The 56681-nt window shown below is 59.9% G+C and carries 54 protein-coding genes and 1 tRNA gene (2 of these 55 cut by a window edge); 31 read left to right on the top strand and 24 right to left on the bottom strand.

What is annotated here, in order from left to right:
• Both ACP90_RS24250 and ACP90_RS24245 read right to left on the bottom strand, forming a co-directional pair.
• On the bottom strand, positions 1-763 hold the 5' portion of the coding sequence (locus tag ACP90_RS24250; RefSeq protein WP_062490499.1) for a DUF2189 domain-containing protein. The gene continues 65 nt to the left of window position 1, outside the view; 763 of the gene's 828 nt are visible here — the first part of the coding sequence; the start codon lies at positions 761-763; the stop codon falls past the left edge of the window.
• A gap of 377 nt (positions 764-1140) precedes the next feature.
• Positions 1141-3324, bottom strand: a complete 2184-nt coding sequence (locus ACP90_RS24245; RefSeq protein ID WP_208993398.1) for a mechanosensitive ion channel family protein — start codon at positions 3322-3324, stop codon at positions 1141-1143.
• A 295-nt stretch (positions 3325-3619) separates the two neighbouring features.
• On the opposite strand from ACP90_RS24245, the gene ACP90_RS24240 reads away from it, so the two are divergent.
• Genes ACP90_RS24240 through ACP90_RS24230 form a run of 3 tightly spaced genes read left to right on the top strand, consistent with a single transcriptional unit; the run spans position 3620 to position 5851 of the window.
• Entirely contained in the window at positions 3620-4045 is a 426-nt protein-coding gene (locus ACP90_RS24240; protein WP_031268909.1) for a DUF805 domain-containing protein, read from the top strand.
• A 43-nt stretch (positions 4046-4088) separates the two neighbouring features.
• Complete coding sequence (gene dapE, locus ACP90_RS24235) at positions 4089-5261, top strand: succinyl-diaminopimelate desuccinylase (RefSeq protein WP_062490495.1); 1173 nt, start codon at positions 4089-4091, stop codon at positions 5259-5261.
• The gene (locus tag ACP90_RS24230) at positions 5258-5851 is read left to right on the top strand and encodes a hypothetical protein (RefSeq protein WP_022999774.1); all 594 of its coding nucleotides are present in this window, start codon (positions 5258-5260) and stop codon (positions 5849-5851) included. Before dapE ends, ACP90_RS24230 begins: the two co-directional genes overlap by 4 nt.
• Positions 5852-5926: 75 nt before the next feature.
• Here the strand turns inward: ACP90_RS24230 and dapD are convergent, their stop codons facing one another.
• Positions 5927-6781, bottom strand: coding sequence for a 2,3,4,5-tetrahydropyridine-2,6-dicarboxylate N-succinyltransferase (gene dapD, locus ACP90_RS24225; RefSeq protein ID WP_088665171.1), 855 nt, complete (start codon positions 6779-6781; stop codon positions 5927-5929).
• 262 nt (positions 6782-7043) lie between these two features.
• On the opposite strand from dapD, the gene ACP90_RS24220 reads away from it, so the two are divergent.
• Both ACP90_RS24220 and ACP90_RS24215 read left to right on the top strand, forming a co-directional pair.
• On the top strand, positions 7044-7949 hold the full coding sequence (locus tag ACP90_RS24220) for an EamA family transporter (protein WP_062490493.1): 906 nt from the start codon (positions 7044-7046) through the stop codon (positions 7947-7949).
• Between the two features lie 163 nt (positions 7950-8112).
• On the top strand, positions 8113-10788 hold the full coding sequence (locus tag ACP90_RS24215) for an EAL domain-containing protein (RefSeq protein WP_062490491.1): 2676 nt from the start codon (positions 8113-8115) through the stop codon (positions 10786-10788).
• Between the two features lie 34 nt (positions 10789-10822).
• On the opposite strand, the gene dgoD is transcribed toward ACP90_RS24215, so the two are convergent.
• Positions 10823-11971, bottom strand: a complete 1149-nt coding sequence (gene dgoD, locus ACP90_RS24210; RefSeq protein ID WP_062490490.1) for a galactonate dehydratase — start codon at positions 11969-11971, stop codon at positions 10823-10825.
• A 52-nt stretch (positions 11972-12023) separates the two neighbouring features.
• Positions 12024-12773, bottom strand: a complete 750-nt coding sequence (locus ACP90_RS24205; protein ID WP_088665178.1) for a FadR/GntR family transcriptional regulator — start codon at positions 12771-12773, stop codon at positions 12024-12026.
• Between the two features lie 224 nt (positions 12774-12997).
• Here ACP90_RS24205 and ACP90_RS24200 point away from each other — a divergent pair, with 224 nt between their 5' ends.
• The 10 genes from ACP90_RS24200 (at position 12998) to ACP90_RS24155 (ending at position 22664) form a co-directional block, all read left to right on the top strand.
• Positions 12998-13981 (top strand): arabinose ABC transporter substrate-binding protein, encoded by a 984-nt coding sequence (locus tag ACP90_RS24200; protein ID WP_062490487.1) that lies wholly within the window; start codon positions 12998-13000, stop codon positions 13979-13981.
• A gap of 68 nt (positions 13982-14049) precedes the next feature.
• A complete protein-coding gene (gene araG, locus ACP90_RS24195; RefSeq protein WP_062490485.1) occupies positions 14050-15555 on the top strand; it encodes an L-arabinose ABC transporter ATP-binding protein AraG in 1506 nt (501 codons plus the stop codon).
• A gap of 15 nt (positions 15556-15570) precedes the next feature.
• Positions 15571-16512, top strand: a complete 942-nt coding sequence (gene araH / locus ACP90_RS24190) for an L-arabinose ABC transporter permease AraH (protein WP_022999782.1) — start codon at positions 15571-15573, stop codon at positions 16510-16512.
• Positions 16512-17405 (top strand): aldose 1-epimerase, encoded by an 894-nt coding sequence (locus ACP90_RS24185; RefSeq protein WP_062490483.1) that lies wholly within the window; start codon positions 16512-16514, stop codon positions 17403-17405. The genes araH and ACP90_RS24185 overlap by 1 nt, the downstream gene beginning before the upstream one ends.
• Positions 17398-18177 (top strand): SDR family oxidoreductase, encoded by a 780-nt coding sequence (locus ACP90_RS24180; RefSeq protein ID WP_062490481.1) that lies wholly within the window; start codon positions 17398-17400, stop codon positions 18175-18177. The genes ACP90_RS24185 and ACP90_RS24180 overlap by 8 nt, the downstream gene beginning before the upstream one ends.
• 108 nt (positions 18178-18285) lie before the next feature.
• On the top strand, positions 18286-19050 hold the full coding sequence (locus ACP90_RS24175) for an SDR family oxidoreductase (protein WP_062490478.1): 765 nt from the start codon (positions 18286-18288) through the stop codon (positions 19048-19050).
• Positions 19051-19226: 176 nt separating this feature from the next.
• Positions 19227-19697, top strand: coding sequence for a MerR family transcriptional regulator (locus ACP90_RS24170; RefSeq protein ID WP_082809843.1), 471 nt, complete (start codon positions 19227-19229; stop codon positions 19695-19697).
• A 90-nt stretch (positions 19698-19787) separates the two neighbouring features.
• On the top strand, positions 19788-20345 hold the full coding sequence (locus ACP90_RS24165) for a MarR family transcriptional regulator (protein WP_062490474.1): 558 nt from the start codon (positions 19788-19790) through the stop codon (positions 20343-20345).
• A 175-nt stretch (positions 20346-20520) separates the two neighbouring features.
• Positions 20521-21168, top strand: coding sequence for a DUF4166 domain-containing protein (locus ACP90_RS24160; protein WP_022999788.1), 648 nt, complete (start codon positions 20521-20523; stop codon positions 21166-21168).
• Between the two features lie 2 nt (positions 21169-21170).
• A complete protein-coding gene (locus ACP90_RS24155; protein WP_062490473.1) occupies positions 21171-22664 on the top strand; it encodes a TIGR01777 family oxidoreductase in 1494 nt (497 codons plus the stop codon).
• A gap of 323 nt (positions 22665-22987) precedes the next feature.
• Here the strand turns inward: ACP90_RS24155 and ACP90_RS24150 are convergent, their stop codons facing one another.
• Positions 22988-23746, bottom strand: coding sequence for an IclR family transcriptional regulator C-terminal domain-containing protein (locus tag ACP90_RS24150; RefSeq protein ID WP_062490472.1), 759 nt, complete (start codon positions 23744-23746; stop codon positions 22988-22990).
• A gap of 205 nt (positions 23747-23951) precedes the next feature.
• Here ACP90_RS24150 and ACP90_RS24145 point away from each other — a divergent pair, with 205 nt between their 5' ends.
• Genes ACP90_RS24145 through pcaF form a run of 3 tightly spaced genes read left to right on the top strand, consistent with a single transcriptional unit; the run spans position 23952 to position 26557 of the window.
• Positions 23952-24683 carry a 3-oxoacid CoA-transferase subunit A gene (locus ACP90_RS24145; protein ID WP_062491943.1) on the top strand — a complete coding sequence of 244 codons (732 nt, stop codon included), beginning with the start codon at positions 23952-23954 and terminating at the stop codon, positions 24681-24683.
• A 1-nt stretch (position 24684) separates the two neighbouring features.
• Entirely contained in the window at positions 24685-25353 is a 669-nt protein-coding gene (locus ACP90_RS24140) for a 3-oxoacid CoA-transferase subunit B (protein ID WP_023002267.1), read from the top strand.
• A 1-nt stretch (position 25354) separates the two neighbouring features.
• Positions 25355-26557 carry a 3-oxoadipyl-CoA thiolase gene (gene pcaF / locus ACP90_RS24135; RefSeq protein WP_062490470.1) on the top strand — a complete coding sequence of 401 codons (1203 nt, stop codon included), beginning with the start codon at positions 25355-25357 and terminating at the stop codon, positions 26555-26557.
• A 66-nt stretch (positions 26558-26623) separates the two neighbouring features.
• Here the strand turns inward: pcaF and ACP90_RS24130 are convergent, their stop codons facing one another.
• From ACP90_RS24130 to rpmH, 12 genes are all read right to left on the bottom strand, one after another.
• Positions 26624-27004 carry a hypothetical protein gene (locus ACP90_RS24130; protein ID WP_208993397.1) on the bottom strand — a complete coding sequence of 127 codons (381 nt, stop codon included), beginning with the start codon at positions 27002-27004 and terminating at the stop codon, positions 26624-26626.
• A gap of 130 nt (positions 27005-27134) precedes the next feature.
• Complete coding sequence (locus tag ACP90_RS24125) at positions 27135-27998, bottom strand: LysR substrate-binding domain-containing protein (protein WP_023002264.1); 864 nt, start codon at positions 27996-27998, stop codon at positions 27135-27137.
• A gap of 63 nt (positions 27999-28061) precedes the next feature.
• Complete coding sequence (locus ACP90_RS24120; protein WP_062490468.1) at positions 28062-28964, bottom strand: DUF817 domain-containing protein; 903 nt, start codon at positions 28962-28964, stop codon at positions 28062-28064.
• 133 nt (positions 28965-29097) lie between these two features.
• Positions 29098-29841, bottom strand: a complete 744-nt coding sequence (locus ACP90_RS24115) for a pyrimidine 5'-nucleotidase (protein ID WP_023002262.1) — start codon at positions 29839-29841, stop codon at positions 29098-29100.
• Positions 29838-30725: an acetylglutamate kinase gene (argB, locus tag ACP90_RS24110; protein WP_062490466.1), complete on the bottom strand. Its 888-nt coding sequence runs from the start codon at positions 30723-30725 to the stop codon at positions 29838-29840. Before argB ends, ACP90_RS24115 begins: the two co-directional genes overlap by 4 nt.
• Positions 30726-30823: 98 nt before the next feature.
• On the bottom strand, positions 30824-31471 hold the full coding sequence (gene yihA, locus ACP90_RS24105) for a ribosome biogenesis GTP-binding protein YihA/YsxC (protein WP_023002260.1): 648 nt from the start codon (positions 31469-31471) through the stop codon (positions 30824-30826).
• Positions 31472-31607: 136 nt separating this feature from the next.
• Positions 31608-32288 (bottom strand): CatB-related O-acetyltransferase, encoded by a 681-nt coding sequence (locus ACP90_RS24100; RefSeq protein WP_062490464.1) that lies wholly within the window; start codon positions 32286-32288, stop codon positions 31608-31610.
• 228 nt (positions 32289-32516) lie between these two features.
• On the bottom strand, positions 32517-33092 hold the full coding sequence (locus tag ACP90_RS24095) for a transglycosylase domain-containing protein (RefSeq protein ID WP_201030426.1): 576 nt from the start codon (positions 33090-33092) through the stop codon (positions 32517-32519).
• Between the two features lie 309 nt (positions 33093-33401).
• Positions 33402-34406 (bottom strand): hypothetical protein, encoded by a 1005-nt coding sequence (locus ACP90_RS24090; RefSeq protein WP_145915832.1) that lies wholly within the window; start codon positions 34404-34406, stop codon positions 33402-33404.
• 468 nt (positions 34407-34874) lie between these two features.
• Positions 34875-36695, bottom strand: coding sequence for a membrane protein insertase YidC (gene yidC / locus ACP90_RS24085; protein ID WP_201030425.1), 1821 nt, complete (start codon positions 36693-36695; stop codon positions 34875-34877).
• Positions 36692-37102: a ribonuclease P protein component gene (gene rnpA, locus ACP90_RS24080; RefSeq protein WP_023002254.1), complete on the bottom strand. Its 411-nt coding sequence runs from the start codon at positions 37100-37102 to the stop codon at positions 36692-36694. The genes yidC and rnpA overlap by 4 nt, the downstream gene beginning before the upstream one ends.
• Positions 37103-37161: 59 nt before the next feature.
• Positions 37162-37296: a 50S ribosomal protein L34 gene (rpmH, locus tag ACP90_RS28055; RefSeq protein ID WP_006934271.1), complete on the bottom strand. Its 135-nt coding sequence runs from the start codon at positions 37294-37296 to the stop codon at positions 37162-37164.
• 325 nt (positions 37297-37621) lie between these two features.
• Here rpmH and ACP90_RS24075 point away from each other — a divergent pair, with 325 nt between their 5' ends.
• The 6 genes from ACP90_RS24075 to ACP90_RS24050 all read left to right on the top strand — a co-directional run bounded on the left by ACP90_RS24075 (position 37622) and on the right by ACP90_RS24050 (position 43420).
• On the top strand, positions 37622-38443 hold the full coding sequence (locus ACP90_RS24075; protein WP_062490460.1) for a TVP38/TMEM64 family protein: 822 nt from the start codon (positions 37622-37624) through the stop codon (positions 38441-38443).
• Positions 38444-38479: 36 nt separating this feature from the next.
• Positions 38480-39910: an FAD-dependent oxidoreductase gene (locus ACP90_RS24070; protein ID WP_062490458.1), complete on the top strand. Its 1431-nt coding sequence runs from the start codon at positions 38480-38482 to the stop codon at positions 39908-39910.
• An 82-nt stretch (positions 39911-39992) separates the two neighbouring features.
• Positions 39993-41465, top strand: a complete 1473-nt coding sequence (locus ACP90_RS24065; protein ID WP_062490456.1) for a HAMP domain-containing sensor histidine kinase — start codon at positions 39993-39995, stop codon at positions 41463-41465.
• Positions 41466-41680: 215 nt separating this feature from the next.
• A tRNA-Arg gene (locus ACP90_RS24060) sits at positions 41681-41757 on the top strand.
• A gap of 766 nt (positions 41758-42523) precedes the next feature.
• The gene (locus ACP90_RS24055; protein WP_062490454.1) at positions 42524-42832 is read left to right on the top strand and encodes a hypothetical protein; all 309 of its coding nucleotides are present in this window, start codon (positions 42524-42526) and stop codon (positions 42830-42832) included.
• 192 nt (positions 42833-43024) lie between these two features.
• Positions 43025-43420 carry a GNAT family N-acetyltransferase gene (locus ACP90_RS24050; RefSeq protein WP_145915831.1) on the top strand — a complete coding sequence of 132 codons (396 nt, stop codon included), beginning with the start codon at positions 43025-43027 and terminating at the stop codon, positions 43418-43420.
• Positions 43421-43569: 149 nt separating this feature from the next.
• On the opposite strand, the gene ACP90_RS24045 is transcribed toward ACP90_RS24050, so the two are convergent.
• Together ACP90_RS24045 and ACP90_RS24040 are read right to left on the bottom strand one after the other, a co-directional pair.
• A complete protein-coding gene (locus tag ACP90_RS24045; protein WP_062490450.1) occupies positions 43570-43821 on the bottom strand; it encodes a hypothetical protein in 252 nt (83 codons plus the stop codon).
• Positions 43822-43948: 127 nt separating this feature from the next.
• A complete protein-coding gene (locus ACP90_RS24040) occupies positions 43949-44158 on the bottom strand; it encodes a cold-shock protein (RefSeq protein ID WP_023002246.1) in 210 nt (69 codons plus the stop codon).
• Positions 44159-44607: 449 nt separating this feature from the next.
• Between ACP90_RS24040 and ACP90_RS24035 the strand changes: the two genes are divergently transcribed.
• The gene (locus ACP90_RS24035) at positions 44608-46179 is read left to right on the top strand and encodes an alpha/beta hydrolase (RefSeq protein ID WP_062490448.1); all 1572 of its coding nucleotides are present in this window, start codon (positions 44608-44610) and stop codon (positions 46177-46179) included.
• Between the two features lie 101 nt (positions 46180-46280).
• Here the strand turns inward: ACP90_RS24035 and ACP90_RS28920 are convergent, their stop codons facing one another.
• Both ACP90_RS28920 and ACP90_RS24025 read right to left on the bottom strand, forming a co-directional pair.
• A complete protein-coding gene (locus ACP90_RS28920) occupies positions 46281-46547 on the bottom strand; it encodes a BA14K family protein (RefSeq protein ID WP_023002244.1) in 267 nt (88 codons plus the stop codon).
• 165 nt (positions 46548-46712) lie between these two features.
• On the bottom strand, positions 46713-47414 hold the full coding sequence (locus ACP90_RS24025) for a Crp/Fnr family transcriptional regulator (RefSeq protein WP_023002243.1): 702 nt from the start codon (positions 47412-47414) through the stop codon (positions 46713-46715).
• A 145-nt stretch (positions 47415-47559) separates the two neighbouring features.
• On the opposite strand from ACP90_RS24025, the gene ACP90_RS24020 reads away from it, so the two are divergent.
• The 5 genes from ACP90_RS24020 to ACP90_RS24000 all read left to right on the top strand — a co-directional run bounded on the left by ACP90_RS24020 (position 47560) and on the right by ACP90_RS24000 (position 53497).
• Positions 47560-48057, top strand: a complete 498-nt coding sequence (locus ACP90_RS24020; protein ID WP_062490446.1) for a FecR family protein — start codon at positions 47560-47562, stop codon at positions 48055-48057.
• Positions 48054-49925, top strand: coding sequence for an adenylate/guanylate cyclase domain-containing protein (locus tag ACP90_RS24015; protein WP_062490444.1), 1872 nt, complete (start codon positions 48054-48056; stop codon positions 49923-49925). Before ACP90_RS24020 ends, ACP90_RS24015 begins: the two co-directional genes overlap by 4 nt.
• Before the next feature lie 382 nt (positions 49926-50307).
• The gene (locus ACP90_RS24010; protein ID WP_062490442.1) at positions 50308-51660 is read left to right on the top strand and encodes an aspartate aminotransferase family protein; all 1353 of its coding nucleotides are present in this window, start codon (positions 50308-50310) and stop codon (positions 51658-51660) included.
• Positions 51657-52745 (top strand): anhydro-N-acetylmuramic acid kinase, encoded by a 1089-nt coding sequence (locus tag ACP90_RS24005; RefSeq protein WP_062490440.1) that lies wholly within the window; start codon positions 51657-51659, stop codon positions 52743-52745. Before ACP90_RS24010 ends, ACP90_RS24005 begins: the two co-directional genes overlap by 4 nt.
• Positions 52746-52879: 134 nt before the next feature.
• Complete coding sequence (locus ACP90_RS24000) at positions 52880-53497, top strand: GntR family transcriptional regulator (protein WP_023002238.1); 618 nt, start codon at positions 52880-52882, stop codon at positions 53495-53497.
• Here ACP90_RS24000 and ACP90_RS23995 read toward each other — a convergent pair whose 3' ends face one another.
• The gene (locus tag ACP90_RS23995; protein ID WP_062490438.1) at positions 53498-53902 is read right to left on the bottom strand and encodes an MAPEG family protein; all 405 of its coding nucleotides are present in this window, start codon (positions 53900-53902) and stop codon (positions 53498-53500) included.
• Positions 53903-53985: 83 nt separating this feature from the next.
• Positions 53986-55380 carry an L-serine ammonia-lyase gene (locus ACP90_RS23990; RefSeq protein ID WP_031269831.1) on the bottom strand — a complete coding sequence of 465 codons (1395 nt, stop codon included), beginning with the start codon at positions 55378-55380 and terminating at the stop codon, positions 53986-53988.
• A gap of 249 nt (positions 55381-55629) precedes the next feature.
• Between ACP90_RS23990 and kynU the strand changes: the two genes are divergently transcribed.
• A protein-coding gene (kynU, locus tag ACP90_RS23985) for a kynureninase (RefSeq protein WP_062490436.1) crosses the window boundary here: on the top strand, positions 55630-56681 show its 5' portion. 169 nt of this gene lie beyond the right edge of the window; only the first 1052 of its 1221 coding nucleotides appear in the window; the start codon lies at positions 55630-55632; its stop codon lies beyond the right edge, outside the window.

The following is a 56681-nucleotide window of genomic DNA, read 5'->3' as shown; positions in this document are numbered from 1 at the left end:
TCGGCAGGGATACGACCAGACCCAGGAACGCCGGTGCCATCGAGACGATCAGAACCGCGGTTACGACAAAGGCCCAGCCGATCATCGGGACGGGCGATGTGAACACGGCGCGCACGCTGGTGATCATGGCTGTGATGAAGTCCCGATCTTCTTCCATCAGCAACGGGAAAGACACCACGGTCAGCGAGAACAGGATCAGCGACAGGATTGCACCCACCACGTGGCCAACGGCCAGGAACATCAGGCCTTCCGGGGTGGAGATGACCTGGGTCAGAAACTCGTCGAACGAGGCAAACGACCGGAAGCCGAGGAACAGCGCCAGCAGCAGGCGCACCTGATACATCCACATGATCTGGATGAACAGAACCACGAAGGCCATCCAGGAAAGTTCACGCCCCTTTTGGGCCCACATGGTGCCGACGATGCGTGACCAGGAAAGCTCCTCACCATTTTGGAGACGCCGGCTGACCTCGTAGAGACCAACCGCGGCGAATGGCCCGATCAAGACGAAACCGGCCGCTGCCGGATAGGACAGGTAACTCATGTTGAGTGCGGCCGCGCTCAAAACGACGAACAGGCCCCCAAGAGCGAAAAACGCGCCGATCGCCAGGCCGTAGACCGGCGCCCTGCGGAAATCAGCCAGACCCGCAGCGAACGCGTCGATCACGTCGTTGACGGTAATCTTGTTGACCTTTGGCATGGGCCGCAATCCAGTTGTTGCGGATGCCCCGCTACCGTGCGGGGTTGACGTGTTGTCACTCATCAGGCGGCTTCCTCCCAAAAGCATATTGCCCGCCCGCCTCCCGCGGACAGGCAATCTTAGGCACGGAACGGTGTCCGGCTCAATCGGGAGAAGGGCTTATGCGCCGGTTAAATCCGACGTGAAGCGCGGGCAGACCTGCGTGCCATGTTATCCGGTCGTGAAAATGGGGAGCAGGAGCTTTGGGCCCATCCTTTGAGACGGCCTGGCGGCCTCTTCAGGATGAGGCTGCGGTTTGCTGAAGCCTTTCCTCCCCGTATCGCCTCATCCTGAGGAGCCGCGATGGCGGCGTCTCGAAGGTTGGGTCACAAACGCTGTGCCCACCGCTCTCACAGGCGAAGCGGCAGGCCGGTCTGTTGCAGGCGAAGCAAGGCAGCGCCTCACTCGGTAGCCGGCTTCTTGTCCATGTCGGCGGCTGCTGCAGCCGCAGCTGCTGTGACGGCTTCCTTTTGCTTGTCGTCCAGCTTCGCGGTGTCGGGAATGTTGACCCGCACCTCCTTGCGCGCGAACTGGATGCCGTTTTCCTCGAACGCCTGTTGAACGCGCTTGTAGATTTCCTTGCGGATGCCGAACTGCTTGCCGGGTTTGGTGGTGTACTTGCCGCGCACCACGATGCCGACGTCGTCGACATCGGCAACGCCCTGTCCCTTGAACGGGGCCAGAATGTCGTCCTTGAACTCTTCCATCTCCATGATTTCCTGGCCGATCCGCTTGAAGAGCTTGCGAACCTTCTCGACATCCGTGTCGAATGGAACGGTGAACTTCAGCTTCATGATCACCCAGTCTCGGGACAGGTTGGTGAGCTTCGGGATTTCGCCATAGGGGACGATATGAACGGCACCACGCGTGCCGCGCAGCTGCAGGGACCTTATCGAGATTTTCTCGATAGTGCCCTGTGTGCCGCCCGCATCGATGAATTCACCCAGACGGAAGGCATCGTCCATCAGGAAGAAGATGCCTGAGACCACGTCGCGCACCAGGGTCTGCGCCCCGAATCCGACTGCCAGGCCAACGACACCGGCACCGGCCAGAAGCGGCGTGATGTTGATGCCCAGCTGGCTGAGGGCGAGCAGCGTGGTCAGGGTCAGGATCGTGATCTGCACGACGACGCGGATCAACGGCAGGATCGTTGCCAGGCGCGACTTGCCGGCCCCGCCCATCTCCGCGTCTTCATCTTCGTTGGAAGGCGGCGGCGAATCCTTGGCGAGCTGGTGGGCAACCCAGAGATTGGTGATTTCCCAGGCAAGGTAACCGGCGGCCAGAATAAGCAGGAAGATAACCGTATGCCGGGCGACCGAGGACCCGTCTTCCGCGCCGAGCGCGAGCAGATTGAGACCATAGATCCTGCCGACCATCAGCACCAGGAAGGCAAGCAGGGCCACGCGGGCAATGCGCACGTAGCTGTGCCGGGTCTGCATATGGGCAGCTTCCGCAACCGGACCTTCCCCGCGCATGGGCGGAACGATGTGGGAGACGATGCCGCGTACCATCGTGTCGAGAAACGGCGCGAACACGACCAACGCAATCACGGCGAGAGAGCGTCCCGCGGTCAGCGCCTCGATGCCCATGCTGGTTGTTATCTGAACCAGCAGCCAGTTGAAGGCGATGAAGGCAATCGAGAAGTAGGGCCAGAACCGGGCCATGCGTTCCAGGCCGCTGGTTGGCTGGTGCTCATCACCCAGAATGATGCTCGTCAGGCCATGACGGGCGTTCCAGATGACCATGACGATCCAGAGATTGACACCAAAGCCGATGAAGAAGCGGAAGGTTTCGGCAACATCTCCGTCGCCGGCCTCGATCATGATGTTACGAAGGAAGAACGTGACGCCAACAAAGGCGAAGAGGCTCGTGAAGCTGCGGTAAAGCGACTTGGCGGTGGTGTCGTCCGCGGTGACGAGGCGCAGCTCGCTCCGATGCGGCGCCAGGGCAAAACGCAGCAGGGCTGCGACGATGCGTGGCAGGAAAACGATCCAGTAAACCGCCTGAAAGGCAAAGGCTCTGGCGACAGGATCGAAAATCGCGATCTTGCCGACAGCGAAGGCGACGATTGCAAAAACAATCAGCCCGCCAAGATCAAGCGCGGCACGTGTGGAGACCAGTTTGACAGTTTCAAAGAGGCTGTGGGGCGCATGGCTCTGGATCTTTTCCCGGCGGGAAGCGAAAAGCCGGTTGACCAGGAACTCGGCGGCAAACCCGGCTGCCAGGATGAGGGCGATCGCACCAATGAAGATATGCACCGGTCCTGCGACCGTTCCCGCAAACAGTGCGCCGATACTGGAGAAAAGGCTGCTGAAGAGCTCCGGCAAGGTTCTGAAATTGTTGGCAATCAGCGCGCCGAACTGATCGGCTGCGGTCTGCACCTTCTCGATCAGTTCGACTTCTTCTGACGGAGGCGGGGTCTGCGCGCCCTTGGCTGCGGCACCTTGCTGCAGCAGGGTCATCAGGTCGGTCAGCGCCTTCACCTGTTCCGGATCGAGATCGGAGACAAGCTTTTCCATGGCTTCGGGCTGAAGCTGCGACGGAAGGTTTTTTCCGGTGTCCTGTGCGATGGCCGGCAGTGCCATAACGGACAAGAACGCCAGAAATACTGAGAATGCACAGGCAGTTAGTCTAGTCTTCCAGGCACCGGTCATCAGCGAGCCCCCTCGTCGGCAGTGAACCTTCAAAATTAGGATTGGCACGCCGAACGTGCAAAATCCATTAAAATTACCCAAGGTAATAGGGGTGCAAACTATACGACTGGCACAATTCGCATGATTACGCACTGGCCAAGGCCGGTGCGACTGTGTAACAGACCTTGATCCGGCCCGCGTATGCGTCTACCTCCTTGCCAGATCAATCGAACCTGAGCTGGATGGAATGACAACGCCCCCACAGAGCGCGAATACTGCCCCGGGGCCGATCTGGGCCCTTTTGAGCCCTATCGGTCGTATGGGCCGGGAACCCTATTGGCTGTGTTTCCTTGTCAGCTGGATCATCTTTGGCATTGCGCTGCGGATCTGGTGGCTTTCCTCCGCTGAAACGCCGACGCCTGAATCCATGATTTCCGGCGACTACATCGGCACGAATCCGCTGTTTCCGGTTCTGTTTTTCGTTCTGCAGTGGGTGGAACTGGCACTGGTCGTCAAGCGGCTGCAGGACATCGGTCAGAGCGGGTTCCTCGCACTTTTGATCTTCGTTCCGATTTTGAACGTGATCATGCTGATCTTTCTCGGCGTTGTGCCGAGCCAGGGCCAGCCGAACCGCCATGGCCCGATGCCAAACAGCTACTGGCGCAAGCGCTGAACGCGCGTGAGCCCTGCATACGACTAACCAAAGAGACTGTTTCATGCCCACTTCCGCCGTCGCAATCGCACAGGACCTGATCCGTTGTCCGTCCGTGACCCCTGCCGAAGGCGGCGCGCTGGCATCGCTGGAAGCGTTGCTCGGCAAGGCCGGGTTTGCCGTGTCGCGCGTCACGTTCCAGGACGAGGACACGCCGGACGTGGAGAACCTGTTTGCCTCCATCGGCAGCGGTGCACCGCATTTCGTCTTTGCAGGCCACACGGATGTGGTTCCGGCCGGTGCCGAGAGCGACTGGCGGCACGGCCCGTTTGAGGGGACCATCGACAACGGCATGCTGTTTGGCCGAGGCGCAGTCGACATGAAAGGCGGCATCGCGGCCTTTGCAGCAGCAGCGCTTGATTACGTTGCCGAAAAAGGCCCGGATTTTGGCGGCACGATTTCCTTTCTCATCACCGGCGACGAGGAAGGCCCGGCAGTCAACGGCACCGTCAAGCTGCTTCAGTGGGCCAGGGAACAAGGGCATGTGTTCGATGCCTGCATCGTCGGCGAGCCGACCAATCCGGATGTGCTCGGCGATGCCATCAAGGTCGGGCGGCGCGGATCGCTGTCCGGCACCATCACGGTCCGGGGTGTCCAGGGCCATGCCGCCTATCCGCATCTGGCTGACAACCCGATCCCGGGCCTGATCCGCCTTCTGGCCGCGCTTGATGCGCTGGAACTGGACAAGGGCAACGAACGGTTTCAGCCGTCCAATCTGGAGATTGTCTCCGCTGATGTCGGTAATCCGGCCTTCAACGTCATTCCGGCGCGGGCAGAAGCCCGTTTCAACATTCGCTACAATGACGAATGGACGCTGGAGAGCCTCAAGGCCCGCATCACCGAGACGCTTGAAGCGGTAGACCTTGGAAACCTGGCGCTTGGGCTGGAGTTCAAGCGCGATGCCAGCGAATCCTTCCTGACGCGGGACGAAGTCCTGATCGAAGCCCTGAGCAAGGCTGTGGAAGCGGAAACCGGCCGGGTTCCGGAGCTTTCAACGGGCGGAGGAACATCAGACGCCCGCTTCATAAAGAACTACTGCCCTGTCGTGGAATTTGGCCTTGTCGGCCAGACGATGCACAAGGTGGACGAATGTGTCGCGGTTGAGGACCTTGACCGGCTGGCAGCAATCTACAAAAAATTCCTCTTCAGCTATTTTTCCGGAGCAGACGGGAATTGATCAGCAAGGTCGAAATTCGCGCGGCATTGGACGGGTCCTGGTTGCTTCTGCGCAACCGTCCGGAAGGAATGGCGTTTTTCGACCAGTCCATTCAGGGGTTCTGGCGTTCGTTCTCCGTCATCTTTCTGCTGGTGCCGGTTTACGTGGTCAGTTGCCTTGCGGAAAAGCGGCTCTTTTTCGCCGAGAACCTCTACCATCCCGATGCCTTTCCGAACGGTAGCTACTGGTTTGCCCAGTTCCTGGGAATGGGCGTCGACTGGCTGGCACTACCGTTGTTGCTGGCGTTGCTGGCAGCGCCGATAGGCATTTCGAACCGCTACGTGTCGTTCATTGTCGTACGCAACTGGACAAGCCTGCTCGCGTCGGTGCCGTATCTCTTTACCTACATCCTGTTTCTTCTGGACGTTATCTCGCCTGGCATCGTTGTCTTGTTGTCGCTGACCTGCCTCTTTGTCGTGATCTGGTATCGCTACCAGGTCGCCCGCATCGCGCTTCAGACAACCGTGAGCCTGACCATCGGAGTCGTCGTCCTGGATGTGTTGCTCACGCTCGTGATTTCCCAGGTGGTCGGGCTATTGTGGGGCGCATGAAAAACCCCGCCGGGTTAGGGCGGGGCTTTCCGGATTTCCAGATGTTGGAGCGCTCGCGGCGCTCCCTGGTCTGCGTCAGTCGCGCAGAAGTTCGTTGATGCCGGTCTTGGAGCGGGTCTTTTCGTCAACCGTCTTCACGATTACGGCGCAGTAAAGGTTCGGAGCGGCTTCGCCGTTGCCCATCACGCTGGACGTCGGCATGGAGCCTGCAACAACCACGGAGTAGGGCGGTACTTCGCCGTAGGTGATCTCGCCGGTCATGCGGTTGACGATGCGGGTGGACTGGCCAATGAAGACACCCATGCCGAGCACGGAGCCTTCACGCACGATGCAGCCTTCGACCACTTCGGAGCGTGCGCCGATAAAGCAATTGTCTTCGATGATCACCGGACCGGCCTGGAGCGGTTCCAGAACGCCGCCGATGCCGACGCCGCCGGACAGGTGGACGTTCTTGCCGATCTGGGCGCAGGAGCCGACGGTCGCCCATGTGTCGACCATTGTGCCCTCGTCAACAAAAGCACCGAGATTGACGAAGGACGGCATCAGAACCACGCCCTTGCCGATAAAGGCAGAGCGGCGAACGATGCAGTTCGGCACGGCGCGGAAACCGGCGTTTTCAAAATCCATGCCGCGCCAGCCGTCGAACTTGGACGGCACCTTGTCCCACCAGGTGGCGTCGCCGGGGCCGCCCTTGATGATGTCCATCGGGTTCAGGCGGAACGACAGCAGAACAGCCTTCTTGGCCCACTGGTTGACCGCCCAGTCGCCATCCTTCTTCTCTGCAACGCGCAGCTTGCCACGGTCGAGCAGGTTCAAAGTTTCCTCGACCGCGTCCCGGACTTCACCGGTGGTCGTGGTGTCGATGGCGGCACGGTCTTCGAAGGCGGCGTCGATGATCTTGGACAGGGAAGCGAGATCGTGGGTCATCAGGCAGATGGTCTCCGGGCGTTAATATTTCTGGCGCGGACCTAAGCCGCCCGGCAAGGTGCTGTCAAGCACGGGAGGGTCGGCAGATGTCCTGTAGCCGTCAAACAAGCCGCCGTTCTCGGGGGAATGCTGGCTGGATTACACCTGTCGTCCAGTTCGATGAGTTGAGAAAAAATAAAATGTTGGTTGCGATCACGGCAGTTTAAAGCGGTGACCAAATCGCTAGGGTGAAATCAATTCAACAAAATCAACAAGAGTACGTTCCGTGGAATTATGGATCCCGATCACCATTGCAGCAGCGTTCTGCCAGAACCTGCGCACGGCCCTCCAGAAACACCTGAAAGGTCAGCTTGGTACCACCGGGGCGACATTTGTGCGGTTTGGCTACGGCGCGCCTTTCGCGATCGCCTATGCTGCCGTGCTGCACGTCGTGTTCAAGTTCCCGCTGCCGGAACCGACACCAACGCTTTTGATTGCCGGTGCCCTGGGTGGTCTGGCGCAGATCCTCGGCACGTTTCTGCTGATCCACCTGTTCTCCTTCCGCAACTTTGCCGTCGGGACCGCCTATTCCAAGACAGAACCGATCCAGGCGGCGCTTTTCGGCTTCGTCGTTCTCGGCGAACACATTTCCCTGGCGGCTGGACTGTGCATTCTGGTCGGCGTCATCGGTGTGGTGGTCATTTCCCTGGCACGGGTTCCGTTGACACTGGCTGCCATCCGCACGTCGCTAGTCGGACGTCCGGCGTTGATCGGTCTTGCCTCGGCTGCCTTTTTCGGAGCGTCCGCCGTCGCCTACCGCACGGCTTCACTGTCGCTGGAGGGCACCGGGGTGCCGATGCAGGCCGCCTACGCGCTGGTTTATGCAACGGCTTTCCAGACAATCGTCATGGCAAGCTGGATGGTGCTGCGTGAACCCGACCAGTTGCGCGCCAGCCTTCGCGCCTGGCGAGCAGCGGTCTGGGTTGGCGCTTCTGGCGTGGCCGGGTCTGTCGGCTGGTTCACGGCAATGACACTGCAAAACGTTGCCTATGTGCGCGCACTTGCCCAGGTCGAACTGGTATTCACCTTTCTGGTGTCATGGCTGGTGTTCAAGGAAGCGATCGCCCGGTCCGAGATTTTCGGCTGCATGCTCATCGTTGCGGCGGTCGTGGGGGTTATCCTGCTGCGTTAGAACAGCACAAAAGCTCTGAAGCAATATCGCTCAATCCCTTCACTCAAACTGTAAAGTGACCTTTAGGCATTTGTTTCGTTTTTAAGGTTATTCTGAGATAAGCTCCAAGACTGCGGTGTCCTGATCGTTGGCCATTGGAGATTTCTCGACCTAACGAGATGAGATGCCGAAGACATTTTTTTCCCGAATTGGAGCCAGTCATATTCTGACACGGCCCAGCCTGGCCAGCGTTGCGGCGATCGGCATTGCCCTTGCCGTGACAATTGCTGCCGGAATATTCGCGGAAGTTCAGAACCGGTCCGTGCATCTGCAGAGTGCGCGCGCGAATGTCGCCGAGCAACTCGGCATTGTCCGTGCCCGGCTAGAAGGCAACATCAACAGCAACCTGCAGCTTGTCCGGGGGCTTGTTGCGCTGATTGCGACACAGCCGGATATTGATCAGGACCAGTTCGGCCGGATTTCCAGTGGTCTCATCGGCAATCACTCGCAGCTTCGCAATGTTGCCGGCGCACCGGATCTTGTCGTCAGGCTGATGTATCCCATGACCGGCAACGAAAAGGCCATCGGGCTCGATTACCGGAAAAACGAGCAGCAGCGTGATGCGGCCCTTAGGGCGGTGAATTCGGGCGAGATGGTGCTCGCCGGGCCCGTCGATCTCTTGCAGGGGGGCAAGGGTTTCGTCGGACGCTTCCCTGTCTTTACCGAAAATGATGATGGCACGAGGCGCCTTTGGGGGCTGGTTGCTGCTGTCGTCGACGCCGACAGGCTTTATGCCGACAGCGGCTTGCTGGACGCCGCGCTCCCGGTGGATATCGCGATCATGGGCCGCGATGCGACCATGGCGGACAAGTCGGTTTTCTTCGGGGACGAGAACATTCTGGCCCAGAACCCTGTGTTGTCCGAGGTGGTTCTGCCGACCGGGCGTTGGCGGATTGCGGCGATCCCGCGTGGCGGTTGGTCGGCAATGCCGGACAACGCCTGGAAAGTCCGCTTGCTGATGCTGGCCGGAGGGCTGCTGGTCCTGTTGCCGATCTTCATCGCTGGACAGCTGTACGATCAGCGGCGCGGGCATATCCGCGAACTGAGACGCCGCCAGGTGCAGATGGAAGGTCTGTCTCAGCGCCTGAAGCTTGCCCTCGATACCTCCAAGATAGGGATCTGGGAACTGAATCTGGACACTGGTGTGTTGACCTGGGATAGCCGGATGCGGGAGCTTTACGATATCCCGGAGTGGCGCGACACGTCGCAATATGACGTCTGGTCCGCGTGCCTGCACCCGGAGGATCTGAAGCGCGCCGAAAAGGAATATTGGGACGCGATCGACACCGGCGGAACTTATCATTCCGACTTCCGTGTGATCCTTCAGGACGGCTCCACCCGCTGGATCCGGGCCATCGGCGCCGTTCACACCAACACTCGCGGCCAACGTTACATTCTGGGCGTCAACTGGGATGTTTCCCGGGACTTCCAGCTCAAGACCCGTTTGCTCAACGCCAAGCAGAACGCCGAAGACCGGAACCGCGAACTGGAAGATGCCCGTGCGCTGATGGAGCACCATTCGCTGCACGACAGTCTGACCGGTCTCCCGAACCGCCGGTTCCTGGACCGGCAGCTATTGGACGAGCAGGCCCCGCACAAGCCGACGGCGCTGCTGCATATCGATCTTGATCGCTTCAAGCATATCAACGATACGCTTGGCCACGCTGCCGGCGACTCGATGCTTACCCATGCCGCGTCGGTGCTGATGGAAAACGTCAGTTCCAGCGAGTTCGTCGCCCGCATCGGCGGTGACGAGTTCGTCATTGCCATCACCGAGCCGACCGACGAGAAAAGCCTGGCCGCCCTTGCTGAAAAGATCATCGAGCAGATGCGTCAGCCGGTGACTTTCGAAAATCATCAATGCCGCTTCGGCGTGTCCATCGGCATTGCCATGGCCGACACGACCTTGAGCGACTACGGCCGGCACCTGCTGGTCGATGCCGACATCGCCCTGTACCGGGCCAAGAGCAACGGCCGTAACCGGTTCGAATTCTTCTCCGACACGCTGAAGTCGGAAATCGTCCGCAACAAGCAGGTTGCCGACGACATCTTGTGTGCATTGGAGCGTCAGGAATTCCTGCCGTACTTCCAGCCGCAGTTCGATGCGAGAACGCTGGCGATCACCGGTGTCGAGGCACTGGCGCGCTGGAACCACCCCACCGAAGGCATTCTGACACCGGACGTGTTCCTGAAAACGGCCGACGAGCTTAATGTGGTGCCGCTGATCGACCGGATTATTCTGGAACAGACCCTGTGGCAGTCCGCGCGCTGGAAAGCGGCCGGGATCCACATTCCGAAAATGTCGGTCAACGTGTCGGCTGGCAGGCTCAACGACGCCAACCTGATGCAGAGCCTCGACGGTCTTGCCTTCGAACCCGGGTCACTGTCCTTCGAACTTCTGGAATCCATCTTCCTGGACGACAAGAACGATCTTATCGCCGCCAATTTCGAACACCTGCGGGACATGGGCATCGACATCGAGATCGATGATTTCGGCACGGGCTATGCCTCCATCGTCAGCCTCATTCACCTGCGTCCGAAACGGCTGAAGATCGATCGTCAGCTGGTCATCCCGATCACACATTCGGAAGGCCAGCGCCGCCTGGTGGCATCGATTATCGAAATCGGGCAGTCGCTCGGCATCAAGGTTGTCGCCGAAGGCGTGGAAACCATGGAGCATGCCAGGATCCTGCGTGATCTCGGCTGCGATGCCCTGCAGGGCTATGCCTTTGCACCGGCGATGCCCTCGGACAGGCTGATCGAATTCGTTCGCGAGGAGCGCTGGCGCGAGGCGTCCTGAGACGCCCCGTCAGGTTTATTCACATCGGTTCAAGTCACCACTCGGCGAGACTTCCGTCTTCATGACGCCATATGGGATTGCGCCAGCGGTGACCTTCCTTGGCGCGCTCGACGACATAATCCTCGTTCACCTCGACGCCGAGGCCTGGTCCCTGCGGGATGGCGGCAAAGCCGTCCGCATAGGCGAAGACATCGGCATTGGTGATGTAGTCCAGCAGGTCGTTGGACTTGTTGTAATGGATGCCGAGGCTCTGTTCCTGAATGAAGGCATTGTAGGACACCGCATCGACCTGGAGGCAGGCGGCAAGGGCGATGGGGCCAAGCGGGCAATGGGGCGCGAGCGCAACATCGTAAGCTTCGGCCATCGCGGCGATCTTCCGGCATTCCGTGATCCCGCCCGCGTGTGACAGATCCGGCTGGATGATGTCTACATAGCCGTCGGACAAAACAGACTTGAAGTCCCAGCGGGAATAAAGTCTTTCGCCAAGGGCAATCGGCGTCGAGGTGTGATTGACGATATCGCGCAGGGCTTCCTTGTTTTCGGAAAGCACCGGTTCTTCAATGAACATCAGCTTGTAGGGATCAAGTTCCCGCGCCAGGACCTTGGCCATGGGCTTGTGCACCCGCCCGTGGAAGTCCACAGCAATGCCGATGTCCGGACCAACGGCCTCGCGCACACTCGCGATCGCCTCCACAGCCTTGTCCAGCCGTGAGTTGCTGTCGACGATCTGAAGCTCGGCGCAACCGTTCATTTTCAGCGCCTTGAAGCCGCTCTCGACCACCTGCCTGGCGTTGTCCGCCAGCTCCGAAGGCCTGTCGCCTCCAATCCAGGAGTAGACCTTGATCCTGTCCCGCACCTGGCCGCCAAGCAGCGAGTGAACCGGCTGGCCGAGAGCCTTTCCCTTGATGTCCCACAAGGCCTGGTCGATGCCCGCAAGGGCGCTCATGTGTATCGCGCCGCCCCGGTAAAATCCGCCTCGATAAAGCACCGTCCAATGGTCCTCGATCAAGAAGGGATCCTTGCCGATGAGATAGTCGGAAAGTTCATGGACAGCCGCTTCCGTGGTCAAGGCACGGCCTTCGACCACGGGTTCGCCCCAGCCGGTGACGCCTTCATCGGTTTCGATCTTCAGGAAAAGCCAGCGCGGCGGCACGATATAGGTCGTGAGTTTGGTGATCTTCATTCTTTAAGTTTCCGGCAAAGGCGACGTCATCGGGCGGCAGGCGAAGGGGTGGTCAGAGATCGACACGCCCTGCAGCAGCCTGGGCCGCAGTCAGGTCATGCTCGGCCAGGTCAAGCATCCGGTTCGAGGCTTCCCGGGCTCGCGGCGCATCGCGCAGACGCAGGGCATCCACAAGTTCGCCATGCAGTTCGATGGCAAGGTCCCGGCTCTCCACCGCGGTGTTGGACGCATGCAGCGTATAATGCAGGGCCGTATGAATGGCACTGGAAAGACGCCGAAACACCTGATTGTGGCTGGCGGCCATAAGCACGCTATGGAAATCGACGTCCGCCTCGGTGAAGGCTTCAGGGTCGGAATTTGAGTCGCGCATCCGCATCCAGGCCGCTTCCAGCGCCGCAATTTCCTGCAAGGTGGCGCGTTTGGCCGCAAATTCCGCTGCTGCCGGCTCAATCGTGCGCCGGGCTTCCAGGATGCATCCGAGCAGGTCGAACTCATGGATGAAGGGGCCGATCCAATCGAGCACTTCCCCATCCAGTATGTTCCAGTCCTCCCGGTCGGTCACCACGGTTCCCACGCGAGGCTTCACCCGCAGCATGCCTTTGGATTCCAGAACCTTGATGGATTCGCGAATGACCGTGCGGCTGACGCCATAGATTTCGCACAGGTCGTTTTCCCGCGGGAGCTGAGCGCCAACCGGATATTTTTCAGAGCAGATGTCTTCCGCCAGTGCCGCCGTCACATTCTTTCGCACGCGAGGGCGCTTGCCACTGTTCTGATCAGCGGTCGCTGTCTCCTCCCTCAACGTTTCCAATGGCCTGCTCCCTGTTTGTGGCGGAATGAGATCCCGCATTTTTAGCGGATTTTTTGCGCTGCGCGAACTGCGCGTTTCACTGTCCGTCATCGAATGTCTGGCAACCTTATCCGATACATCATACAAAGGCAATTGACTGGTATGATGATTCACAGTAGGTCTGTTGAAGCGCCCCGGGAGGCTGGGCGCCTCGAAATGAATTGGGAGGTTCTGCAATGCGTGTGTTGAAGAAAGCCGTTCTGACCGGAGTGATGGCCCTTGCCCTCGTCGGTTCTGCCCATGCCGCTGACGTGAAAATCGGTTTCGTCGTCAAGCAGCCGGAGGAGCCCTGGTTCCAGGACGAGTGGAAGTTCGCCCAGAAGGCTGCCGAGGAAAAAGGGTTCACCCTTGTTGAAATCGGTGCACCGGATGGAGAGAAGGTTCAGGCAGCAATCGATAATCTGGGTGCGCAAGGCGCGCAGGGCTTCATCATCTGCGTGCCGGATGTGAAGCTCGGACCGGGAATCGTGGCCAAGGCAGCCGCCAACGACCTGAAGCTGATGACCGTGGATGACCGACTTGTCGGCGCTGATGGCGAACCCATCGAAAGCGTGCCGCACATGGGCATTTCCGCGGTAAAGATCGGCGAGACCGTCGGTCAGTCCATTGCGGCCGAGATCGAGGCGCGCGGCTGGGACATGTCCGAAGTGGGCGCGATCCGCGTTTCCTACGACCAGCTTCCGACTGCCGTCGATCGGGTCGAAGGCGCTATCGCAGCTCTGACGGCTGCCGGCTTCCCCGCGGAAAACATCTATGACGCGCCCCAGGCCAAGACCGATACCGAAGCGGCCCTGAACGCTGCCACCACCGTGCTCAACCAGCACGCGGACGTGAAGAAGTGGATTGCCTTCGGCCTGAACGACGAAGCGGTTCTCGGCGCAGTCCGGGCCACGGAATCGGTCGGCATTCCGGCTGAGAACGTCATTGGCGTTGGCATCGGAGGTGCTGAGTCGGCCATCAACGAGTTCAAGAAACCGAGCGCGACCGGTTTCTACGGTACGGTCATTATCTCGCCGAAGCGCCACGGTTATGAAACCGCACTCAACATGTACGAGTGGATTGCCAACAACAAGGCACCGGAGCCACTCATCCTGACGTCCGGCTCGCTGGCCCTGCGCGACACTTATTTGGACGTGCGCAAGGACCTGGGCATCGAGTGATCCGTCCCGACTGACACCTGATCCGGCGACCGGTCTTGCGGTCGCCGGGGAACTGTTGCGCGAGCGTCATGTCTTATCTGTCAGTACAAAACATATCCAAGAGCTACCCGGGCGTTCAGGCCCTGTCGGACATCTCCTTCTCGGTGGAGAAGGGAGCCGTACATGGGTTGATGGGCGAGAACGGTGCCGGCAAGTCCACCCTGATCCGGGTGCTTTCCGGCGACCAGTCCGCGGACAGCGGATCCATCTCCATCGACGGGATCGAGCAGAACTACGGGTCTGTGCGCGATGCCTTCGAGGCCGGAGTGATCGTGATCCACCAGGAACTTCAGCTGGTGCCGGAGCTGACGGTGGCGGAAAATCTCTGGCTGGGCCGGTTTCCCAACCGGGGTGGCGTCCTCGAAGGCCGGCGATTGGTCGAGACCGTGCGCAACCGGCTTGAGGAGATCGGGGTCGATGTCGATCCCAATGCCAAGGTCGCTTCGCTGTCCATCGGTGCGCGCCAGATGGTGGAAATCGCCAAGGCCGTGATGATGGAGGCCCGGGTCATCGCACTGGACGAGCCGACGTCATCCCTGTCCTCCAGGGAAAGCGAGATCCTGTTCAAGCTGATCGCCCGGTTGAAGGCCAAGGGCACGGTGATCCTCTACGTGTCTCACCGGCTGGAGGAAATCTTCCACCTCTGCGACAGCCTGACGGTTTTGCGGGATGGCCGTCTTGCAGCCCATCACCCCGACATTGCCAATGTGACCCGCGACCAGATCATCGCCGAGATGGTCGGGCGTGAAATCGGCAACATCTGGGGCTGGCGTGAGCGGTCGTTCGGGCCGGTGCGGCTGGAAGTGTCCGGCATGTGCGGCGAAAAGCTTCCCGGACCGGCCGAATTCTCGGTTCGGCAGGGCGAAATCCTGGGCTTCTTTGGCCTGATTGGCGCCGGACGCAGCGAGTTGATGCGCCTTGTCTATGGTGCGGACACGCGGCGCGGCGGCACGGTCTCCATCGACGGCAAGGAAGTGCCTGCGGACAATCCGCGCGGTGCCATCAATGCAGGGCTCGTGTTGTGTCCGGAAGACCGGAAACACGACGGCATCATCCAGGGGCGGTCCATCGAGGAAAACATAGCCATTTCCTCACGCAGGCACATGTCCTCCTTCGGCATTCTCCAGCTTGGCAAGGAAGCAGCTCTTGCGGATCGCTTCATTGCTCGGCTCAAGGTGCGCACGCCATCGCGGAAGCAGGACATCGTCAATCTGTCCGGCGGCAATCAGCAGAAGGTCATTCTGGGTCGCTGGCTGTCGGAACAGGGTGTGAAGGTGCTGATTGTCGACGAGCCGACACGCGGCATCGACGTCGGCGCCAAGTCGGAGATCTACGACATCCTCTACGAGCTTGCGGAAGGCGGTATGGCCATCGTGGTCGTTTCCAGCGAGCTGCCCGAAGTGATGGGTATTTCCGACCGCATCATCGTCATGTGCGAAGGCCGCATGGTCGGCCAATTCGCGCGGGAAACCTTTGAAGAGCGCAACATTCTGACCCTGGCCTTGCCGGACAGAAATGCTGCCCACACGGTGTGAACGGGGCCGTTTCAGATGAATTCTCTCAAGAAAATTTTGCTCGGAGACCAGGGCCTGGTCGTCATCTTCGCGGTGGCCTTCGCAATCGTTTCCCTGACCGTTCCCAACTTTCTCACCGAGCGCAACATCCTCGGCCTGCTGCAGTCGGTGGTGACAATCGGCATTGTCGCCTGCACGATGATGTTCTGCCTCGCTTCGCGCGATTTCGACCTTTCGGTCGGATCGACGGTCGCATTCACCGGCATGATCGCCGTCATTGCTTCCAACATGACCGGCTCCATCGTTATGGGGCTCATCATAGCTTTGCTTAGCGGCGCATTGGTGGGTGCGGTCAACGGCTTCGTCATCGCCTGTTTCCGCATCAACGCGCTGATCACCACACTGGCCACCATGCAGATCGTCCGGGGACTGGCGCTGATCGTGTCCGACGGCCGGGCCGTCGGCATCAACGACCCCGGGTTCTATCAGCTCGCCCTGTCCCGCTTCCTGGGCATCCCCACGCCTATCTGGGTCATGGGTGCGCTTTTCATCGCTTTCGGTTTTCTGCTGAACCGCACGGTCTTCGGCAAGAACACGCTGGCGATTGGCGGCAATCCGGAAGCGGCCCGTCTTGCCGGGGTGAATGTGGTGTCCATGCGGATCTGGATCTTTGCCTTGCAGGGGCTGATCTGCGCTGTTGCAGGCATCATGCTTGCCTCGCGCATCACATCCGGCCAACCGAATGCAGCCACCGGCCTTGAACTCTCGGTGATTTCCGCCTGTGTCCTCGGCGGAGTCTCCCTGGCCGGTGGCCGCGCCGCCATGACGGGCGTCATTGTCGGCGTCATGATCATGGGCATTGCCGAAAATGTCATGAACCTCCTGAACATTCAGGCCTTCTACCAGTATGTCGTGCGTGGCCTGATCCTGCTCATCGCGGTTCTTCTCGACAATCTGCGCTCCACGGCAAGCCGCTGATGTCCGTGGGGGCCGGGCAGGACTGGACGCTCGCGCAAGGGGATCTGGTGGTCACCGCCAGCCCTGAGGGAGGTTCAATTGTCCAGGCCGCGTGGCGAGGCACGCCGATCCTGCAAGCTGCCGGTGGACCGGAGGGGAAGGCAGCCTGTTTTCCCCTGGTGCCCTTCGGAAATCGGATCGCCGGCAATCGCTTCACCTTCCGGAGGGAGAGCTTCACACTTCAGCCCAACACCGACGAACCGCTTGTTCTGCATGGTGACGGCTGGCTGGATACCTGGAACCTGACGGAAAAGACCGGCAATTCGCTTGATCTTGACCTGGTCAGGGAGCAACCCTCCCATAGTCCCTATGCCTTCAAGGCGCACCAGAAGGTTCATCTGGAAAAGAACAGCCTGTCCCTGAGCCTTCGCGTGACGAACCTTGGCAATAAGGCCCTGCCGTTCGGCATCGGGTTTCATCCGTTTTTCCGCCGAACTCCGGACATGACCCTGCAGACGAGGGTGCAAGACATGTGGCGCGAAGGCGAGGGACATCTTCCGGACGGTCTGCAGCACATTCCTTCCGAACTCGATTTTTCGATGCCGTGTATCGTGCCGCCGCGCTGGATCAACAATGCCTTCGGCGGTTTTTCCGGCAAGGCCCGGCTACACTGGCCGGATATTGAGCTCGCTCTTGATCTCAGCTGCGATCCGGTGTTCGACGTGATGATGATCTTTGCCCCGCAGGCACCTGCAGACTTTGTCTGTCTGGAGCCCATGAGCCATCTGCCGAACGGTCACAATTTGCTGGATCTCGGTGGCCTGAGCGTTCTGGAGCCGGGGGAGGAACTGGCGGGAACGATAAAGATGACATTTCTGCATGTGTCGGAGACCAGGGAGAAGAACAATGGCTGATCGGCTTTCAGGAAAGCGTATCCTGATCACTGGCGCCGCACAGGGCATTGGTCTTGCCATCGTCCGAGCCTGTCTCGGCGAAGGCGCTGCCGTGGTTCTGATGGACCGGGACGCAGCACTTCTTGCCCGCAGTGTCGCGGATCTGGGTGGGGAGGCAGCGTATCTGACGGCTCTTGCCGGGGACATCACGAACACGGATGACGTTGCCGCTGTGGTCGCTCGCGCGCAGGAGACCATCGGTCCGTTGAACGCGCTCATCAACAATGCCGGGATAAATGTCTTCGACGAGCCTTTGTCCCTGAGCGATGAAGACTGGAACCGCTGCTTCGACGTCAACCTGAAGGGGGCGTGGAATTGCGCGCGCGCCGTGTTGCCGGGTCTGCTTGAACAGGGTGGCGGGGTCATTCTCAATATCGCCTCCACGCATGCTTTCACCATCATCCCGCACACCTTTCCCTACCCGCTGGCCAAACACGCCCTGCTGGGGCTTACCAAGTCCCTTGCGCTGGAATATGCCGCACAGAATGTCCGGGTGAATGCCCTGGCGCCGGGCTATGTCCAGACCCAGAAGGTGGTCGATTACTGGAACAGTTTTCCCGATCCCGAGGCAGCCCGGCAGGAGACCTTGCGACTGCATCCAGGTGGGCGTATCGCCACGCCGGAAGAAATCGCGAGGGCGGCTGTCTTCATGATTTCCGACGAATGCCCCTTCATGAACGCCGCCTGCCTGACTGTCGATGGCGGCCTCAGCGTCCAGCAGCACCCAGCTTGATGTGGTTATTTTTTCAATAAATCGGGCTTGACCCTGACACTAACGTCAACCGGCTAACACCGGCTTGGCGCGCAATGCGCAGGTGTTAATTCAGGAAAGCAAGCCAAGATGAATGAACGGACAAACTGGCAGGGCAAGGTTGCCATCGTAACAGGCGGAAGCTCCGGAATTGGAGAGGCCACCGCGCTGGCATTGACCGGGCAGGGGGCGAATGTTGTCATCACCGGACGTGATGCGTCAAAGCTTGCCGGTGTTGCTGGCAAGAGCGAGGCAATCGAGGCCGTGCAAGCCGACAGTGCCGACCCGGCAGGTAGCCGGCGCGCTGTCGAGGCGGCACTGGGGCGATGGGGCCGCCTGGACCTTGTCGTCAACAATGCGGGCGCGGGCAAACCGCTGCCCATCGAGGCCTATGATGCCGAAACGCTTTCGGAAATCTGTGCGGTGAATATCGTTGCGCCGTCCCTTCTGTTGAAGGAGGCCCAGTCGGCCTTGCGGGACAGCAAGGGGGCTGTCGTCAACATCGGTACGGCTGTCTCACAGAATGCGGCGCCGGGCCTGGCGCACTATGCGGCCACAAAGGCGGCGCTTGAGCATCTGACACGATCCTGGGCCATTGAGCTTGCAGGCGACGGAGTACGGGTGAACGCCGTCTCTCCCGGTCCCGTCAAGAGCGGCGCTCTCACGGGCATGATGGGCCTGCCGCCGGAAGTCGCCCAAAGCATCGAGGAAACAGAAGCAGCTCAGGTTCCTATGGGACGGCGCGGACTGACCTCCGATCTTGTGCCGTGGATCTTGCAGCTCGGCAGTTCCGCCAACGAGTGGCTCACCGCACAGGTGATCACGATTGACGGTGGCTGGTCGCTTCGGAGCTAGGCAGGCTGAGCATTTGCGACCAAGGGCAAATATGGGCATCCTCCCCTTGATGGGGAGGGGGCCCCTCGCCACTTGAAGGCCTGAAGCGAGCACTTCCGGGAAAACAGGGCTTGACCCTGACACTAGTGTCAAGGTGCTAGGGTCCACACCCTAGTCCGGTGTTGAAAGGGGTCGACATGCAGATCAAGGAAGCAGCCGAACGGCTTGGCATTACGGAACGGATGCTGCGCCACTATGAAAAGTCGGGCCTGATGGAAGCTCGCCGTTCGGAAAACGGCTATCGCAGCTATAGTGCCGCGGACTTGCGCCGTGCCGCCCGGATCCGCGATTTCATTGCCACGGGTTTTTCGACGCGCGAAGTTCGTGCGATGGCCGCCTGTCTGTCGGACGAAGGATCCGGGCCTTGCGAAGGCGGTATTCCGCAGCTTCTGAAAAAGCTTGAGCACATCGACCGGCTCAGCGCCGATCTTGAAGCGAAACGCGAAGCCATTCTCGACCGCCTGGCCGTGCTGGAAGAAGCTCTCTCGGTGAGCGCAGACGAGAAAGATGGCGCCGGATCCGGGATGAATGCCCTTGTTCCAGGCCGGGGTTCTGGCACGCCCGGCAGGGGCCTTGCCGACCTGGAGCCTCACGCAAGCGGGCGCTGACGGGCAGTCTTGCTGAGTTTTTGACACGCGCCGCATCCCCTGGCGAACTTCGCCATTGACATCAATCGATTTTCGTCACAAATTTCTGTCATGACAGAAATTACCGACAAGGCCGATCCGTCGGCAAAAGAGAAGTTCATCCTCTATTGGGGGGACATGGGCAGCCAGTGGAGCGTCAACCGTTCGGTAGCGCAGATCCATGCATTGCTGTTTCTGAGCCCGGTGCCGATGAATGCGGAGCAGATTTCCGAGGAACTGGGCATTGCCCGGTCCAATGTCTCCAACTCCCTGAAGGAACTTGTCGGATGGCGGCTGATCCAGAGAGTGCCTGTCGCGGGGGATCGCCGGGAGCACTTCGTGGCCGAGACCGACGTCTGGGAAATGGCGCTGCTGATTGCGAAAGGCCGCAAGGAACGGGAGATCGATCCGGCAATCCGCGCAATTGATGTCTGTGTGCGGCAGGCGGAAAAGGAAAAGACGCTTCACCCCGTCGCGCTGGAGCGCATGCAGGAGATGCATCAGTTTCTGACGACGGCCGACCGTTGGTCGGAGCAGATGCTGAGCGTGCCGAAGACGAAACTCGCCAGCCTGATGAAGATGGGCGACAAGGTTCTCTCGCTGCTCAAGATCGGCGGCAAGAAGGGCTGACAGCTGGAGCGAGTCAGGTCTTCGCCTTACCTGGAAGCCTCCATGGAAGCGCCGGACTGCGAGATAAGATCGGGTGAGAGGTCAGCAGACCTGCCACCCGATTTCAGGCTCAAAATTTTTTGCCAAGTAATTTCTCTTTATACAGAAACAACCGACATAACAGGAGGGATTGGAAATGCGAAACGCAAGCGCCACTCTGGAGCGGCCCGAAGCTGGCGACCGCCGTTTTCGCGATCTTCTGGGAGAAGCCGCCTGGCATGGCCTGCCAGCGGCCGTCCGCCGCCGGTTCGGCAAACGTCTGAGCGGCGGGGCAAGTGTCGTCTATCAAGGCCTGGTCGTGACCATGCGGATGAACCTTGCCGGAAGCATTCTGGCGCAGCTCGCGCGGCTTGTCGGCGGTCCACTCCCCTTTGACAGATCCTCTTTCAACCAGCCTGCCGTTGTCACCGTCACAGAAGATATTGCGAGCGATGGCCAGTTCTGGATCCGCCAATACGGGCGTAGCTCTGGCTTTCCTCAGGTGATCCATAGTTCCAAGCGGTTCGAGGGCCCAACCGGCATCGAGGAATATATCGGTGCGGGGATTGGCATGGCACTGCGGGTGAATGCGCTGACAGACGGTCTCAGTTTCGAAAGCGACCACTATTTTCTGCAGGCCGGACGGTGGCGGTTGCGGCTGCCCGCCTGGCTCCGGCCCGGAGCGTTGACGATCACACACCGCGACCTCGGCAAGGACCGTTTCCTGTTCACCCTTTCCCTCAAGAGCCGCGTCTTCGGTGAACTGGTTCACCAGGATGCACTCTTTCATGATATGGAGACTTGATCATGGATAATCCCGTTCTCTGGACGTTGATCTCCATCCAGATATTCATGGGCGCATTCGATACGCTCGTGCACCATGAAGGCAGCGAGCGCCTGGCTTGGCGTCCGTCGCAGAAAACCGAACTGCGGCTGCACGGTGTGCGAAACTTCTTCTACGCGGTGATCTTTCTCTGCTTCGGCTGGCTGGAACCGCATGGGGTCTTCACCATGCTGTTGACGGCAATCCTTGTCGCCGAGGTGCTGATCACGCTTTGGGATTTTGTCGAGGAAGACATGACCCGAAAGCTGCCATGGACCGAAAGGATCAACCACACGCTGCTGGCCTTGAACTATGGTGCGATCCTGGTCCTGGCCGCGCCGGTTCTGTGGCAATGGTCGTTCCTCCCCAGCGCGCTGGTGCCCGTCAGCTACGGCTGGTGGAGTGTGCTTTCCACGGTTTCGGCGCTTGGTGTCGGGCTCTTCAGCGCGCGGGACCTGCTTGCTGCAGCGCGCAGCGACAGGCTTGGTGGTCCAGATCCGGCGGGACTGGTTGCAGCCCTGCCACCGCGCCGGCATATCCTCGTAACGGGCGGCACCGGGTTCATAGGTCAGCGGCTGGTGGAAGCGCTGGTGAGAGGCGGCCATTTCGTCACGGTTCTCACGCGAGACCTCCGCAAGGCGGATGACCTGGAACACCCTGTCCGTGTGATCACCAGTCTTGACCGGATCCACAATGCCGAGCGCTTCGATGCCATCGTCAACCTGGCAGGAGACCCGATCGCGAGTGGCTTGTGGACGAGCCGCAAACGCGACCGGATCATCGGCTCCCGTGTTCAGATGACCGAAGCATTGCAGGCACTGGTCGGTCGTCTTGACAACAAACCGGCTTGCCTGATCAACGGCTCCGCCATCGGCTGGTACGGTCTGCGCGGTGATGAAACACTGACCGAAGACGCAAACTTCGAACCTGCCTTCGTCCACGAAGTCTGCGAGCGCTGGGAACAGGCGGCACAAAAGCTGGAGCGGGACGGAGTGCGTGTCGTGCTCTTGCGGATCGGTCTGGTCCTCGGTGTCGAGGGTGGCATTCTGGCAAAGCTGCTGACGCCGTTTGAATTCGGTGGTGGCGGGGCGATGGGGTCTGGCCGCCAGTGGATGTCATGGATCGAGCGGGACGACTTGGTCCGTATCATTGCCCGCACGGTGGCCGATGAAAATTTGTCCGGACCCGTCAATGCTACGGCACCCGTGCCGGTTCGAAATGCGGAATTCACGAGCGCTCTGGCCAAGGCACTTCACCGCCCCGCATTCCTGCGCCTGCCTGCCTGGTTGTTGTCGACGGCGCTCGGCGACATGGGCCGGGAGACGATGCTGGCTGGCCAGCGTGTGGTGCCGGCGAAACTGGTTGCCGCAGGTTTCAGGTTTCGCCACCCGGAACTTGCCCCGATGCTGCAGATGATCACGGGCGCAAGGGCAGGCGCAGCGCGGGGTGAAGAACAAGAGGCCCGGTCATTGGCATAAGCGGATGTGACGAGACAAAAAGATCACGATCTGCGATCAAAAAGGGGGTGCCGGCAGACACCGGCTGCCCCAGCTCACGATCTCCTCTCGATCGTCATCCCGGACGAAGCGCAGCGAAGATCCGGGATCGGAGAGCCGAGAACTTTCCGTTGGCGGACAAAGAAGCTTTATCCGGGGCTCTCCGATCCCGGCTCGCGCTTCGCTTGGCCGGGATGACGATCGAGAGGGTGAGGAAGAAGGTAACGGGCAAAATTCCGGGCGAAGTGCGACTGAGAAGGAGACGATTTGCGGGCACATTCATTTGCCCCTCACTCAAATACAATTCACGTCAGAAGCGGACGCAATTCCGACTGGACCTTCAGGAGGGCAGGCAGAAACTCCGTTGTTGCCGTTTCCGGCGTGGCGGACGTGCTGCTGTAGCCGATATTCAGCGCCGCAATGGTGTGGCCGTGGGAATTCAGCACCGGAACCGCGATGGAGCACAGTCCGGGTTCGACTTCCTGATCGATCGTCGCGAACCCCTGGCTGCGGATACTGGCAAGTTCGGCCAGAATGGCGTCCACCCGGGTGAGGGTCTTTGGCGTCAGTGCTGTCAGGGTCATGGCTTCCAGCCTTGCCCGCGCCTCGCTCTCCGGCAGGGCGGCCAGCATGATGCGGCCCATGGAGGAGCAATGAGCCGGCAACCGTGAGCCCGGCATCAGCGCGATCGACATGACTTTCGTTCGGGCGGCCCGTGCCACATAGACGATCTCGTCACCGTCGAGGATCGACACCGACGAGCTTTCTCCGATCTGTTCCGACAGGCGGTCGAGCAGGGGTTGCACCACACGTGGCAAGGGCATCGTGGCAAGGCAGGCAGTCCCCAGCCGCAGCACCTGCGGCGTCAGGGTGAAATACTTGCCGTCCCAAATTGCATACCCGAGATGGGCCAATGTCAGAAGGCACCGGCGGGAGGTTGCCCGGTCGAGACCGGACGCGTTCGAGACTTCGGAGATCGACTGGCGAGGACGGTCTGCGGTGAAGGTTTCGATAACCTGCAAACCCTTGGCCAGGCCCCCCATGATGTCCCGTTCCGCAATCATTCGCCGGTCTCTTGCTGATATTGATTTGTGCGATATGTAAACAAATGAAACATATCGCACAAATCAATTGGACGAAAGACACCCGCCGTCGCTATCTCCATGGACACGACAAGGGGCGAATTCTGGTCGGCCTTGAGGTGTTGGAACCTTCCGCACTCAAGGCGCAGGCAGGAAGCTCCGGGCGTTGCCCGAAAAGGAGACAAAGATGGACAAGACGGTTTCCGACCTTGCTACCGCCGTGGCGGGGATCGAGGACGGCATGACGGTGATGATCGGCGGCTTCGGCGGTTCCGGATCTCCCATCGAGCTGATCCATGCGCTGATCGACCGCTATCGCGAAACGGGGCATCCGAAGGACCTCGTCATCATCAACAACAATGCCGGCAACGGCCATGTCGGCCTGGCTGCGCTCATCGAGGCGGGCATGGTCCGCAAGTTGATCTGTTCTTTCCCGCGCTCTGCCGATCCGGTGGTCTTTACCGAGATGTATCTTGCAGGCGGCATCGAGCTGGAGCTGGTGCCCCAGGGCACGCTCGCGGAGCGGATCCGCGCGGGCGGTGCGGGTATTCCCGCTTTCTACACACCGTCGTCCTACGGTACGGATCTGGCAAAGGACAAGCCCGTCGGCGAATTCGACGGCCGCATGTATGTGCAGGAACGCTGGCTGAAGGCGGATGTTGCGCTGGTGAAAGCCGAAACAGCGGATACCTTTGGAAACCTGACCTATCGCATGGCAGCCCGTAACTTCAATCCGCTGATGTGCATGGCTGCCGCGGAGGCCATCGTGCAGGCAAGCCGGATCGTCGAAGCGGGCGGGATCGATCCCGAGGTCGTCGTCACGCCGGGTATCTTCGTTCAAAAGGTCGTTGAGGTGGCCAATCCGCTGCAGGAAGAAGACCTCAACCGCGCCAATGCCGCCTATCCGCTGGAGGCCTGAGATGGAAAAGCTTTCAAACAACCAGATCGCCTGGCGTGCGGCACAGGATATTGCCGACGGCGCCTATGTGAACCTCGGCATCGGCTTCCCGGAAAAGGTCGCCCAGTTTCAGCCAGAGGGACGCGAGGCGATCTTTCACACCGAGAACGGACTTCTGGGTTTCGGCCAGGCCCCGGAGCCTGGTTCGGAGGACTGGGACCTGATCAACGCCGGCAAGAAAGCCGTCACGTTGAAGCCAGGCGCGGCCTTTTTCCACCATGCCGACAGCTTCGCGATGGTTCGCGGCGGTCATCTGGATGTGGCCATTCTGGGCGCTTATGAAATTGCCGAAAACGGCGACCTCGCCAACTGGTCGACCGGCCCCAAGGGTGTGCCTGCCGTCGGCGGGGCGATGGATCTCGTGCATGGTGCCAAGCGGGTTGCCGTTATCACCGACCACGTCACCAAGAACGGCCAGCCGAAACTGGTCAAGCGCTGTTCGCTGCCGCTCACCGGTGTTGGCTGCGTCACTCGTGTCTATACCAGCCTTGCGGTGATCGATATCGAGAACGGCCGCTTCGTGCTGCGTGAAAAACTGCCCGGACTGTCGCTTGAAGATCTTCAGGCGGTGACCGGTGCTGAGCTTCTTGTTCCCGGCGCTGTCGCCGATCTTGTTGTTCCCGAGGTGTGAAATGGCTGAAGCCTTTATCTGCGACTATATCCGTACGCCCATCGGCCGCTTCGGCGGGGCGCTGTCCTCCGTCCGCGCCGATGACCTTGGCGCCATTCCGCTGAAAGCGCTGATGGAGCGTAATCAGGACATGGACTGGGCGGCGGTTGAGGAAGTCTTTTTCGGCTGCGCCAACCAGGCTGGTGAAGACAACCGCAACGTGGCGCGCATGAGCCTGCTGCTTGCCGGGCTGCCGGAAACCGTGCCCGGCACCACGTTGAACCGCCTGTGCGGTTCGGGCATGGATGCGGTCATCAGCGCGGCTCGGGCCATCAAGGCGGGTGAAATGGAGCTGGCGATTGCCGGCGGCGTGGAATCCATGTCCCGCGCTCCCTTCGTCATGCCCAAGGCGGAAACAGCGTTTTCACGCCAGAACGAGATTTTCGACACCACCATCGGCTGGCGTTTCGTCAACCCGCTGATGAAGAAGCAATACGGCATCGATTCCATGCCCGAAACCGGCGAGAATGTTGCCGAAGACTATGCCGTCTCCCGCGAGGATCAGGACGCCTTTGCCCTGCGCTCGCAAGAAAAGGCGGCGGCAGCACAGGAAAACGGACGTCTGGCACGGGAAATCACGCCGGTGACCATTCCCCAGCGCAAGGGCGATCCGATTGTCGTCGACAGGGACGAACATCCGCGCGCAACCTCGCTGGAAGCTCTGGCCAAACTGCGGGCACCCTTCCGCGAAGGCGGCAGCGTCACCGCGGGCAACGCGTCCGGCGTCAATGACGGTGCGGCAGCCCTGATCGTTGCGTCCGAGGCAGCGGTCCGCAAGTACGGTCTGACGCCGATCGCCCGCATTTCCGGCGGTGCGACGGCAGGTGTCGAACCGCGCATCATGGGCATCGGCCCGGCACCGGCAACTAAAAAGCTGTGCGAACGGCTTGGCATCAAGCCGACTGATTTCGATGTCGTCGAACTCAACGAAGCCTTCGCAAGTCAGGGCATTGCCGTTCTGCGCCAGCTCGGAATCGCCGAGGATGCACCCCACGTCAATCCGAACGGCGGTGCCATCGCACTCGGGCACCCGCTCGGCATGTCGGGCGCACGCATTGCCGGCACGGCTGCTCTGGAGCTGCAGCAGCGCGGCGAAAAGCGCGCCCTTGCAACAATGTGCATCGGTGTCGGCCAGGGTATCGCGATCGCGCTCGAAGGCGTCTGATCGTCGGTCTGCAATTGTCAGGTGGAACGGCCGGGCATCATGCCTGGCCGTTTCGCTATCTGCTCCTCAAGGATTGAGGACGATCACCTTGGTCTGACCGCCATTGCAGGTGTAGCAGCAGTTGGAACAGCGATTGCGGTTCTTGTAGCCCACGCCCCAGTAGAGATTGTTGCGATTGCGCACCCAGGCGCCATAGCAGACCTTTTCGCCGCGCTGGCAGGATATGTTGATCGTCTTCGTCGAAAAGTCGTCGAGCACGTAGATCTTCTTGTTGCCCGGCCAGACGTGTCCGCGGCGGGTATCGGAATAAAGTTCCACATCGACAATGTTCGGATGTTTGCTTTCGAACCGCCAGTGCAGTGTTTCCGCTGATGCCGGCAAGGTAGCGGTGGCAAAATAAACAAATGAGAACGCCAACAAGACGGCGCTCAAAAGCCCCTTACGCATAATACTTCCCCCAAAGTATCCCCATGAAAAGCTGCGCCGGACCATTGTGCTGAATGGATATCTGGCAGCTCGCGCAAATAATGGGGCCTTTTTGAAGAGGATGGCAAGCAGGCGTTGCCAATTGCAGTGTTCAGACAGTGGTTTGCAGCCAGTCCCGAAAGGCGGCCACGGGGCGGGTCAAGGTGCGGGCGGGCGAGCGCACAAACCAGTATCCGGTCTCCAGTTCAACCAGTTTCCAGTCCGGCATGATCAGGTGCCCCGCCTCCAGTTCCTGGGAGACGAAGCGTCTGTCGATCACGATCGCGCCCATGCCTGCTATGGCAGCCTGGATGGCAAGATCCCGGCTCTGCAGCACGGTTCCCGATTTCGTGTCCGAATGGCTGAGCCCGGCCTCCTCCAGCCAGCGCACCCAGTCGCCACGCCGCGAGGCGCTGTGCAGAAGTCTGAGGCCGCTCAGAACGGATGTGTCGGTGGCATCCTTGCCACGCAGCAGGCCGGGTGCCAGGGCCACCGCCAGGTGTTCCTTCCACAAGAGGTGGCTCTCGACACTCGGCCAGTTGCCGGTCCCCAGCCGTATGGCGCAATCGTAGTTTTCGCGATCAAGATCAACCATGCGAGTGGACGCGGACAACAGCAGTTCCACATCCGGTTGGCTCGCCTGGAAATCCGGCAAGCGGGGGATCAACCAGCGGGTGGCAAAGGTCGAGACGGTGCTGATCCTCAGCTCCGTCCGGCCGCGCCGGCGGAAGCTGTCGACAGCCTCTTCGATGCGGTCGAAGGCATCGCCCATGCTCAGGGCCAGGCGCTGTCCTTCTTCTGTCAGGGTGAGCCCGCGCCCATCCCGGTTGACCAGCGTCGCACCAAGCTCGTTTTCCAGCTTGCGCATCAGGTGGGACAGCGCCGAAGGCGAAACCCCGAGCTTTTCGGCCGCAAGCGACGCACGCCCGTGGCGGGCCAGCAGGGAAAAGGCATGTAGCGCACGCAGGGACGCCATGGTCGATCTCCGGAAAGTTGAATATTATTCAATAATGAACCCCGGAGACCCTGTCGAGATGGGTCAGGCTTTTTCGGCGGAACTTTCCCTTTTCGGCCTGTTCACAAGCGTGACCAGTACAAAGGAAATGATCATCAGAAGCACCCATGCATTCAACTTTGCGATTGAAACCAGTGTCCATGCATCGGCCTGGTCGGGGTACTGCCAGGCGCGGGCGAAAGTGCCGATATTTTCCGCAATCCAGATGAACAGGGCGACCGGAAAAAAGCCCAGCACCAGCGGCATCTTGTGCCTGTAGCGGAACACCGAATAATGGACCCAGGTTCGTCCAAAGAGCAAAAACAAGAAGACGAAAAGGCCAACCCGCAGGTCGATGATGAAATGGTGGCTGAAGAAATTCACGTAGATCGCGAGCGCGAACAGCCATGTGGTCCACAAGGGCGGATAGCCGCTATAGGCGAAGTGGAAGATCCGGGAAACGCGGGCGAGATAGCTGCCGACGGAGGCATACATGAACCCGGTGAACAGGGGCACGTCACCGATGCGGAACAGGCTTTCCTCCGGATAGATCCAGGACCCGGCGGAGGTCTTGAAAATCTCCATGACCGTGCCGACCACATGAAAGATCAGGATGATCCTGGCTTCGTCCAGCGTTTCCAGACGCGTGGCCAGCATTGCGATCTGAAGACCGAGGGCCGCGAGAAACAGGAAGTCGTAGCGACTGAGTGCGGCGTCTTCCGGATAGACGAACCGCGTCAGAAGGATGATTGCGAGCAACAGGCCGCCGAAGATGCAGGCATAGGCCTGCTTCAGGCCGAAGGCGAGAAACTCCGTCGCCGCCAGACCGAACAGGCCCTTGCCGAAGATCGGACGCAGCCTGTGCAGGAGGTGATTTATGAGCCTTTCCGTTCCGGAGCCTGGACGGGAGGGGGTATGTAGAGGTTGGACGATCCCGGTGGGTAACATGTAACGCCTCAGCTGAAGATACCGGCCGGTCCGCAAGCGGCCGGCAGGTCTTCTATGCATCTGGCGATGTGCAGGAACTGTGCAGGGCCTTCACAGTTTTCTGCAATATTGCGGGCTGACCTGCGGTCGGGCGCTAGCTGATGGCGCCAAGCACGGCCTTCAGGAAACCGGTCAGTTCGTCGGTGACGAAATCCACATGCGGATAGGGTTCGCCTTCCATGTCCCAGGTTTCCTGGAACACGTCCCGCGTGCCGGTCGGCAGGATCAACGTCGTGCACATGCCAAGCGCATGCGGCACGCTCAGGTTCTTGGCCAGGTCTTCAAACATGGCAGCACGTGCCGGCGCGACGCCGGTATGTGCCAGGAAACGTTCGTAGGTGACCTTGTTGGGTTTGGGCACAAGATCCGCCGAGACGATGTCGAAGATATCCTCGAAATGATCCGCGATGCCGAGCGCAGCCGCCGTGCGTTCCGCATGTGGGCGGTCGCCGTTGGTGAAGATGAACTTCCGGCCCGGCAAGGCCTCGATCGCGGCTGCAAGGTCCGGATCGGGTTTCAGGGTCGAATAGTCGATATCATGGACGAAACGCAGGTAATCGTCCGGGTCGATGGCGTGGTTGGTCATCAGCCCGCGCAGGGTCGTGCCGAACTCGTGATAGAGTTCCTTCTGATGCGCCATTGCCTCATCGGGCGGCAGGTTCAGGATCTTCTGCACATAGCGCGAGATTTGCTCGTTGATCTGCGGGAACAGGTCGCTCTCGTGCGGGTAGAGCGTATTGTCCAGATCGAAGACCCAGGCTTCGACGCCTTTGAAGATCCTCAGGTCGCGGCGATGAGCCTGCGGGCCCTCGTGGGGCAGGGGGCGTTTTCCTGTCACGGGCGGATCAACGTCCCTGCGCCGCCGTCGGTGAACAGTTCCAGCAGCACCGCGTGCGGCACCTTGCCGTTCAGGATGACAACGCCTTCAACGCCGCGGTCCAAAGCTTCGATACAGGTTTCGACCTTGGGGATCATGCCGCCGGAAATGGTGCCGTCGGCAATGAGCTCATGCGCCTTGGCAACGCTCAGCTGCTTGATCAGGTTGCCGTCCTTGTCGAGAACGCCAGGCACGTCCGTCAGGAACAGCAGCCGTTTGGCGTTGAGCGAGCCTGCAATGGCGCCGGCAGCGGTGTCGGCGTTGATGTTGTAGGTCTCGCCGTCTTCGCCCGGGGCGACCGGGGCGACAACCGGAATGATGTCTTCCTTGAGCACCAGCTTCAAAACGGTCGGGTCGACCTTGTCCGGTTCGCCGACGAAGCCGAGATCGAGAACGCTTTCGATGTTGCTGTCCGGATCAACAACGGTCCGGGTCAGCTTGCGGGCGGTCACCAGGTTGCCGTCCTTGCCGCACAGGCCGACCGCGCGGCCGCCTTCGGCATTGATCAGCTGGACGATTTCCTTGTTGATCGAACCGGCAAGAACCATCTCGACCACTTCGACGGTGGCCCTGTCTGTGACGCGCAGACCGCCCTTGAACTCGCTGACGATGTTCAGCCGCTGCAGCATCTTGCCGATCTGAGGCCCGCCGCCATGAACCACCACCGGATTGACCCCGGACTGGCGCAGCAGCGTGATGTCGCGCGCAAAGGCCTGGCCGAGTTCCGGATCGCCCATGGCATGGCCACCGTATTTCACGACAACGGTCTTGTTGTCGTAGCGCTGCATGTAAGGCAGGGCATGGGCAATGATGTTGGCGCGTGTGGCGGTGTCAGGCGTGGTCATGGAACGGAAATACTCACCGTGGCTGGGAAAACGTCTCGCGAAAGTCCCCTGCTATAGCCGGTTTGAAGTGGCTTCACAATCGGCGCAGGAGTGACGGGTCACTGGGTGGCCAGAAGAAACAGCTCCGCCCGCAGTTCGTCGACACCGCGGTTCTTTTCCGAGGACGTGGCCAGAATCTCCGGATGGGCGGCGACCCGTTTGCGCAGGATGGCCTTGGTGTCCTCGATGAGGCGAACGAGTTGCGGCGGTTTGATCTTGTCGGCTTTGGTCAGCACGACCTGATAGACGACGGCTGCCTTGTCGAGCAGTTCCATCGCTTCGAGATCGTTCTTCTTGATGCCGTGACGGCTGTCGATCAGAAGGATCACGCGGCGCAGGTTCGGCCGACCGCGCAGATAGGAAAACACCAGCTGGGTCCAGGCTTCCACCAGTTCCTTGGGCGCCTGCGCATAGCCATATCCCGGCATGTCGACAATCGTCAGCGGCGTCTCGGGAGCAATGAAGAAGTTCAGCATCTGTGTCCGGCCCGGGGTTGCCGAAGTCCGGGCAAGGTCCTTGCGTCCGGTCAGCGCGTTGATCAGGCTGGACTTGCCGACGTTCGACCGTCCCGCAAAGGCGATCTCCGCTCCGGCCGCTTCCGGCAGGTTGGCCATGTCGGTGACGCTGGTGAGAAAATCCCACGGACGGCAGAACATCAGCCGGCCGGCTTCGAGGTCTTCATCGGAATATTTTTGTTCTTCGCTCATAAGCGCCTTCTACCCTGCCTGAAAGCAACCGTCACTAGTTTTGGCGTGCGGGTTCAAGCCTGCAACCCCGCAAGGCGCACCCATTTGAAAGGGACGCCTTGCAGGTCTTTTGGTCCGCACGGCCGGACTGTTCGGATCAGGCGCTGTTTCGTTTGGCATCACACTCACCGCCCAACCCTGTCGTGGCCGCCTCCAGGGCCTCGATATCCGCGCCGCGGATCGCATCGAGGTTCCGGGAGATCGTCTCGGCCGGCCAATCCCACCAGGCGATTTCAAGCAGCCGTTCGATAGTGGCTTCATCAAACCGGAGTTTTACCACCCGGGCAGGATTGCCGACCACCACCGCATAGGGCGGGACGTCGGACGCGACCACCGCGTGCGCGCCGATGATTGCCCCGGAGCAGATGGTGACGCCAGGCATCACCGTTGCATTGGTTCCGAACCAGACATCATGTCCGATAATGGTATCTCCCTTCAGGTGGTCGAAAATGGTCGCAGGATCGAAGCCCTGTTCCCAACCGTTTTGGAAGATGTTGAAAGGGTAGGTCGAAAAACCCGTCATGGCATGGTTGGCACCACTCATGATGAACGTCGTTCCCTGCGCCAGCGCGCAGAACTTCCCGATCTTCAGCCGGTCGCCGACAAAGTCGAAGTGATAGCGCACATTGCGGCTTTCAAATTCGGCCGCGTGGTTTTCATCGTTGTAATAGGTGAAGTCGCCCACTTCGATGGTAGGGCGGGTGATCACGTTTTTCAGGTAAACCGTGTGCGGTTCGCCGTTGAAGGGATGGAGCGTATCGGGGGACGGGCCGTGCATGGGGCCTCCTTAAAAGCAAGAAAACAAGGGAAACTGGAAAACGCGTGTCGGACGCGGTTGACCTGCCGGTGAGCGGCTTCGCCTTGCGGATCAGGTCTTGCTTTATCGGATCATTGGTCCAGGCACTCCAAACGGGATCGGTTGAAAGACGCGAGAGCCTCGCGTCAAGGGTCGGGATAAAAACACGAGGTTCCGGCGCCGGTCAAGGTGGAACCTTTTAGGGCTTGTCTATTTGTCCCTGCAGCCTTCCAGCCAGACGTCGCCATTGTCCAGCGGTGTGCAACTGCCGGCAACCAGGCGTTCGATCCGCGCAACTCGGTCTTCAAGTTTCGGATCGTCTTTTCCAAGATGGTATGTGGACGGAGCGATAAGGACCGCGACAAGGGAGAGAAATTCCCTCTCGGAAAGCTCTGCCGGAGCTTTCCCGTAAATGGCATTGCTTGCCTTGAAGAACCCGGTCATCCAACCGTCGGGCCCATGGCCCATTTCCAGGGTGTCGAGCCAGAGAGCCAGAATTTCCTGCTTGGTAAGCTCATGTTCCAGCCCGATTGCGTAACCGGTCTGCCGGATCTTGGCGATACCGGGCTGGAATGTTTCGAAACCGACGCGTTTGGCAAGCGATTGGGTAATTGTGGTGAGACCGCCTCCGGCACTGGATAGATCAACACCGGAATGGTCCACAAAGCCGGGATCCTCGACCTGCAGCAATTTCGCAAGTTGCCTTGGCCCAAGATCGACACCGCCTCGGCCGCCGGCAATCAGCCTGTCGGCGCGCGGACAGGCGAAAGGCATCGGCTCGGGCATCGAGATAACCGGCAAATCCGTAAACAAAGGCGGCGGCAGTCAGAAGCAGGACGAGGGCGGAAAGGATTTTGAGCACGCGCAAGGGACACCTCCGGAAATATATCTCGAACCGTGTCGGGCAAAGCGGGCACTGTCATGATGGAAACGAGGCCTAAAGACGGCACTTGCCTGCGTTTTTCACATCGAGGGCTGCGGGGGTGCGTGGTAGGCGACGACTCGAAAAAACCTGCGTGAGTGGGGTTCTTCGGGTCGGTCAAGAACCCCGTCGAAAGTGGACCGGACAGGTGGTGCCGGTTTCTGGAGTCGTGTTCAGGTGGGAATGCGAACCCGGGCTTCGACACGCCTTTCACCATAAGCCCTGTCCTGCGGCATTTGGACTGCCCTCGGGTCGTTGAACAGGAATTCGGAGATTCTCGACATCAACCTGATACGTGTGTGTCTGTTGCCTTCGTGAAATCCGATATCATTAAGCCCTCTCACATAGGCTTGGAATGTCGGGTCCGGGGCGTTGTCCTGCGGTGGCTTGAAATAGAGCTCACCTTGTCCGAACGCAGGCTGATAGCCGAAAAACGCCAGGCCAAGCAGTTCGCGCGCCAGCACACGCGGGTTCTGGAATGATGCTTTCCTGTTGGTTTGTCTGTCCGTGTACTGTCCGAAGGTCCAGAACATGCCGGCGTTCCGGTTCATGAACTCCTTCCAGTGGTTCTTTTGATAGTCCACGGTTCCCTTCACAAGGTGCTCTGCATTTCTCCGGTTGGTCACATGCGGCAGAATCTTCTGCAGTTTCGGGACCTCTTCGTCCAGCAAATCCTCGCCGCATTGGCGAAAAAGGCCGGCCTCAGCGGTTTCCAGCGTCAGACTGAAGGTCTTGTGGGCAGTGATCGCACCGATGATGAGTGCATCGTTGAGAAGAGGCGTCCACTTCTTTTCACTCAGGATGGCGCCTCCTGTGACGGGCACGGGAGGGATGATATTCTTGTTCGCGTCCGTGTGCGTGCCTTTGCCATCGTTGCGGGCTCTTTGTTCCGTCCGGACATGCTTCCTGGTTACGTCTTCCTGGATGCCGCTGGCAGCCGTCACACCGAAGTTTGCGATCAGGTTTTTGCACATCCGGATACCGGTGCCGCCAAGCAAGGTGTATGGCAATCGGTTATTTGCCGCAGCCCTGTAGAGATTGTAAGCAGCCTGGCAAAACTGGTCCATTTTGTCCCGATCCTGCCAGTTGGACCAGCTTTGAACCCACGCGTTGTCGTCCCAGTAACGCTGCCAGTGAGGTTCAACCGCTGCTTTGAAGGCGTCGTAGTCTGCGTACATGTTCACGTTCTCCACGATGTGGCCATGCTTGCGGCCGCACAAAAGGGATCAGGCGCACGCTTTGTGTGCCGGTTTCTGTTTCAGGTGTTGGCTGGCTTTGCTGTGGCACCGGATATTGAGCAGGCGCTTTCGGCTGCGGGCACCCGGCCGCACAAGCTGTTGCGTCTCTGGCAGACAATTTGATGGAAGAGGGGCCAAATGGCCAGTGACGCCCGTCACTGCGCTCGCACGGGCCTTGAAGTGGTCAACGCTGGGTCTTGTCGAGAAATGGCGAACTCTTGCCGGTCATTTCCATGCCGAACATTCACTCGACAGGCGGAGCGGGACAAAGCCGGCAATGTCATGCCGACGGAAGCCAGGGTGCATCATCGGAACATGAAAAGAGTCGATGACCTGCCTCTCAATGAATAAGCCCCGCCGGTTGGCGGGGCTTAATGTTTTCAGGCAACTGCCGGGGAACTGAATTCCTCAGTTCTTGTCGTCGGGAGCCGGTTTCTTGCGTTTGAAGAGCGCCCCCAGATTGTCCCAGAGCTCCACCTTGGCTCCCTGACGGCGCATGATCACATACTGCTGCGTCACGGACAGGGTGTTGTTCCATGCCCAGTAGATCACCAGACCGGCCGGGAAAGAGGCCAGCATGAAGGTAAAGATCACGGGCATCCAGGTGAAGATCATCTGCTGTGTCGGATCGGGCGGAGCCGGGTTCATCTTCATCTGGATGAACATGGTGATCCCCATGATCAGCGGCCAGACGCCCAGCATCAGCATCTGCGGCGGATCCCAGGGGATCAGGCCGAACAGGTTGAAGATGGTGGTCGGGTCCGGTGCCGAAAGATCCTGGATCCAGCCGAAGAACGGTGCGTGGCGCATTTCGATGGTGACGTACAGCACCTTGTAGAGTGCGAAGAACACCGGGATCTGCACCAGGATCGGCAGACAGCCGGCCAGTGGGTTGATCTTCTCTTTCTTGTAGAGCTCCATCAACGCCTGTTGCTGCTTCTGCCGGTCGTCGGAATATTTCTCCCGAATTTCCGTCATTTGCGGCTGCACGAGCTTCATCTTGCTCATGGAGACGTAGGACTTGTTGGCCAGCGGGAAGAAGATCAGCTTGACGATAACGGTGACGACCAGGATGGCGACACCGAAGTTGCCGAACAGGTGGAAGAACCAGTCGATCGCGAAGAACATCGGTTTGGTGAGGAAGTAGAACCAGCCCCAGTCGATGAGGAGTTCGAACCGTTCGATGCCGAGCGCTTCCTCGTAACCGTCGAGAACCTTGGTTTCCTTGGCGCCGGCAAACAGATACGAGCTGCTTTCGCCGGTCGAACCGCCTGCAATGGTCACACCGTTGCCGAGATAGTCGGCCTGGAAGACGTCGGTGGTGGCGGAGTGGCTGAAGCCCGGCTGGAATTCCTGACCCGGGGTCGGGATGAGCGTCGCGGCCCAGTACTTGTCGGTGATGCCGAGCCAGCCCTGGTCGACCTTGGCCGGCCGGATGGAGCTTTCTTCCATCAGATCGTCGTAATCGACTTCCTTGAGGCCTTCCGCGCCGAAGACGCCGAGCAGACCTTCATGGAGAATGTAGATACCCTTGGTTTCCGGCATGCCCTTTCGAGCGATCAGGCCGTAGGGATAGAGCGTTACCGCGTCGGCGCCAGTGTTTTCGACCGCCTGATTGACGGTGAACATGTAGTTGTCGTCGACAGAGAAGGTGCGCTTGAAAGTGAGGCCCGCACCATTGTCCCAGGACAGTGTCACGGGTGTCGACGGGGTCAGTGTCGTCTCGCCGTCGATGGACCAGATGGTATCCGGGCCGGGCAGGGCGATGTTCGAACCCGGATCGCCGACCCAGCCGTAATCAGCGTAGTAGGGCTTGGGGCTGCCGGACGGTGAGAACAGCACGATGGTCGGGCTGCTCTTGTCGACGGTCTCGTGATAGTCCTTCAGCCGTATATCGTCGAGGCGGCCGCCTTTCAGATTGAGCGACCCTTCAAGGCTGGGCGTATCGATGGTCACGCGCTGGGAAACGGCAAGCGCAGTATCCCGGTTGGCAAAGGCGGCCTGTTGCCCGGCCGCCGGTGCCGCGGTGTTGGCGCCCTGCGAACCGGTCGGTTGCGGTGCATCCGGGTTTGTTGTGCCGGTCGCGGCCTTTTGAGCGGCCTCCTGCTGGGCCTGAAGTTCGGCCTGCTGGCGTTCCAACTGAGGCGCGGCAACGAAATATTGCCAGCCGAGCAGAACAATCAGGGACAGAACGATCGCGAGAATCGTGTTGCGGTTTTCAGAAATCAACTGGATTTACCCCTGTTTCCTGCGCTGTTTCGATTGGGCTGCGAGCCCTGCCGGCGCGGTTTTCCCCGTCCGCGCGGCGTTTGCGGATCCAGCACCTGGCTCAGGCCAGACTTAAGGTCTGCAACGATTTTTTCAAAGGGAAGAGTGAGTGCGCTGTCGCGAGCGACAAGCACGAAATCCGCCTTTTGCGGGATATCTTCGGGCGCAAGTTCGGCCACGGCGGCTCGAAGCCTCCGCTTTATGCGGCTGCGCATAACCGAATTGCCGGTTTTCTTGGTAACCGTGTAGCCAACCCGCGACGCGTCGTCGCTGTCGCGGTTCAAGCCCTGAACGACAAAAGCGCGCCGGCCCAGCCGGCCGCCTTTGGCGACCGCCAGGAATTCGGAGCGCTTTTTCAAAGTGTCCATAGCGGCGGATTGGTGTTGGCAGTCGCCGCCAACCCGGCGCACTGCGGGCTGGTCGCCGATTAGGCGCTGAGGCTCTTGCGACCCTTCGCGCGGCGACGAGCAAGCACCTGACGGCCATTCTTGGTGGCCATACGTGCGCGGAAGCCGTGGCGACGCTTGCGGACAAGACGGCTCGGTTGATACGTACGCTTCATTGTTCTTCCCCGCGCGGCTAAGAGCGCGGCCCTTGTTCATTTTTTAAATTCTTTGGAGGAAGCACCCGAAGCGCCATGAAGAGCGCGGCTTTTCCAGCCTTGGGTCCGAATGCATGTCCCGGTCGAGCGCGCTTATAAGGGCCATGCCGCCTCAAGTCAACTTTGCACGCCTAAGATTCTGCGTTTTCCTTTCGATCACGCACAGGTGAACCTGAAACGGGCAAGCGTCACTTATCAGTGAAGCACAGTTCTTTTTACGAGGTTTAAGGTACATCTGCCTATCAGAACAAAAAAGCAGGGCGCCCCTGCGACAAGAAGCGAGCTGATGGAAGAGTGGATGCTGGGTGACGAGGCCAACAGGATGACGCCGCCGAAGGACACGGGGCAGACCGGCGGAAAGACGCAGGAACGCACGGCAGCCGAAAGGCTCAGAAAGTGGCTTCCACTGGCGGTTCTCGCAGGCCTGATGGTGCTCGGATTCGCGCTTGGCCTGCACAAGCAGCTGACCTTGTCGAACCTCATCATGCAGCGGCAGGACCTTGCCGGTTACGTCGAGCAGAACCTGGTGCTCGCCATTCTCGCCTATGTGGCCATCTATACCGTGGCGGTCGCCCTGTCGTTTCCCGGGGCATCCTTGCTGACCATCGCGGGCGGCTTTCTGTTTGGCTGGGTAATTGGCGGTTTCGCAACGGTTCTGGGCGCGACGATCGGCGCCTGCGCCGTCTTTCTTGTTGCAAGATCCTCCTTCGGTGAGGTGCTCACCAATCGGGCCGGCCCCTTCCTTGCCCGTCTGGCCGAAGGGTTTCGCAAGGATGCGTTTCACTACCTCCTGTTCCTGCGGCTGACACCGGTATTCCCTTTCTGGCTGGTCAACATCGCCCCGGCAATCTTCAAGATGCCGTTGCCCTCCTACACGGTTGCCACTTTTGTCGGCATCATTCCAGGCACCTTTGCCTTCACCTTCATCGGTTCCGGCCTCGACAGTGTCATCGCGGCACAGGAAGCCGCCAACCCCGGCTGCGCGGCGTCCGGAACCTGTCAGATCGACGTTGCTGCCCTGGTAACACCACAGCTGCTGGTGGCGTTTTTTGCGCTCGGAATCGCCAGCCTCATTCCGGTGATCTTGAAAAAAGTCCGCAATCGTTAAACTTTCCGCCAGTTTCCTGCCGAATCGGAGCCCGTCATGGCCAATTTGCTGACCCCGGACATTTGCGTGATTGGCGCAGGCTCCGCCGGCCTGTCCGTTGCCGCGGCCGCGGCGGCCTTTGGCGTTGAGGTGGTGTTGATCGAAAAGGGGCTCATGGGCGGCGATTGCCTGAACTACGGCTGTGTGCCCTCCAAGGCGCTTCTGGCCGCCGCCAGGGCCGCGCATACGCAGGAAGCGGCGAGCCGGTTTGGAGTGCATGGCGACAAGCCGGAAGTCGATTTTGCCGTAGCGAACGATCATGTCCGCAAGGTCATCGCCGCCATCGAGCCGCATGATTCCCAGGAACGCTTCGAAGGCCTCGGCGTCACCGTCCTGCGCGAGACGGCAAGGTTCACCGGATCCGATGAGGTGTTGGCCGGTGCAGTCCGTATCAAGGCCCGGCGTTTTGTCATCGCAACGGGGTCCTCCGCTTTCGTTCCGCCTATTCCGGGCCTCGAGGACGTTCCCTATCTGACCAATGAAACCCTGTTCCAGCTACGCGATCGTCCGGAGCATCTGGCGATTATCGGCGGCGGACCAATCGGTCTTGAAATGGCGCAGGCCCACCGACGTCTTGGTTCGAAAGTCACCGTGTTAGAAGCCCAGAAGGCTCTTGGCAAGGACGATCCGGAACTGGCGGCTTTGGTGCTGGATACCCTGCGTGCCGAAGGCATCGACATTCTGGAACAGACGGCGGTCGAAAAGGTCGGGCGATCCGGTGCGGGGCTTGTGATCAGTGCGAAGGGAGCGGACGGAAAGCCGGTCACGGTGGAGGCCTCTCATCTGCTGGTGGCGACCGGCCGTGCGCCCAACGTCGACGGTCTCGGCCTGAAAGAAGCCGGCATCGATCATGACCGGAAAGGCATTGCGATCGACAAGGGTTTGCGAACGAGCAACCGGCGCGTCTATGCCATTGGCGACGTTGCCGGTGGTCTGCAGTTTACGCATGTCGCCGGCTATCAGGCAGGTCTTGCGATTCGCTCCATCCTGTTCCGGCTGCCGGTCTCCATGACCAGCGACATTGTGCCCTGGGTTACCTACACATCGCCGGAACTTGGTCATGTCGGCCTGAGCGAAGCCGAGGCCCGCTCGCGCTATGGCCACAAGGTCAAGGTGCTGACGGCGGACTATGCCGGCAATGACAGGGCGCAGGCAGAAGGCCTCACGAATGGCCGCCTGAAGCTGATTGCCGGCCCGCGCGGCAGGCTGCTTGGCGCGGATATCGTAGGTGCCCAGGCCGGGGAGGTCATCAATCTTCTGTCGCTCGCCCTGTCGAAGAAGATGACCATGAAGGACCTTGCCGGGTTCATTGCACCCTATCCGACACTGGGTGAACTCGTACGCCGTGCGGCAATTTCTTACTATTCGGAAGCGCCCAAAAATGCTTGGCTGCGCAAAGCGATCGGTTTCCTGCGTCTGTTCGGGTGACCGCTGGTGCCGTCTGTTTTAGAGAAGCTGTGGTACCATCGCTGATGCGGGGCCGGGGCCTTGGGATTTGGAAAGACGTGACATGAAACATGAGGGCGCGCCGCAAGGATCGGCTGTCCCGCAAGAACCCGCCGCCACGCCCGCTTCTTCCGGCGATGGCTTCGGGCATTATCGATTTGGCGGCCTGTCGGGCAAACTCCTGTTGATGACGGTGCTTTTCGTGATGCTCGCGGAAATCCTCATCTATGTGCCTTCGATCGCGAATTTTCGGAACACCTGGCTCACCGACCGGCTGACCACGGCAGGTGTCGCGGCCTCTGTGCTTGCGGAAACCAACACCATCGCCCCGCGTCTTCAGGAAGAACTGCTGCGCACGACCGGTGCTCTCGCGATTTCCCTCGACGAAGGCTCGCGGCGCAGCCTGATCGCCATGAGCAATGTGCCGGGCGAGATGGACTTCGTTGTCGACATGGCCGAAGTCACCCCCTGGTCGGCCATCCTGCACAGTTTCGAGATCCTCACCTATCGCGGCGACGGCGCCATGCGCATCATCGGTGTCGGCCAGATGGGCCATACCGAGCATGTCGATGTGGTCCTGCCCGTACGCCTTCTGCAACAGGACATGCTGGCCTTCTCCGGCCGCATTCTTGCACTGTCGCTGGTGATTTCGATCATCACCGCCAGCCTTGTCTACATCACCCTCAGGGCATTGTTCATCCGGCCGCTGCGCCGCCTGACGCGCTCCATGGAACGGTTTGCCGAAAGCCCGGAAGACACTTCGCGCATCATGTCGATTTCCGGCCGCCGCGACGAGCTCGGCGACGCCGAAATCCGTCTGGCGGGCATGGAGGAGGCTCTTTCAAGGGCGCTTCATCAAAAGCAGAGGCTTGCTGACCTCGGTTTGGCTGTTTCCAAGATCAATCACGACCTCCGCAACCTGCTGGCCTCTGCGCAGCTGTTTCTGGAGCGCCTGGAGCATGTGCCGGACCCGACGGTCAAGCGCCTTGCCCCCAAGATCCTGGCAACACTCGACAGGGCGGTCGGTTACACCCAGGCGGTGATGTCCTACGGCAAGGCCCAGGAACGGGCACCGCAGCGCCGCCTGTTGGCGCTGAGGCGTGTCGGTGACGACGTGGCGGATGTGCTGGGTCTCGTGGATCATGCCACAGTGCGTTTCGATAACAAGGTGCCGGTGGAAATCGAGATCGACGCCGATCCGGAACAGATCTTCCGTGTGATGCTCAATCTCGTCCGCAATGCCTTTCAGGCGCTGGAGGCGGAAAAGGACGAAACGCTGGTTCGCCGGATCACCATCGAGGCCGAGCGTGAGGGCACTTGCGTCCGCGTCCGGGTTTCCGACACGGGGCCGGGCATTCCGGAGAATATCCGCAAGGCACTGTTCAGGGCATTTCACAGTGGTTCGAAAAACGGCGGCGTCGGTCTCGGGCTGGCGATTGTCGCCGAATTGCTCAAGGCGCATGGCGGATCGGTGCGGCTGGAAGACAACCGGACCGGCACATGTTTCTGTTTCGAGGTTCCTGACCGCAAGCCATGAGTGGGAAGGGCGATCTTATTCACCGCTAAGTCTCGAGGAGTTCTGCGGCTTTCCGAACTGTATGACAGTTCTTTGAAAAAAAGTTCAAAAAGGTTCTTGCAATCCCCATCGGACCGCAGTAGGTAAGCGCCCTGTCCGGGGCACACGACACGCCCCGCAGCGCCAAGACCGGTCATCGGCAGGTTCAACCGAGATGACAAGATCTTCGCAAATACGCACCGGTAGCTCAGCTGGATAGAGCACCAGACTACGAATCTGGGGGTCGGGGGTTCGAATCCTCCCCGGTGCGCCACTTTTCCCGCACCATCAGTATTTGATCTGCTTGCACCTGTGTGTGTTGCGCTGAAGCGTTGTCGGTCTGTCTGGACAGTTTCCAGGAAGCAATTTCAGCATTTGCCGTTTCCGCAATAGCTACATTCGTGCTTTGGATTCCCGCTTTCCATGCGATGGACCGGACAGGTTCTCGTGGGGGCTAATGTCGTTTAAAGGCCAGGTCGTCAGCGGGTGATTTGCCGAATCCCAATGTGCCTGATCCGGGAAATCGGATCTTGTTTCCGATGACACATGCCGCATGTTCTTGGGCAGGTGATTACGGTCGCCCGGCTTGGATCGTCCCTATAAGAAGGGGGCGTTTCGGGTCATTCCAAAAGAATTGGAAGAAATAAAATCTCAAAATATTTTGATGTTTGATTATTATTGTAAAATGTGTATGCTGAAAATTAGAAAAATAAGCGCGGAACAAAATAAAAATCAATCTCACCGCCTATTTTGTCATGAAAATTCAAAGTACATAAGTGTATTTTTTCCTTGTCAGGGTGCTGCTTAGGCCTGCGCCCTCCCTGGACAAGTGTACCCGCGAAACCGGTCATGACACATTTGGCGGCGCAGATGTTTACCGCTTTCCGTCATGCATTTGGCCTTCTCGGATCAAGGACAGTTTACGGAAGTGGCCACCGTATGCCGATTGAACAGGCTGATACACGTATCTGTCGATAGCATAGCGTCACTTGGCGGATCTCAGCCGGCGAATTCTTCAAATCAAAGGATACCCAGTTATCATGACCAGGAAAACGGTCACAAATACCAGCCAGGGCAGAGCCTCGGGTGGCTCTTCGGACCACAGTTTCAGGATAGGGCAGGCCGTGCGCCTGAAAAACGTATTCGGTGGCAAGGGCATGTCCGGCCTGACGTATCGTGTGACAGGCAGGTTGCCTGCTCGCGATGGCATGCCGCAGTATCGCATACAGTCCGATGGGGAAGCGTACGAGCGCATGACCACGCAGGATCAACTTGAAGCGGTTGGCGAAGCTGCTTCTGGTTCCAACTCGACGCTGCTTGAAAAAACATTCGGTTCAAGCCACCGTTAGGCTGCTGGAGAACCGGTTCTGCCCGTGCGCGAGAAGAGGTGTTCCTCATCTGTGATTGCCTGATGAACCAGGAACAGGAAACGTGGTGGAACTGGTCGAATTTGCGTCTGATGGCGATCTATCAGACGGCCTGCCCAGATCCCGTCTCAGGGCTTTTCTTGCGACTTGTTGGCGGAAACCTACCAGGAACAATTGGGTAGCGACACTGCCACCGCGATGGTCGAATCCCTTGCCGGAGAAGATCTGGGTGGCATTCTGCCTGCGACGGATGAACGGGTGGTCCTCGCGTTTCATGACGATCGGATCGTCGGAAGCTGCGTCTACGCAGCTCGCGGGGAAACTGTCTATGTCTGGGGCTGTTACATCAGCCAGGCGTTCCAGAGATCGGGGACTGGACGCAGATTGATCCGGCATGTTCAGCGTCAAGGTTCGAGCGCAAGGCGGCTGCAGGTCACGGTGCTATGCGCCAGCGCGGGCGCAGTCGCCTTTTACGGATCTTTGGGATTTGCAGTTGTGGAACACGTAGAATACGAGCTCTTTCCCGGTTGCAGAGAGCCGGCGCAGGTCATGGAACTGGCGACTGCCTGACGGTGTGCCATGGTTCCGAAGCTTTGGCCGGAGAAACAGAAGCGATCGCCGAACGGCAATCGGGGCGATCCATTTTGAATGCCCGTTTCGCTCGCCTTGCCGAAAGTGCCCTCAAGAAGCCCCTGGAAAAAGAGGAATGAAACCTGGCGTCAGGCTTTGGGCACAATGGGTTTGCGGGGTTTTGCTGGGGCTGACTTGCCCTTGGCGGTATTCGTGGCGGAAGTAGCCTGCTTGTCCTGGTTCGCCAGTCTTGCAGCTTTCAGCCGGGCCGTCTTGGCATCGCGGGCAGATGTCTCGGCCTCATTGATTTCACGCGCGACCCGACGCGTTGTTTCCGCTTTGCTTTCCGCAGTTTCCCGTCGTGTGCGAAGCGGGCTTTCATTGTCCTTGGACGAAGTCATCTGCACGTCTCCAACCGTTCACTGGTGGTAGTTGCAAAAAAGGCCGGGAGTTACCCCGGCCTTTTCCATTCATCCTGCTGCCCGGTGCCAGTACATCCGTGGTCACCGAACAGAGTTGGATGCAGAATTAGACTTCCTGAAGGTTGTCAGCAGCGGACTTGCCGGAACGGCGGTCCTGGACAACTTCAAAGCTGACCTTCTGGCCTTCGACCAGGCTGCGCATGCCTGCGCGCTCTACAGCGGAGATGTGCACGAACACGTCGGCAGCGCCATCTTCCGGCTGAATGAAGCCAAAGCCTTTGGTGGTGTTGAAGAATTTTACGGTACCTACTGGCATAACGATTTCCTTTCAATCGGTCATGGTAGTTTGCGCGCCTCACGGTATGCGGGGCGGCGCGGTTAGGTCGACGTTGATGGGAAGATCGTTCAGAACACGGAAAACCGCGCAGTCACAAAGTTCGACAAACAATATCGATGACCGTTACCTAAGTTGAAACCGTGTCCAAAACAAGGCGCATTTCCTGATTCTTTGAAAAGAATTTTTGCGGCGATGAAACTTAGCAATAATAATTCGTTTTGATCCGATTTCAGGATCGTTTTGGCGGGTGATGGGTCATCTCGGCTGGGTGCAGGCCCAGGGGTAATAACGGAATTCCGGTTAATGGACGTAGCACCTGGCAATTGGCGAAGGCGCAGGCGGTAGTTCTGACAGGTTTGTTTTACCAGCCTTCTTTTAGGTGCTACAAAGACGCGAAGTGTTTTTCCAAAGTGAGTTCAGAGACATACATGTCCCAGGCGCTGGAAATTTCGCTCCTTGGGGAACTGCGCGTCAGGGCCATGGGGCAGGAAATTGTTCTGCCGGCCTCCAAGAAGGCACGGGCGCTTCTGGCGTTTCTGGTCGCGACGGGGCGGCCGCATCGGCGTGAGCGATTGTGTGAGCTGTTCTGGGACCTTCCGGACGACCCGAAAGCGGCGCTGCGCTGGGCGCTCAGCAAGCTGCGGCGGGCGGTGGATACGCCGGACCGGTTGCGCATCATCGCCGACCGCGAACGCGTCCAGTTCGATGCTGAAGGCATCGGTATCGACATTCTCGATATTCACGCAAGGCTTCGGAACCAGGTAGGGATGCTTGGTGTCATCGAGCTTGAGGACATGGCCACACGGCTCGGGAATATGTTGCTGGACGGCCTGGACGGTGCCGGGGACGAGGCTTTCGATGCCTGGCTGACGGCTGAACGTGAGGACGTCCATCTGGCGCAGGTGGAAGTTTACAGGCGTCTGGCGACCCACAGGGATGTTGGCCCGGCTGCCAGTCGGAAGTGGCAGCGACTGTGGCTGGAAGCCGACCCGGAAGGTGCAGAGGCGCACCAGCGAATGCGAAGTGATCCGTCACCGGCAGGCCTTCAGCGGGGCACATCACCCCCAGGTCTTTTGTCTGACCACGTCGTGCTTGCCGAGACGAGTTCGGCCGACCCCGCAGACAGGGTTCGCAAGGCCCGTGCCCATGCGCTCAGGGCGCAGAATATCGGATTTTGCGACGTGGCAGACGGCACCAGGATCGCCTATGCGAGCATCGGGTCCGGCCCACCTATTCTGAAGGCGGCCAATTGGCTGAACCACCTGGAGTTCGACTGGTCGAGCCCGATCTGGGGCAGAAGCTTTGCAGAGCTCTCCCGCGGCCGTACGTTGATCCGTTACGACGAGAGAGGCTGCGGTCTGTCCGATTGGGATGTGGACGATCTCGGGTTCGACGCCTTTGTCGAGGATCTTGAGGTCGTTGCCGATACCCTGGGGCTGGAGCGGTTTCCGCTGGTGGGTATTTCTCAGGGCTGTGCCGTGTCGGTTGAATACGCCGTGCGTCATCCCGAGCGCGTTTCCGGATTGATCCTGATCAGTGGGTATGCTGCCGGCTGGCGATATCTCGCCTCACCGGAGGAACAGGCCCGGCGCGAAGCGGTGATCACGCTGACGGAACTTGGCTGGGGAACGGATAATCCGGCCTACCGGCATATTTTCACACAAACCTTCATGCCGGATGCCAGTGCGGAAACCCTGGATTGGTTCGACGATTTTCAGCGTCAGACAACCTCGCCGAAAAATGCGGCGCGGTTTCAGGAAGCCTTCGGCCGTATCGATGTCCGCCACCGCCTTGGGCAGGTAAAGGCGCCGACAATCGTTTTGCACTCCAGATACGATCAGCGCATTCCGCTGGAACTCGGCCAGGCTGTTGCGGCAGGCATCCCGGGTGCGCAATTCGTGGCGCTGGAAAGCCGAAATCACATTCTGGTCGATCGGGAACCTGCCTGGCAGATGTGCCTTGGTGCAATCCATCGCTTTCTTGAAGAGAACGGCATCTGATTTTGGCTCTTGTCGGAAGCGCATTCCGGCGGGGCAGAACCGGGATATGATCTCCGTGCTCTGCCCGCTTTGCCGGCAAATGTCTCCTGTCAGCCGAATGGTCAGCGGCTAATGAACGGAGAGGAGCACTGCAGGCGCGAGCCTTGCCCGGACTGGAACGTGTTGTCGGAAACACGATAGGAGTTGTAGCGGCCAAAGCACCAGTCGATATGCCGCGTCACAACCGCATCGCGAGCGCCAAAAGCCCATTGGTGCTGATAGCCCTTGTGGTTGCTTTTTCCATAGCCACCGGCAAAGGCGGCAGGGGCGAAGGTCGTGGTTGCCAGGGCTGCGGCGGCAACGGCGGTGAAGATGGTTTTCCTGAACATCTGGATCTTCCTTTGGCTTGGTGAAGGCGAAGTGGTGTTCGCCTGTCCCTCTTACCTAGGAGAGATCATTCGCCGAGGCCTGTGACGCGCGACACTGCCCCGACATCGGCTGTCTGATGACAGCCAGCGCGTCCCGAGTTCTGGCCAAAACGGCTCTCGTGTTCCTCACACGAAGTCCGCGACGTCCTCCAGGCCTTCCCGGTTCCGGATGATCAGCCAGCCTTCCTTGAGGTCGATCAGGTCTGCTTTCTGGAACTTGCGCAGGCACCGGTTCACTGTCTCTCGCGTATTGCCGATCATCTCTGCGATTTCCGACTGGGAGAGCGACAGTTTGGTCAGCGGCTTTTCTTCAGTGCCGGGAGCGGTCACGGTGATGCGGAGCAGCAGGCGGGCGAGACGTTCCGGCAGACCGAGAAAACCGATTTCCATCATCCGTTCGTCCGACCGGCGAACGCGCTGGCAAAGCAGCTCGATCAGCCGGATGGAAAGAGCCGGATCGCGATTGAGCACTTCAAGCAGAGACCTCCGTTCGACCACGACCAGCTTGCAGTTGGTCAAGGCGCGCACGTTTGCTGACCTCTCGCCGCCATCGAGCAGGGCAATTTCGCCGAAGATGTCGCCGGGATGCAGTTCCGACAAGGTCACATCGCGGGCGCTGGGCGTCGGCATGCTGACGCGCACCGAGCCTTCCGCAATTGCCATCATGCTTTGCCCCGGCGTTCCCATGTCGAAAATGATATCGCCTGCGGTGTAGCGTTTGACATGTGCGAAAGCGGCCAGATCCTTGCGGCTCTCGTCATCCAGCGCTTCGAAAATAAAGCTCTGTCCCAGGAGCTTTTCCTTATTCAAACTCTCTTCGGTAGCCATATTCTCTCTTTCTCGTGTGATGCGAGCACCAGTACAACGGTGGTTACAACGGTTGTTGTGTCATACCATGGTGGTATCTCACGGCGATGCCTTACCTAAAATTGACAAGCCTATCGGGATTGCAATGTCAACAAGACGATTGAAATTGGCCGGAACCCTGATCGGGTTGATGCTCGCAGCTTCTTCCACGGTCATGGCGCAAAATGTGAACGGCTGCGAACGCACACAGGTCCAGGATCCGCCCAGGACTGTGTATCAGTGCGCGAACGGTCTCGTGATCGAAGCAGAAGCAGCCAGTGCTTTCAACATCGACACCGCCGCAGGCGCCACGCGCCCGGAAGACGTCGATCTCGAAACCGATGCGATGCTGATCGAGGTCGAGCCGGGCAGTGGCCCGTTCCAGGTGCGAACCCCTCACGCCATTGCCGCCGTTCGTGGCACGATCTACGCGGTGGATGTCGGGCCGGAGCGCACGTCAGTCTTCGTTTTGCGCGGTCACGTGTCGGTGTCCCGGCCGGATGGCAGCGATACGGTGCTGCTCGCAGCCGGTGAAGGAGCGGACGTCGCCCCGGGCCTTCCCTTCGCACCGGCCACATGGTCAGCGGAAAGGGCCGCAGGGCTTATGTCCCGTTTCGGTCAATGAAACTGAAGCTCTACGTCTGTCTCGTGGTCCTGGCGATGATCGTCGGGGCCGTCTGGGCAGGCTCCCTGGCGTTGGGCCATGTTGCCGGACGGGCAAGCGTGCTTGACCGGCTGGAAACGGTGCTTCTCGATCTTCGTATCCACATCAAGGGACCGCGCGAAGCGCCGCAGGATGTGGTGATCGTGGCCATAGACGATCAGACGGTGGCCGCAGCCGGTCACTATCCGGTCGACAGGGTGTTTCTGACCGAGCTGGTCGACCGGATACGGGACGCAGGCGCCAAGGCCCTGGCCATCGACATTCTGCTGATGGGAAAATCGAACGAGGCAGCAGACACCGGCCTTGCGACGGCGCTTGCTTCTCTGCCTACGGTGATTGCGGCCGGTGGCCAGTTCCCGCTTGAAAGGGCTGCGGCGGTACTGGTGCCGGCTCCCGAAACCGAGTTGCGCCCGTTTGAAGCCTTTGCGGAAGCAGCCAGCGTCGGCCTCGTCAATGTCTCGACCGATGCCGGCGGCACACCGCGCCATATCCCTCTTATTTTCAAGACCGACAAGGGACTGGCTCCCTCGTTTGGCATGCTGGCTGTTGCCGGGTTCCTGGGTGCACCTCCATCGGTGACCGCGGAAGGTATCCGGATTTCCGGGCGAGTGCAGTCGCTGGATCTGCAGTGGCAGCAACCGCTGAACTATTATGGCAAGGGCGGCACCATCAGAACCGTCAGCGCGCAATCGCTTCTTCAGGACGCCGCAGCCGCCAAGGCAGCTCTTGGCGGTCGTCTGGTGCTTCTTGGTGTCACCGCGTCGGCTGTTGGTGACCGGTTTTCATCTCCGTTCGACCCTATCCTGCCTGGGGTGGAGGTCCTGTCGACGGGGATTGCCAACCTGCTGGACGGATCGGTTCTGCTACGCGACAGCCGGGTCCGCAGTTTCGATGCACTCGCTGCCGTTTCCATTACGCTACTGGGCATGGCCGTTGTCGTGTTCCTGCCGCTGGCCAGCGCAACCATCGTTTACCTACTGCTATTGCTGGGTTGGCTGACTGTCGTCGTCATCTGTTTCAACCAGGGCATCTGGCTCAACGCGGCATTGCCGATTGCGGCAAGCGTGCCGCCGGTTGTCGCGCTTGCTGTGCTGAGGGAAGGTTTCGAGTGGTTCCGGGTGCGCCGGCTGGTGGCGGCCCGGGAGGCTCTCAGCCGGTTTCAGGCGCCGGATCTTGCCCGGCGTATTGCCGATGATCCCGGCTTTCTGCTGGTCCCGCGGGAGCAGCCGGTTGCGATCCTGTTCATTGATCTGGCCGGATACACCGCCCTTTCGGAAAAACTGGGTCCTGCGCGAACCCGGGATGTTCTGAAGGCCTTTCATACGCTGGTCGTCAATGAGGCCGCGCGCAACAAGGGGCTGGTACTGGATTTCATGGGAGACGGGGTGATGATCGGATTCGGCATTCCGGACGCCGGACCAAAGGATGCCGCTGACGCCTGTCGCTGTGCCTTTGATCTCGTCGTTGCCGTGCGTGGCTGGATCCTTGCCTCCGGGCTCGACGCCGAAATTCGCGACGTACGCCTTGGCGGCCATTTTGGTCCGGTGGTGCTGTCGCGTCTGGGGCATGAGAACCAGCAGCAGATCGCGGCAACCGGCGACTGCGTGAATGTGGCCAGCAGGCTGATGGAAGTTGGCAAGTCACGTGGCGCTTCGGTCGTCCTTTCCACCGCCCTGACGAAAGCCGCCGAGGCAGGTGGTGAGATGTTGGGAATGCCGCCACGCAGGGAAGCCGTCGCAATCAGGGGGCGCGTGCAGGAGCTCGAAGTTGCGCTCTGGACAGCGGACGAAGCCATGCCGGAGCGGCGCGCGCTTTCTGCGACAAATTGAATGTGCGGTAGGCGATCCCGGGTTGGCCGAAAAGCGGACGGGCGGAAGCTTTCTGCCTCCGCCCGTTTGCTCCACCGGCCATCTGCTTGAGGGTTGCTCCTGCCAGTGGTGTGTCCGTTTCTGCGGACAAGATGTAAGTAGCCCGACTGAGCCCCGGAGACATGTGACGGCCCTCACAGGCAAAAAGGTCTTCAGCCAAAGATCGCGACTTGCGATACCTCGCATGTGGCTCCGGCCTTTCGAGGTTCGTTTGCAGGAAAAATCGTCCCAAGCAATCTCTTCAATTTTGTCAGGCTATGGCCTACCGTGTGCTCCACCGCGCAGGAACCTTTGAGTCGCCTGCGGCCGGATCTTTCCAACCGCATTTGAGACGAGACCCTTCATGGCACAGCTGCCGAATTCCCTTGAAGCCCGCGACACGGCATTCCAGCTCCATTCCTACGCCGACGCCCGCCGTCAGGAAGAGACAGGCGCATTGGTGATCGAGAAGGGCGAGGGCATCTATGTGGAGGATATCAACGGCAAGCGTTACATCGAAGGCATGGCCGGTCTCTGGAGCGTTGCCGTCGGCTTCGGTGAAAAGCGCCTGGTCGATGCGGCCGCTCGGCAGATGGAGAAGCTGCCCTACTACCACACCTTCACCTACAAGAGCCATGGACCGTCGATCGAGCTGGCGGAAAAGCTGGTCGAGATGGCACCCGTGCCGATGTCGAAGGCCTATTTCACCAACTCCGGGTCTGAGGCCAACGACACGGCAATCAAGCTGATCTGGTACCGGTCGAATGCGCTTGGCCAGCCGGAGCGCAAGAAGATCATTTCGCGCGTGCGCGGTTACCACGGTGTCACCATCGCCTCGGCCAGTCTCACGGGCCTGCCCAACAACCACCGCTCGTTCGACCTGCCGCTGCCGCAGATCCTGCACACCACCTGCCCGCACTACCGGACCATGAAAAAGGACGGTGAAAGCGAGGCGGATTTCGCAAGGCGCTGTGCGCAGGACCTGGAAGACCTGATCCTGGCCGAAGGCCCGGAAACGATCGCGGCCTTCTTTGCGGAGCCGGTGATGGGGGCCGGTGGCGTGGTCGTGCCGCCGGACGGATACTGGGAAGCAGTTCAGCCGGTTCTGAAGAAATATGACATTCTCTTCGTCGCCGATGAGGTGATCTGCGGATTTGGCCGGACCGGCAACATGTTCGGCACGGAAACCTACAATCTGCAGCCGGACATGATGACCCTCTCCAAGGCCTTGTCGTCGTCCTACCAGCCGATTTCCGCGCTGCTGATCAACGACACGGTCTATCAGCCGATCGCGGACGAAAGCCACAAGATCGGCGTGCTTGGTCATGGTTACACCGGCAGCGGGCACCCGGTTGCAGCAGCTGTTGCGCTTGAAAACCTGAAGATCATCGAGGAGCGCGATCTGGTTGGCCATGTCAGAGCCATCGCACCGACTTTCCAGAAACGCCTTGCCGGCCTAGCGGAAAATCCGCTGGTAATCGAGACGCGCGGCATCGGGCTGATCGGTGCCGCGGAACTGTCGCATGAGGCGCTTGCGGCAACGCCCGGCGCGCTCGGCGCGAAAACCAATGCAATGTTCCACGACAAGGGCCTGATTTCGCGCAACATGCTGGACGCCATGGCCTTCTGTCCGCCGCTGATCATTACCGAAGCCCAGGTGAACGAGTTGTTCGACATCGCAGAAGCCGGTCTCAAGGCAGTTCAGGAAAGCCTGTGAGCGATCACTACTCCATCCTTGGGACAATCTCGGGCACTTCGGCCGACGGTATAGATCTGGCGTGGATCGAAACCGACGGCCGGACGGTTGCCCGGTTCGGCCCTGCGGAAACGGCAAGCTACCGGCCAGAGACAAAGCGCCGGGTGCTGGAAGCTGCTGCGCGCAAGGGAACCGGACGCGACGACTGGCCGGAAATCGCCGCTGCGGTAACGCGCGACCATGCCGAGGCGATCCTGGGGTTTCTGGCAACGCACGGTCTCGCGCCTGATGCCGTGGTTTTTCACGGTCAAACGGTCTGGCACGATCCGGCCAAGGGCGAAACGGTTCAGCTGGGTGATCCGCAGTCTCTTGCAACGGATCTCAATGTTCCGGTGATCGGCGACGTTCGCCTGGCAGATATGGTGGCAGGCGGGCAGGGAGCCCCTTTGGTCCCTGTCTATCATCAGGCGCTCGCCAAGACACTGGTTGGCGAAGACAAGGAGCCCTTGTGTTTCCTCAATATCGGAGGGGTTTCCAATCTTACCTATATTGAAGGCGACAAGCTGCTGGCGTTCGATATCGGACCGGGCAATGCCTTCCTGGACGATTGGGTCCGCAAGCACGGTGCCGGCGACTATGACGCGGGCGGGGCGATTGCGGCAAAGGGCACGGTCGATGAAGGTCGTCTTCAGGCAGCGCTCACCCATCCGTTCCTGACCGAGCCGGGTCCGAAGTCCCTCGACCGCTACAGTTTCTCCGGCGAATTTGCTGAAGGTCTTGGCCTAGAGGATGGCGCTGCCACCTTGCTCGCTTTCACGGCAGCCGCCATTGCCAGCGCGGAAAAGCTTTTGCCGCGGGTTCCTCGGCTTTGGCTGGTTTGCGGCGGCGGACGGCACAATCCGGTTCTGATGAAAGCCTTGGCGAAGCTTCTTGCGGGAGATGTCGTGTCGGCGGACGACTACCGGATCGACGGCGATGCCCTGGAAGCCCAGGCAATGGCATTCCTGGGCGCGCGTTTGAAGGCCGGTCTGCCAACCACCTTTCCAGGCACGACCGGTGTCCGCCAACCGGTTGTCGGCGGCAAACTGTTTACGCCCGGCACATGAGCGTGCGTAGCGAGGTGCTTCTCCCGGTAATCGCAAAAAACGCCTCTCTTCCGGAAGTCAGTGGTTCGGAAGGTCAAGCGACCAGAAAGCTGCAATTGCTTGCGCGAACCCCAGCTTGCCGCTAACCAGACATCATGAACGGATCTGAAATCTACCACCGGCTGATCGGCCTCATTGAAGAGCGGGTCTTGAAACCCGGCGACCGATTGCGCGAGGCAGACCTGGCGGAAGAATTCGGCGTCTCCAGAACGCCGATCCGCGAAGGCCTGAAACGGCTTGAGGCCCAGGGCCTCGCCGTGCACGAGCCCAACCGTGGCATGGTGGTGCCGACCCTTGATCATGGCCAGATCAACGAAGTCTACTTCATGCGGGAAGTTCTGGAAGGAACGGCCGCCGGACTTGCCGCCAAGCATGCGTCAAAGCCGGAAGTGGAGATCCTGCAGGATCTGGTCAGCGCCGATCGCAAGCGCATTGCCGACAAGGACAGCCTGGTGCGCTCGAACCGGGAGTTTCACCGCCGCCTGTGCCTGGCCTCGCACAATCGCTATCTGGTCGACCAGATCGACCACCTGCGCCTGTCGCTCATCCTGATGGCGGGCACGACGCTGGATACGCCGGAACGGCGCGAAACGGCGGTCGAGGAACATGCCGCAATTGTTGACGCTATTTCACGGGGCGACTGTGCCGCAGCAGAAGCTGCTGCCCGGCTTCACATTGCGCACGCACACAAAACTAGGCTGCAGCAGATCTGATCAGCCGGTAAGCACACCGTTTGCCGAGCGCGTTAACAACATCAGTGCCGCGACAACCAGAACGGTGATTGTGAGAGCCATGCCTGCAATCCGGAACCTGAGCGGCTCCGGTTCCTGGCTGACGCTGTAGGCGTGCAGGGCCCTGCCGGTGAAAAGACCCACACCCAGAGCCCAGAGCAGCCAGGGTGTGGCGCCCGTCAGCTCCAGAAGCAGCATGAGTATCAGCCCCAGCGGGGTATATTCTGCAAAGTTGCCGTGGGCGCGCATGCGTCTTTGCAAACCGCCATGGCCGCCATCGCCGAGGCCGATGCGTTCGCTCTTGCGCACGCCGATCACCCGAACACTCAGGAAAATGTAAAGCAGCGTCAGCAGGCCCGCGAAAAGCGGGGTGATGTAAAGCGCCATGTCGGCCCCTTGAAAGAGAGAGCCGGCGGCGCAGGTTCTGGCCGCCGGAGATGTTCAGCTTACGCCGGGCGGGCAAAGGCGGATCAGCATTCCACGATATTGACGGCCAGCCCGCCCTTCGAGGTTTCCTTGTACTGCTCCATCATGTCCATGCCGGTCTGGCGCATGGTCTCGATGCAGCCGTCCAGCGGCACGAAATGCGAACCGTCGCCACGAAGCGCCAGAGAGGCAGCAGTAACAGCCTTGACCGCACCAAGGGCATTACGCTCGATGCAAGGGACCTGCACCAGGCCTGCAATCGGATCGCAGGTCATGCCGAGATGGTGTTCCAGGGCGATTTCCGCCGCATTCTCGATCTGCTCGTTGGTGCCGCCAAGCGCTGCGCACAAACCGGCAGCCGCCATGGCAGAGGCCGAGCCGACTTCGCCCTGACAGCCAACTTCGGCACCTGAGATCGAGGCGTTTGCCTTGATGATGCCGCCAACGGCTGCCGCCGTCAGCAGGAAGGTCCTGATGCCGGCCTGGTCCGCGCCGGGGCAGTGATCGAGGTAATAGCGGGTCACGGCCGGAATGACCCCGGCAGCACCATTGGTCGGGGCCGTCACGACACGGCCTCCGGCAGCGTTTTCCTCGTTGACGGCCATGGCGTAAACGCCGAGCCAGTCGACCACGTTGTGCTCGAAAGGCGGGTTCGTGCGGCCTTCACGAATGAGCTTTTGGTAGATATCTGCGGCGCGGCGTTTCACTTTCAGGCCGCCGGGCAGAATGCCGGTCTGGGAAATGCCGCGGTTGATACAGGAATCCATTGCCGACCAAAGGCGGTCGATGCCTTCTTCCACTTCAGCCTGAGGTTTGTCGCTGCATTCGTTGCGAAGCTTCATCTCGGCAATGGAAAGCTCGGCTTCCCGGCCCATCTCCAGCATCTGTTTGGCGTTTGCAAAGGGAAATGGCACATCCTGCTTGGCAAGCTCGTTGACCGGTTCGTTGCTGGTCTTGCGCAATTCGGATTCGCTGACCACGAAACCGCCGCCGATGGAATAATAGACAAAGGTGTCGATGACGGCGCCGGCAGCATCCAGCAGATGGAAGGTCATGCCATTGGCGTGGAGCGCCAGCGGAGGGCCATAGTCGAAGATGACATCCCGGGACGGTTCGAAATGCAGCTCCGGCAGGCCGTCTATTTTCAGCTTCCTGGTCTGCTCCAGCTCTTCCAGCATCGGGTCGACCTTGTCCGGATCGATGGAATCGGGCCTGGCTCCCAGCAGGCCGAGACACACGGCCTTGTCCGTGGCGTGGCCCTTGCCGGTGAAGGCAAGTGAGCCATGCAGGGTGACGGTCAGCCGTGTCGCACGGTTTTCCGCGCCGGACAGGCCCCGCACCCGGTCAAGGTAACGGTGAACGGCTACCATCGGGCCAACCGTGTGAGAACTGGACGGCCCGATGCCGATTTTGAAAATGTCGAAGACGCTGATGAACATCTCTTGAACCGCATATGTCAGATGCACCGGCCCTGCCGGCGCTTTGAGGTCACGCTAACAGATAGCGCCCGGATGTCCTCCATTCAAACGGGCATTTTTGTGTTATTTGCGACATGCGGCTGAAACAGACGTTTTCCCGTGCGGGTTGGAACCGGATGAAACGGTTCGCGGAAACAGTTGTTTGCGAAATGCCCCTTTGATAGCGTGCCGCTTCCTTTCAAATGCAACTATCCGACACAAGAGCTACTCATGACCTCGCAGCACCCGGCCGACACGGCAGATGTTCTGGCTTCCAAAAAACAGGCGTTTCAAATCCCCGACGGGGTCATCTATCTGGATGGCAATTCGCTTGGTGTGCTGCCGAAACACGTGCCTGCCCGCATTGCGCAGGTCATTAACGAGGAATGGGGCAACAGCCTGATCCGGGCCTGGAACACCCACAGCTGGATCGACCTTCCCGTCCGTACGGGCGACCGCATCGGCAAGTTGATCGGCGCACCGGCCGGGACGGTCGTCGCCTGCGACAGCACCTCTGTCAATGTGTTCAAGGTCCTTTCCGCAGCCCTGGCGCTGCGGCCGAAGCGCAAGGTCATCCTTTCCGACAATGGCAACTTCCCGACCGATCTATATGTCGCCTCGGGCCTGAAACAATTGCTCGACAAGGGACATGAACTGAAGGTTGTCGATCCGGAAGCGGTGAAGGACGCCATTGGTGAAGACGTGGCGGTGGTGATGCTGACGCAGGTCGACTACCGCACCGGCCGGGTTCATGACATGGCGGATATCACCCGCGCGGCCCATGAAGCAGGTGCCCTGGCGATGTGGGACCTTGCCCACTCTGCCGGTGCGATCCCGGTCGATCTTCACGGGGCTGGAGCGGATTTTGCCGTTGGTTGCGGATACAAGTATCTGAATGGAGGCCCGGGTGCTCCGGCATTTCTGTATGTTGCCCCCGAGCACCAGGACAAGGTCACCTCGCCGCTGACCGGCTGGATGGGGCATGAAGCCCCCTTTGCGTTCGATCTCGACTACAGGCCGGTTTCCGGCATCAGCCGGATGACGGTCGGCACGCCCGCCATTCTTGCGCTTTCGAGCCTTCATGCGGCCCTTGATGTCTTCGAGGATGTCGACATGGCGGACATCCGCCGCAAGTCCGTTTCACTCAGCGAGTTGTTCATCACTGAAGTCGAGGCCAAGTGCCCGCAACTGGAACTGGCCAGCCCGCGGGATCCGAATGCCCGCGGCAGCCAGGTCTCGTTCCGCTTCAAGGAAGGTTACGCCGTCATGCAGGCGCTGATCGA

Origin of the sequence: Labrenzia sp. CP4 (assembly GCF_001579905.1) — a bacterium.
Lineage (GTDB): Bacteria > Pseudomonadota > Alphaproteobacteria > Rhizobiales > Stappiaceae > Roseibium > Roseibium algicola.
This window is presented reverse-complemented; position numbering and strand designations above follow the sequence as displayed.

Excerpts from the sequence above, each read along its gene's own strand:
- ACP90_RS24245 (WP_208993398.1), bottom strand. The coding sequence starts at position 3,324 with ATGGCACTGCCGGCCATCGCACAGGACACCGGAAAAAACCTTCCGTCG.
- ACP90_RS24240 (WP_031268909.1), top strand. The coding sequence starts at position 3,620 with ATGACAACGCCCCCACAGAGCGCGAATACTGCCCCGGGGCCGATCTGG.
- dapE (WP_062490495.1), top strand. The coding sequence starts at position 4,089 with ATGCCCACTTCCGCCGTCGCAATCGCACAGGACCTGATCCGTTGTCCG.
- ACP90_RS24215 (WP_062490491.1), top strand. The coding sequence starts at position 8,113 with ATGCCGAAGACATTTTTTTCCCGAATTGGAGCCAGTCATATTCTGACA.
- dgoD (WP_062490490.1), bottom strand. The coding sequence starts at position 11,971 with ATGAAGATCACCAAACTCACGACCTATATCGTGCCGCCGCGCTGGCTT.
- ACP90_RS24200 (WP_062490487.1), top strand. The coding sequence starts at position 12,998 with ATGCGTGTGTTGAAGAAAGCCGTTCTGACCGGAGTGATGGCCCTTGCC.
- araG (WP_062490485.1), top strand. The coding sequence starts at position 14,050 with ATGTCTTATCTGTCAGTACAAAACATATCCAAGAGCTACCCGGGCGTT.
- araH (WP_022999782.1), top strand. The coding sequence starts at position 15,571 with ATGAATTCTCTCAAGAAAATTTTGCTCGGAGACCAGGGCCTGGTCGTC.
- ACP90_RS24185 (WP_062490483.1), top strand. The coding sequence starts at position 16,512 with ATGTCCGTGGGGGCCGGGCAGGACTGGACGCTCGCGCAAGGGGATCTG.
- ACP90_RS24180 (WP_062490481.1), top strand. The coding sequence starts at position 17,398 with ATGGCTGATCGGCTTTCAGGAAAGCGTATCCTGATCACTGGCGCCGCA.
- ACP90_RS24175 (WP_062490478.1), top strand. The coding sequence starts at position 18,286 with ATGAATGAACGGACAAACTGGCAGGGCAAGGTTGCCATCGTAACAGGC.
- ACP90_RS24170 (WP_082809843.1), top strand. The coding sequence starts at position 19,227 with ATGCAGATCAAGGAAGCAGCCGAACGGCTTGGCATTACGGAACGGATG.
- ACP90_RS24165 (WP_062490474.1), top strand. The coding sequence starts at position 19,788 with ATGACAGAAATTACCGACAAGGCCGATCCGTCGGCAAAAGAGAAGTTC.
- ACP90_RS24160 (WP_022999788.1), top strand. The coding sequence starts at position 20,521 with ATGCGAAACGCAAGCGCCACTCTGGAGCGGCCCGAAGCTGGCGACCGC.
- ACP90_RS24155 (WP_062490473.1), top strand. The coding sequence starts at position 21,171 with ATGGATAATCCCGTTCTCTGGACGTTGATCTCCATCCAGATATTCATG.
- ACP90_RS24150 (WP_062490472.1), bottom strand. The coding sequence starts at position 23,746 with ATGATTGCGGAACGGGACATCATGGGGGGCCTGGCCAAGGGTTTGCAG.
- ACP90_RS24145 (WP_062491943.1), top strand. The coding sequence starts at position 23,952 with ATGGACAAGACGGTTTCCGACCTTGCTACCGCCGTGGCGGGGATCGAG.
- ACP90_RS24140 (WP_023002267.1), top strand. The coding sequence starts at position 24,685 with ATGGAAAAGCTTTCAAACAACCAGATCGCCTGGCGTGCGGCACAGGAT.
- pcaF (WP_062490470.1), top strand. The coding sequence starts at position 25,355 with ATGGCTGAAGCCTTTATCTGCGACTATATCCGTACGCCCATCGGCCGC.
- ACP90_RS24130 (WP_208993397.1), bottom strand. The coding sequence starts at position 27,004 with ATGCGTAAGGGGCTTTTGAGCGCCGTCTTGTTGGCGTTCTCATTTGTT.
- ACP90_RS24125 (WP_023002264.1), bottom strand. The coding sequence starts at position 27,998 with ATGGCGTCCCTGCGTGCGCTACATGCCTTTTCCCTGCTGGCCCGCCAC.
- ACP90_RS24120 (WP_062490468.1), bottom strand. The coding sequence starts at position 28,964 with ATGTTACCCACCGGGATCGTCCAACCTCTACATACCCCCTCCCGTCCA.
- argB (WP_062490466.1), bottom strand. The coding sequence starts at position 30,725 with ATGACCACGCCTGACACCGCCACACGCGCCAACATCATTGCCCATGCC.
- yihA (WP_023002260.1), bottom strand. The coding sequence starts at position 31,471 with ATGAGCGAAGAACAAAAATATTCCGATGAAGACCTCGAAGCCGGCCGG.
- ACP90_RS24100 (WP_062490464.1), bottom strand. The coding sequence starts at position 32,288 with ATGCACGGCCCGTCCCCCGATACGCTCCATCCCTTCAACGGCGAACCG.
- ACP90_RS24095 (WP_201030426.1), bottom strand. The coding sequence starts at position 33,092 with ATGCCCGAGCCGATGCCTTTCGCCTGTCCGCGCGCCGACAGGCTGATT.
- ACP90_RS24090 (WP_145915832.1), bottom strand. The coding sequence starts at position 34,406 with ATGTACGCAGACTACGACGCCTTCAAAGCAGCGGTTGAACCTCACTGG.
- rnpA (WP_023002254.1), bottom strand. The coding sequence starts at position 37,102 with ATGGACACTTTGAAAAAGCGCTCCGAATTCCTGGCGGTCGCCAAAGGC.
- rpmH (WP_006934271.1), bottom strand. The coding sequence starts at position 37,296 with ATGAAGCGTACGTATCAACCGAGCCGTCTTGTCCGCAAGCGTCGCCAC.
- ACP90_RS24075 (WP_062490460.1), top strand. The coding sequence starts at position 37,622 with ATGGAAGAGTGGATGCTGGGTGACGAGGCCAACAGGATGACGCCGCCG.
- ACP90_RS24070 (WP_062490458.1), top strand. The coding sequence starts at position 38,480 with ATGGCCAATTTGCTGACCCCGGACATTTGCGTGATTGGCGCAGGCTCC.
- ACP90_RS24065 (WP_062490456.1), top strand. The coding sequence starts at position 39,993 with ATGAAACATGAGGGCGCGCCGCAAGGATCGGCTGTCCCGCAAGAACCC.
- ACP90_RS24055 (WP_062490454.1), top strand. The coding sequence starts at position 42,524 with ATGACCAGGAAAACGGTCACAAATACCAGCCAGGGCAGAGCCTCGGGT.
- ACP90_RS24045 (WP_062490450.1), bottom strand. The coding sequence starts at position 43,821 with ATGACTTCGTCCAAGGACAATGAAAGCCCGCTTCGCACACGACGGGAA.
- ACP90_RS24040 (WP_023002246.1), bottom strand. The coding sequence starts at position 44,158 with ATGCCAGTAGGTACCGTAAAATTCTTCAACACCACCAAAGGCTTTGGC.
- ACP90_RS24035 (WP_062490448.1), top strand. The coding sequence starts at position 44,608 with ATGTCCCAGGCGCTGGAAATTTCGCTCCTTGGGGAACTGCGCGTCAGG.
- ACP90_RS28920 (WP_023002244.1), bottom strand. The coding sequence starts at position 46,547 with ATGTTCAGGAAAACCATCTTCACCGCCGTTGCCGCCGCAGCCCTGGCA.
- ACP90_RS24025 (WP_023002243.1), bottom strand. The coding sequence starts at position 47,414 with ATGGCTACCGAAGAGAGTTTGAATAAGGAAAAGCTCCTGGGACAGAGC.
- ACP90_RS24015 (WP_062490444.1), top strand. The coding sequence starts at position 48,054 with ATGAAACTGAAGCTCTACGTCTGTCTCGTGGTCCTGGCGATGATCGTC.
- ACP90_RS24010 (WP_062490442.1), top strand. The coding sequence starts at position 50,308 with ATGGCACAGCTGCCGAATTCCCTTGAAGCCCGCGACACGGCATTCCAG.
- ACP90_RS24000 (WP_023002238.1), top strand. The coding sequence starts at position 52,880 with ATGAACGGATCTGAAATCTACCACCGGCTGATCGGCCTCATTGAAGAG.
- ACP90_RS23995 (WP_062490438.1), bottom strand. The coding sequence starts at position 53,902 with ATGGCGCTTTACATCACCCCGCTTTTCGCGGGCCTGCTGACGCTGCTT.
- ACP90_RS23990 (WP_031269831.1), bottom strand. The coding sequence starts at position 55,380 with ATGTTCATCAGCGTCTTCGACATTTTCAAAATCGGCATCGGGCCGTCC.